The 54,761-nt window shown below is 65.8% G+C and carries 61 protein-coding genes (2 of these 61 cut by a window edge); 34 read left to right on the forward strand and 27 right to left on the reverse strand.

Annotated elements, in window-relative coordinates; translation table 11 throughout:
* Both QZM35_RS28010 and QZM35_RS28015 read left to right on the forward strand, forming a co-directional pair.
* Positions 1–583, forward strand: partial view of a DUF4410 domain-containing protein gene (locus QZM35_RS28010; RefSeq protein WP_301777319.1) — the 3' portion only. Its footprint begins 8 nt before the window's first position; the window shows 583 of its 591 coding nt (coding positions 9–591); the start codon falls outside the window, past its left edge; the stop codon is at positions 581–583.
* 561 nt (positions 584–1,144) lie between these two features.
* The gene (locus QZM35_RS28015) at positions 1,145–1,954 is read left to right on the forward strand and encodes a TlpA disulfide reductase family protein (protein WP_301777248.1); all 810 of its coding nucleotides are present in this window, start codon (positions 1,145–1,147) and stop codon (positions 1,952–1,954) included.
* A 37-nt stretch (positions 1,955–1,991) separates the two neighbouring features.
* On the opposite strand, the gene QZM35_RS28020 is transcribed toward QZM35_RS28015, so the two are convergent.
* Complete coding sequence (locus QZM35_RS28020) at positions 1,992–3,050, reverse strand: LysR family transcriptional regulator (RefSeq protein WP_301777249.1); 1,059 nt, start codon at positions 3,048–3,050, stop codon at positions 1,992–1,994.
* On the opposite strand from QZM35_RS28020, the gene QZM35_RS28025 reads away from it, so the two are divergent.
* The 3 genes from QZM35_RS28025 to QZM35_RS28035 all read left to right on the forward strand — a co-directional run bounded on the left by QZM35_RS28025 (position 3,019) and on the right by QZM35_RS28035 (position 5,175).
* Positions 3,019–3,618, forward strand: coding sequence for an FMN-dependent NADH-azoreductase (locus QZM35_RS28025; protein ID WP_301777250.1), 600 nt, complete (start codon positions 3,019–3,021; stop codon positions 3,616–3,618). The two genes, QZM35_RS28020 and QZM35_RS28025, sit on opposite strands and share 32 nt — an antisense overlap.
* Positions 3,619–3,705: 87 nt before the next feature.
* Complete coding sequence (locus QZM35_RS28030) at positions 3,706–4,542, forward strand: ion transporter (protein WP_301777251.1); 837 nt, start codon at positions 3,706–3,708, stop codon at positions 4,540–4,542.
* A gap of 144 nt (positions 4,543–4,686) precedes the next feature.
* Positions 4,687–5,175, forward strand: a complete 489-nt coding sequence (locus tag QZM35_RS28035; protein WP_367620797.1) for a heme-binding protein — start codon at positions 4,687–4,689, stop codon at positions 5,173–5,175.
* A 3-nt stretch (positions 5,176–5,178) separates the two neighbouring features.
* Here QZM35_RS28035 and QZM35_RS28040 read toward each other — a convergent pair whose 3' ends face one another.
* Both QZM35_RS28040 and QZM35_RS28045 read right to left on the reverse strand, forming a co-directional pair.
* Entirely contained in the window at positions 5,179–5,430 is a 252-nt protein-coding gene (locus tag QZM35_RS28040) for a DUF2191 domain-containing protein (protein WP_089428557.1), read from the reverse strand.
* 10 nt (positions 5,431–5,440) lie between these two features.
* Positions 5,441–6,109, reverse strand: coding sequence for a MarC family protein (locus QZM35_RS28045; RefSeq protein ID WP_301777252.1), 669 nt, complete (start codon positions 6,107–6,109; stop codon positions 5,441–5,443).
* A 334-nt stretch (positions 6,110–6,443) separates the two neighbouring features.
* Between QZM35_RS28045 and QZM35_RS28050 the strand changes: the two genes are divergently transcribed.
* The 6 genes from QZM35_RS28050 (at position 6,444) to QZM35_RS28075 (ending at position 9,353) form a co-directional block, all read left to right on the forward strand.
* A complete protein-coding gene (locus QZM35_RS28050; RefSeq protein WP_301777253.1) occupies positions 6,444–6,962 on the forward strand; it encodes an ATP-binding protein in 519 nt (172 codons plus the stop codon).
* Between the two features lie 76 nt (positions 6,963–7,038).
* Positions 7,039–7,530, forward strand: a complete 492-nt coding sequence (locus QZM35_RS28055) for a hypothetical protein (RefSeq protein WP_241025820.1) — start codon at positions 7,039–7,041, stop codon at positions 7,528–7,530.
* Positions 7,531–7,812: 282 nt separating this feature from the next.
* Positions 7,813–8,148 carry a SymE family type I addiction module toxin gene (locus QZM35_RS28060; protein ID WP_089428559.1) on the forward strand — a complete coding sequence of 112 codons (336 nt, stop codon included), beginning with the start codon at positions 7,813–7,815 and terminating at the stop codon, positions 8,146–8,148.
* Positions 8,145–8,465 (forward strand): XRE family transcriptional regulator, encoded by a 321-nt coding sequence (locus QZM35_RS28065; RefSeq protein WP_089428560.1) that lies wholly within the window; start codon positions 8,145–8,147, stop codon positions 8,463–8,465. Before QZM35_RS28060 ends, QZM35_RS28065 begins: the two co-directional genes overlap by 4 nt.
* 95 nt (positions 8,466–8,560) lie before the next feature.
* Positions 8,561–8,881, forward strand: coding sequence for a helix-turn-helix domain-containing protein (locus QZM35_RS28070; protein WP_089428561.1), 321 nt, complete (start codon positions 8,561–8,563; stop codon positions 8,879–8,881).
* 85 nt (positions 8,882–8,966) lie between these two features.
* Positions 8,967–9,353 carry an antitoxin Xre/MbcA/ParS toxin-binding domain-containing protein gene (locus QZM35_RS28075; protein ID WP_179255289.1) on the forward strand — a complete coding sequence of 129 codons (387 nt, stop codon included), beginning with the start codon at positions 8,967–8,969 and terminating at the stop codon, positions 9,351–9,353.
* A 126-nt stretch (positions 9,354–9,479) separates the two neighbouring features.
* Here QZM35_RS28075 and QZM35_RS28080 read toward each other — a convergent pair whose 3' ends face one another.
* The gene (locus QZM35_RS28080) at positions 9,480–9,671 is read right to left on the reverse strand and encodes a hypothetical protein (RefSeq protein WP_089428563.1); all 192 of its coding nucleotides are present in this window, start codon (positions 9,669–9,671) and stop codon (positions 9,480–9,482) included.
* A 414-nt stretch (positions 9,672–10,085) separates the two neighbouring features.
* On the opposite strand from QZM35_RS28080, the gene QZM35_RS28085 reads away from it, so the two are divergent.
* Entirely contained in the window at positions 10,086–11,684 is a 1,599-nt protein-coding gene (locus QZM35_RS28085; RefSeq protein ID WP_301777254.1) for a hypothetical protein, read from the forward strand.
* A 48-nt stretch (positions 11,685–11,732) separates the two neighbouring features.
* Here the strand turns inward: QZM35_RS28085 and QZM35_RS28090 are convergent, their stop codons facing one another.
* Both QZM35_RS28090 and leuA read right to left on the reverse strand, forming a co-directional pair.
* A complete protein-coding gene (locus tag QZM35_RS28090) occupies positions 11,733–12,137 on the reverse strand; it encodes a peptide ABC transporter ATPase (protein ID WP_301777255.1) in 405 nt (134 codons plus the stop codon).
* Positions 12,138–12,520: 383 nt separating this feature from the next.
* The gene (gene leuA, locus QZM35_RS28095; RefSeq protein WP_174975515.1) at positions 12,521–14,230 is read right to left on the reverse strand and encodes a 2-isopropylmalate synthase; all 1,710 of its coding nucleotides are present in this window, start codon (positions 14,228–14,230) and stop codon (positions 12,521–12,523) included.
* Between the two features lie 975 nt (positions 14,231–15,205).
* On the opposite strand from leuA, the gene QZM35_RS28100 reads away from it, so the two are divergent.
* The 3 genes from QZM35_RS28100 (at position 15,206) to QZM35_RS28110 (ending at position 17,571) form a co-directional block, all read left to right on the forward strand.
* Positions 15,206–15,595 carry a fucose-binding lectin II gene (locus QZM35_RS28100; RefSeq protein WP_047901918.1) on the forward strand — a complete coding sequence of 130 codons (390 nt, stop codon included), beginning with the start codon at positions 15,206–15,208 and terminating at the stop codon, positions 15,593–15,595.
* Positions 15,596–15,732: 137 nt separating this feature from the next.
* Positions 15,733–16,584, forward strand: a complete 852-nt coding sequence (locus QZM35_RS28105; RefSeq protein WP_089428566.1) for a fucose-binding lectin II — start codon at positions 15,733–15,735, stop codon at positions 16,582–16,584.
* A gap of 147 nt (positions 16,585–16,731) precedes the next feature.
* Positions 16,732–17,571 (forward strand): AraC family transcriptional regulator, encoded by an 840-nt coding sequence (locus QZM35_RS28110; protein ID WP_089428567.1) that lies wholly within the window; start codon positions 16,732–16,734, stop codon positions 17,569–17,571.
* A gap of 60 nt (positions 17,572–17,631) precedes the next feature.
* Here QZM35_RS28110 and QZM35_RS28115 read toward each other — a convergent pair whose 3' ends face one another.
* Positions 17,632–19,014, reverse strand: a complete 1,383-nt coding sequence (locus QZM35_RS28115; protein ID WP_301777256.1) for a M23 family metallopeptidase — start codon at positions 19,012–19,014, stop codon at positions 17,632–17,634.
* Positions 19,015–19,356: 342 nt separating this feature from the next.
* Between QZM35_RS28115 and QZM35_RS28120 the strand changes: the two genes are divergently transcribed.
* Complete coding sequence (locus QZM35_RS28120; protein ID WP_301777257.1) at positions 19,357–20,226, forward strand: mechanosensitive ion channel family protein; 870 nt, start codon at positions 19,357–19,359, stop codon at positions 20,224–20,226.
* Between the two features lie 68 nt (positions 20,227–20,294).
* Here the strand turns inward: QZM35_RS28120 and QZM35_RS28125 are convergent, their stop codons facing one another.
* Positions 20,295–21,428, reverse strand: coding sequence for a branched-chain amino acid ABC transporter substrate-binding protein (locus QZM35_RS28125; RefSeq protein WP_301777258.1), 1,134 nt, complete (start codon positions 21,426–21,428; stop codon positions 20,295–20,297).
* A 144-nt stretch (positions 21,429–21,572) separates the two neighbouring features.
* Positions 21,573–22,610 (reverse strand): histone deacetylase family protein, encoded by a 1,038-nt coding sequence (locus QZM35_RS28130; RefSeq protein WP_174975479.1) that lies wholly within the window; start codon positions 22,608–22,610, stop codon positions 21,573–21,575.
* A 115-nt stretch (positions 22,611–22,725) separates the two neighbouring features.
* Between QZM35_RS28130 and QZM35_RS28135 the strand changes: the two genes are divergently transcribed.
* The 5 genes from QZM35_RS28135 (at position 22,726) to dbpA (ending at position 27,612) form a co-directional block, all read left to right on the forward strand.
* On the forward strand, positions 22,726–23,214 hold the full coding sequence (locus QZM35_RS28135) for an Lrp/AsnC family transcriptional regulator (RefSeq protein ID WP_174975480.1): 489 nt from the start codon (positions 22,726–22,728) through the stop codon (positions 23,212–23,214).
* Positions 23,215–23,283: 69 nt separating this feature from the next.
* Positions 23,284–23,589, forward strand: a complete 306-nt coding sequence (locus QZM35_RS28140) for a hypothetical protein (RefSeq protein WP_089433238.1) — start codon at positions 23,284–23,286, stop codon at positions 23,587–23,589.
* Positions 23,590–24,081: 492 nt separating this feature from the next.
* Complete coding sequence (gene mqo / locus QZM35_RS28145; RefSeq protein ID WP_301777259.1) at positions 24,082–25,743, forward strand: malate dehydrogenase (quinone); 1,662 nt, start codon at positions 24,082–24,084, stop codon at positions 25,741–25,743.
* 277 nt (positions 25,744–26,020) lie between these two features.
* The gene (locus QZM35_RS28150) at positions 26,021–26,218 is read left to right on the forward strand and encodes a hypothetical protein (protein ID WP_011356541.1); all 198 of its coding nucleotides are present in this window, start codon (positions 26,021–26,023) and stop codon (positions 26,216–26,218) included.
* Positions 26,215–27,612 (forward strand): ATP-dependent RNA helicase DbpA, encoded by a 1,398-nt coding sequence (dbpA, locus tag QZM35_RS28155; protein WP_301777260.1) that lies wholly within the window; start codon positions 26,215–26,217, stop codon positions 27,610–27,612. The genes QZM35_RS28150 and dbpA overlap by 4 nt, the downstream gene beginning before the upstream one ends.
* 160 nt (positions 27,613–27,772) lie before the next feature.
* Here dbpA and QZM35_RS28160 read toward each other — a convergent pair whose 3' ends face one another.
* Complete coding sequence (locus tag QZM35_RS28160) at positions 27,773–28,597, reverse strand: phosphate/phosphite/phosphonate ABC transporter substrate-binding protein (protein ID WP_301777261.1); 825 nt, start codon at positions 28,595–28,597, stop codon at positions 27,773–27,775.
* Between the two features lie 300 nt (positions 28,598–28,897).
* Here QZM35_RS28160 and QZM35_RS28165 point away from each other — a divergent pair, with 300 nt between their 5' ends.
* Both QZM35_RS28165 and QZM35_RS28170 read left to right on the forward strand, forming a co-directional pair.
* Positions 28,898–29,923 carry a fatty acid desaturase gene (locus QZM35_RS28165; RefSeq protein WP_174975484.1) on the forward strand — a complete coding sequence of 342 codons (1,026 nt, stop codon included), beginning with the start codon at positions 28,898–28,900 and terminating at the stop codon, positions 29,921–29,923.
* Positions 29,924–30,107: 184 nt separating this feature from the next.
* Positions 30,108–31,310 (forward strand): benzoate/H(+) symporter BenE family transporter, encoded by a 1,203-nt coding sequence (locus QZM35_RS28170; protein WP_174975516.1) that lies wholly within the window; start codon positions 30,108–30,110, stop codon positions 31,308–31,310.
* Positions 31,311–31,335: 25 nt separating this feature from the next.
* Here QZM35_RS28170 and QZM35_RS28175 read toward each other — a convergent pair whose 3' ends face one another.
* Complete coding sequence (locus tag QZM35_RS28175) at positions 31,336–32,223, reverse strand: NAD(P)H-binding protein (RefSeq protein ID WP_174975485.1); 888 nt, start codon at positions 32,221–32,223, stop codon at positions 31,336–31,338.
* Between the two features lie 252 nt (positions 32,224–32,475).
* Positions 32,476–33,393, reverse strand: a complete 918-nt coding sequence (locus QZM35_RS28180) for an AraC family transcriptional regulator (RefSeq protein ID WP_089428578.1) — start codon at positions 33,391–33,393, stop codon at positions 32,476–32,478.
* Between the two features lie 195 nt (positions 33,394–33,588).
* On the opposite strand from QZM35_RS28180, the gene QZM35_RS28185 reads away from it, so the two are divergent.
* Positions 33,589–33,789, forward strand: a complete 201-nt coding sequence (locus QZM35_RS28185) for a hypothetical protein (protein ID WP_089428579.1) — start codon at positions 33,589–33,591, stop codon at positions 33,787–33,789.
* Positions 33,790–33,810: 21 nt separating this feature from the next.
* Here the strand turns inward: QZM35_RS28185 and QZM35_RS28190 are convergent, their stop codons facing one another.
* Complete coding sequence (locus tag QZM35_RS28190) at positions 33,811–34,764, reverse strand: LysR family transcriptional regulator (protein ID WP_046548935.1); 954 nt, start codon at positions 34,762–34,764, stop codon at positions 33,811–33,813.
* Between the two features lie 101 nt (positions 34,765–34,865).
* Here QZM35_RS28190 and QZM35_RS28195 point away from each other — a divergent pair, with 101 nt between their 5' ends.
* The 3 genes from QZM35_RS28195 to QZM35_RS28205 all read left to right on the forward strand — a co-directional run bounded on the left by QZM35_RS28195 (position 34,866) and on the right by QZM35_RS28205 (position 38,784).
* Positions 34,866–36,224, forward strand: a complete 1,359-nt coding sequence (locus tag QZM35_RS28195; RefSeq protein ID WP_089428580.1) for an NAD(P)/FAD-dependent oxidoreductase — start codon at positions 34,866–34,868, stop codon at positions 36,222–36,224.
* A 326-nt stretch (positions 36,225–36,550) separates the two neighbouring features.
* Positions 36,551–36,985, forward strand: coding sequence for a phosphatase (locus tag QZM35_RS28200; RefSeq protein WP_043178987.1), 435 nt, complete (start codon positions 36,551–36,553; stop codon positions 36,983–36,985).
* 179 nt (positions 36,986–37,164) lie between these two features.
* Positions 37,165–38,784, forward strand: coding sequence for a histidine-type phosphatase (locus QZM35_RS28205; RefSeq protein ID WP_301777262.1), 1,620 nt, complete (start codon positions 37,165–37,167; stop codon positions 38,782–38,784).
* A 39-nt stretch (positions 38,785–38,823) separates the two neighbouring features.
* Here the strand turns inward: QZM35_RS28205 and QZM35_RS28210 are convergent, their stop codons facing one another.
* Together QZM35_RS28210 and QZM35_RS28215 are read right to left on the reverse strand one after the other, a co-directional pair.
* Entirely contained in the window at positions 38,824–39,483 is a 660-nt protein-coding gene (locus QZM35_RS28210) for an alanyl-tRNA editing protein (RefSeq protein WP_301777263.1), read from the reverse strand.
* Positions 39,484–39,519: 36 nt separating this feature from the next.
* Positions 39,520–40,539 (reverse strand): sterol desaturase family protein, encoded by a 1,020-nt coding sequence (locus QZM35_RS28215; protein WP_301777321.1) that lies wholly within the window; start codon positions 40,537–40,539, stop codon positions 39,520–39,522.
* A gap of 94 nt (positions 40,540–40,633) precedes the next feature.
* On the opposite strand from QZM35_RS28215, the gene QZM35_RS28220 reads away from it, so the two are divergent.
* Together QZM35_RS28220 and QZM35_RS28225 are read left to right on the forward strand one after the other, a co-directional pair.
* Positions 40,634–41,680 carry an AraC family transcriptional regulator gene (locus tag QZM35_RS28220; protein WP_089431975.1) on the forward strand — a complete coding sequence of 349 codons (1,047 nt, stop codon included), beginning with the start codon at positions 40,634–40,636 and terminating at the stop codon, positions 41,678–41,680.
* A gap of 74 nt (positions 41,681–41,754) precedes the next feature.
* Entirely contained in the window at positions 41,755–42,060 is a 306-nt protein-coding gene (locus QZM35_RS28225; protein ID WP_089429198.1) for a hypothetical protein, read from the forward strand.
* Positions 42,061–42,095: 35 nt separating this feature from the next.
* On the opposite strand, the gene QZM35_RS28230 is transcribed toward QZM35_RS28225, so the two are convergent.
* Positions 42,096–42,392 (reverse strand): hypothetical protein, encoded by a 297-nt coding sequence (locus QZM35_RS28230; protein ID WP_301777264.1) that lies wholly within the window; start codon positions 42,390–42,392, stop codon positions 42,096–42,098.
* 485 nt (positions 42,393–42,877) lie between these two features.
* Here QZM35_RS28230 and QZM35_RS28235 point away from each other — a divergent pair, with 485 nt between their 5' ends.
* The gene (locus QZM35_RS28235; RefSeq protein WP_179255288.1) at positions 42,878–44,452 is read left to right on the forward strand and encodes an EAL domain-containing protein; all 1,575 of its coding nucleotides are present in this window, start codon (positions 42,878–42,880) and stop codon (positions 44,450–44,452) included.
* Positions 44,453–44,541: 89 nt separating this feature from the next.
* Here QZM35_RS28235 and QZM35_RS28240 read toward each other — a convergent pair whose 3' ends face one another.
* From QZM35_RS28240 to QZM35_RS28285, 10 genes are all read right to left on the reverse strand, one after another.
* Positions 44,542–44,835 (reverse strand): hypothetical protein, encoded by a 294-nt coding sequence (locus QZM35_RS28240; protein ID WP_143329858.1) that lies wholly within the window; start codon positions 44,833–44,835, stop codon positions 44,542–44,544.
* A 67-nt stretch (positions 44,836–44,902) separates the two neighbouring features.
* Entirely contained in the window at positions 44,903–45,109 is a 207-nt protein-coding gene (locus tag QZM35_RS28245; RefSeq protein ID WP_089428587.1) for a hypothetical protein, read from the reverse strand.
* 9 nt (positions 45,110–45,118) lie between these two features.
* Positions 45,119–45,331 carry a 30S ribosomal protein S21 gene (rpsU, locus tag QZM35_RS28250; protein WP_006754722.1) on the reverse strand — a complete coding sequence of 71 codons (213 nt, stop codon included), beginning with the start codon at positions 45,329–45,331 and terminating at the stop codon, positions 45,119–45,121.
* A 33-nt stretch (positions 45,332–45,364) separates the two neighbouring features.
* The gene (locus QZM35_RS28255) at positions 45,365–45,574 is read right to left on the reverse strand and encodes a hypothetical protein (RefSeq protein ID WP_089428588.1); all 210 of its coding nucleotides are present in this window, start codon (positions 45,572–45,574) and stop codon (positions 45,365–45,367) included.
* 47 nt (positions 45,575–45,621) lie between these two features.
* Positions 45,622–45,900 carry a hypothetical protein gene (locus QZM35_RS28260; protein ID WP_089428589.1) on the reverse strand — a complete coding sequence of 93 codons (279 nt, stop codon included), beginning with the start codon at positions 45,898–45,900 and terminating at the stop codon, positions 45,622–45,624.
* A gap of 402 nt (positions 45,901–46,302) precedes the next feature.
* A complete protein-coding gene (locus QZM35_RS28265; protein ID WP_174975490.1) occupies positions 46,303–46,458 on the reverse strand; it encodes a hypothetical protein in 156 nt (51 codons plus the stop codon).
* 233 nt (positions 46,459–46,691) lie between these two features.
* Positions 46,692–46,895 (reverse strand): cold-shock protein, encoded by a 204-nt coding sequence (locus QZM35_RS28270; protein WP_089428591.1) that lies wholly within the window; start codon positions 46,893–46,895, stop codon positions 46,692–46,694.
* Between the two features lie 273 nt (positions 46,896–47,168).
* Positions 47,169–47,453: a hypothetical protein gene (locus QZM35_RS28275; RefSeq protein WP_089429199.1), complete on the reverse strand. Its 285-nt coding sequence runs from the start codon at positions 47,451–47,453 to the stop codon at positions 47,169–47,171.
* A gap of 307 nt (positions 47,454–47,760) precedes the next feature.
* Positions 47,761–48,678: a hypothetical protein gene (locus QZM35_RS28280; RefSeq protein WP_301777265.1), complete on the reverse strand. Its 918-nt coding sequence runs from the start codon at positions 48,676–48,678 to the stop codon at positions 47,761–47,763.
* A 151-nt stretch (positions 48,679–48,829) separates the two neighbouring features.
* Positions 48,830–49,276, reverse strand: coding sequence for a DUF6396 domain-containing protein (locus QZM35_RS28285; protein ID WP_301777266.1), 447 nt, complete (start codon positions 49,274–49,276; stop codon positions 48,830–48,832).
* An 81-nt stretch (positions 49,277–49,357) separates the two neighbouring features.
* Between QZM35_RS28285 and QZM35_RS28290 the strand changes: the two genes are divergently transcribed.
* The 4 genes from QZM35_RS28290 to QZM35_RS28305 all read left to right on the forward strand — a co-directional run bounded on the left by QZM35_RS28290 (position 49,358) and on the right by QZM35_RS28305 (position 54,104).
* Positions 49,358–49,777, forward strand: coding sequence for a hypothetical protein (locus QZM35_RS28290; RefSeq protein ID WP_367620798.1), 420 nt, complete (start codon positions 49,358–49,360; stop codon positions 49,775–49,777).
* Between the two features lie 140 nt (positions 49,778–49,917).
* Positions 49,918–52,302, forward strand: coding sequence for a DNA polymerase II (locus QZM35_RS28295; protein WP_301777267.1), 2,385 nt, complete (start codon positions 49,918–49,920; stop codon positions 52,300–52,302).
* 87 nt (positions 52,303–52,389) lie between these two features.
* Positions 52,390–53,505, forward strand: a complete 1,116-nt coding sequence (locus QZM35_RS28300; RefSeq protein ID WP_301777268.1) for a J domain-containing protein — start codon at positions 52,390–52,392, stop codon at positions 53,503–53,505.
* A gap of 275 nt (positions 53,506–53,780) precedes the next feature.
* A complete protein-coding gene (locus QZM35_RS28305; RefSeq protein WP_301777269.1) occupies positions 53,781–54,104 on the forward strand; it encodes a DUF4148 domain-containing protein in 324 nt (107 codons plus the stop codon).
* 109 nt (positions 54,105–54,213) lie between these two features.
* On the opposite strand, the gene QZM35_RS28310 is transcribed toward QZM35_RS28305, so the two are convergent.
* A protein-coding gene (locus QZM35_RS28310; protein ID WP_089428597.1) for a pectin acetylesterase-family hydrolase crosses the window boundary here: on the reverse strand, positions 54,214–54,761 show its end. It continues 829 nt past the right edge of the window; 548 of the gene's 1,377 nt are visible here — the last part of the coding sequence; its start codon lies off the right edge, out of view — the gene reads right to left on this strand; its stop codon occupies positions 54,214–54,216.

Below are 54,761 nucleotides of genomic sequence, written 5' to 3' on the forward strand. Positions count from 1 at the left end.
TGTATTCCGTCATGCCGCTCTGGCACTGGTAACGATCGGCTTCCTGTCGGGCTGCGCGAGCAGCGTGACACGCGACGCCAGCGATCAGGCGGGGGCCATCGCAACGGCATCGACGCCCAAATTCGGCTCGAAGCCCGTGATCGTGCAAGTCACGCTCGACAATGCCGCGCAGGAAGCGCTGAAAGACAACCTGAAATTCAGCCCCGAGAACCTGAAAGGGAAAATCGAAAGTGCGCTGGCCGCACGCAAGCTGCTGGCGACGGCCGGCTCGACCGATGCGATGCACCTTAACGTGGAAGTCACCGGCATTCGCACGCGCTCGAGTTTCTCGGCCGTCATGTTCGGCTTCATGGCCGGCAACGATCATGTCGACGGGACCGTGACGCTCACCGATGCCGACAACCATCCTCTCGATCGCTTCAAGGTGTCGGCATCGTATGCGCTCGGCGGTATCGCCGGCATCGACAGCATGCGCATGGACTGGCTGTACGAGAAATTCACCGAGAAGACGCTCGCGACGCTCGATCCGGCGACCGGGGCCACGCAGGCCGACACGGCACCGGCAGCATCGAAGAAGCTGTAAGACCCGACGCCCGACGGAGCGCGGATGCGCAGCCCGTCGGGCGACGGCGGTGAATCACATGCCACCGCCAACGAATCGTTTCGCCGGTCGCGAACCGACCATCATGCAATGCGCGAGTGAATGCCCGGTGCTCGCATCTGGCAGCGGTCCTATTCCGTTTGATCAGCCGACAGGAGTCGGTTCGCGGCCGCGCCCACCGGCCGCCACCAGGCATTCGCGCCCGCATGCATGACAATAAAAAATCGGCCGCCCGGGGGAGAGCGGCCGTCAAGGAGAGATCCCTGTTCGGGATGCCGGCGGACACCACTCCGGACCGGCCTGGGTATTGTTGATGAACGCGATTCCGATGACCATCAGACCGGTCTGATTTGCAGCCTGCCCGCCTGCAAATCACGGCGTCCTGAGCCCGCCACCTCGTTCAAATCCGCAACGCGCCGTTACGTTCTCGACGGGAACCCCCATACGCGGCGACCTGTCGAATCGCCGCACGACCGTCGACGGCTTCATCGCCATGGCGGACAATCCCCTCTCCAGCCCCGCTCGATCACGTCCCGCCCTTTCATGCTGAGCATTGGTCCCTTCTCGATCCGCGTCGTCGCGGTAGCCGTCGCCGCGCTGCTCGCGTGGCTCGTCGCCCGTTTCATCCAGCGTCGCCCGCCGGACGGACATCACAAGACCGCATCGAGCCTGATCCTCGATGCGTTGCTGTTCGGCCTGCTCGCCGCACGCATCGGCTACGTCGCGCAGTGGTGGCACGAATACGCCGCCGCGCCGCGCTCGATCATCGCGCTCGGCGACGGCGGCTTCGACTGGCGCATCGGCCTCGCGGCGGGAATCGTGTTCGCGGGCTGGCGCCTGCGCCGCCTGACCACGCTGCGTCGCCCGGTGATGGCCGGCATGCTCGCCGGTGTTGCCGCATGGGGCATCGCGCAGGGCATGTTCGCCACGTTGCAGCACGGCGCGCCGCCGCTTGCCGCGTTGCAGCTCGAAGCGCTCGATGCCACGCCGGTGCCGGTGCAACGCTTCGCGGGCAAGCCCGTCGTCGTGAACCTGTGGGCGACATGGTGCCCGCCCTGCCAGCGCGAAATGCCGATCCTCGCGCAAGCGCAGCAGGAGCATCCGGGGATGACGGTGCTGATGATCAACCAGGGCGAAGACGCGCAGGCGGTGCGCGCGTTCCTCGAACAGAAAGGGCTGCGGTTCGATCACGTGCTGCTCGATCGCACGCTGCACGCGATGAAAGCCTACGGTTCGCGCGGGCTGCCGACGACGCTTTTCTTCGACGCGAAAGGCAATCTCGTCGAATCGCACATGGGCGAGATCACCGCCGCGCGGCTGAAGGATGCCGTGGCGGACCGCTTCGGGCAGTAACGCGCGTCTCGTTCAAAGAACCGCGGCAACTGCTTCGTCACATCCGCGCCTCGACCGCGGCCAGCCGCGCCGGCAGATGTTCCAGCAGCGCATCGACGGCGGCCCGGACTTTCAGCGGAAGATGCAGTGTGTAGGGCCACACTGCGTGAATCGGAAAGATCACGCCCGGCCGATCGGGCAGCAGCTCCCGCAACCTGCCGCTGCGCAACGCATCACGCACCAGCCAGTACGGCAACCACGCGACGCCCAGATCCGCAATGGCCGCATCCATCAGCGCGCTCAAGTCGTCGGACAGCAAACGAACGGCGGGCTGCAATTCCGCGAGCTGACCGTCGACGATGACGCGCCAGCGATGCACCTGGCCGAAACGCGTGTAGGCCAGCGCCTTGTGCCGTTCGAGCGCTTCATAGGTCGCGGGTTCGCCGCAGCGGCTCAGGTACGCCGGCGATGCGCAGAACGCCATCCGGTGCTCGCCGAGCGGACGCGCCACCAGCTCGCTGCTGTTCGGCAACGTGCCGACGCGAACCGCCAGGTCGAAACGCTCTTCGACCAGGTCGACGGAACGATCGCTGAACGACAGGTCGAGATCGAGCTCCGGATGCGCCTTCGCCAGTTCGATCAGGATCGGCGCCACACACAGATGACCGAAGAGCGTCGGCATCGACACGCGCAGGCGCCCCTTCATCTGCCATTTGCCGGTTTCCAGCAGCGCTTCGCCCGCCTGGATCTGCTCCATCGCGCGCAGGCAATGGTCGTAGAACAACGCGCCTTCGTCGGTCAGGCTCTGGCTGCGCGTCGTCCGCTGAAACAGCACGACGCCCAGCCGCTCCTCGAGGCGCGCGATGCTCTTGCCGACCGCGGACCGCGTGATGTGCAGCCTCTCCGCGGCTGCCGCAAAGCTGCTCGCTTGCGCCGCGGCGACGAACACATCGATGCCCTTCAGGTTGTTTCGCATGCGATTGGGGATAAATACGCTACACAATGCGTCGATCTTATCGCTTTTGGAGATAAAAGGTGACTGATAGGATCGATTCCAGTCCTCACCTTCGCAACGGAGCCCCCGCATGGCACGCATCCTCGTCCTTAAATCGAGCATCAACGGCAGCCAGTCGCAAACCGGTGCGCTGATCGACACGTTCCTGGCCGAGCGCCAGGCCAACGGCCATGCCGACGATGTGATCGTGCGCCATCTCGTCGACGCCGACCTGCCGATGCTCGACAGCGAGCTGTTTCACGCGCTGCGCGGCGCGGCCCATCCGAGCGAGCGCGCGCAACGCGCGATCGTGCTGTCCGATGAGCTGATTGCCGAGCTCAAGGGCAGCGACCTGCTGCTGATCGGCGCGCCGATGTACAACCTCAACGTGCCGACCCAGTTGAAGAACTGGTTCGACCTCGTCGCGCGGGCACGCGTGACGTTCCGGTACACGGAGACCTATCCGGTGGGACTCGTCGAAGGCATCAGCGCGATCGTGTTCAGCTCCCGCGGCGGCGTGCACGTCGGGCAGGACACGGATGCGGTCACGCCTTACCTGCGTGCCGTGCTCGGCCTGATGGGTATCTCGGACGTGGAATTCGTCTATGCCGAAGGGCTCGACATAAAGCCGCACGGCGTCGAGGCCGGGCTGGCGAATGCACGCCGGGAGATGGATGCGCTGCACGCGTAAGGCCGGATCGCGCGCGGCGGAACGTGCGACGCAGAAATCAGACTCGTCCGATTGGCCCTGCCGGATGCGATCCGTAAACTCCGGCGCATGATTTCCGCACTCCAGTCCACCTTCGACGCGCTGCGCGACACCGTCGCGCGTTGCACCCGGCGCCCCGCGTTCCTCCGCAACCTCGACATCGTGGTGCTCGCACTGATCGTCGCGAGCGTGCTCGTCGTGATGGCCGACAGCGTGCACGACCTGCACGAACGGTACGGCCACGCACTCTATGCGGCCGAATGGGCATTCACGCTGCTGTTCACGGTCGAATACGTGGTGCGACTGCTATCCGCACCCAAGCCGCTTCACTATGCGCGCAGCTTCTTCGGCATCGTCGATCTCGTGTCGATCCTGCCCACCTATCTCGCGTTCTTCTTCCCCGGCCTGCATGCGCTGATCGACGTGCGGCTGCTCCGGCTGCTGCGCGTGTTCCGCATCCTCGGGCTGTCGATCTACCTCGAGGAAGGGCAGATGCTGATGCGGGCGCTGACCCGCGCGCGGCGCAAGATCTTCGTGTTCATCGGCGGGATGTTCGTGCTGACGGTGATTCTCGGCACCGTGATCTTTCTCGTCGAAGGGCCCGAGAACGGCATCACGAGCATTCCGGTGGGCGTGTACTGGGCGGCCGTGACGATGAGCACGACCGGCTATGGCGACCTGACGCCGCATACGCCGCTCGGCCGGCTCATCACGTCGTGCGCGATCCTGCTCGGCTACGGGATCATCGCGTTTCCGACCGGTATCATGGGCGCGGAGCTGGTGGCGTCGGCGCTGGAGCGCACGCGTGCCAACGCACGGCCGGCCACGGGCGATGAACCGTGCTGCCCGCATTGCGGCGTCGCGCTGCCTGAGCGCGGTGCGAGCGATACGCCGCATCCAAAATAGGCCCCGTCCTATTCAGCTTCACCTCCTCTTGTTCGAAACTGGGTTCATCGAGCGGTTCGGTCGCTGCATCGCCGGCCATCACGACACGCGATGCGCATCTTGGATACGCCGCTCGTCTTCCAGCCATTTCGATAAGGAGTTCACATGATCATTCGATCGACCCTGGCGACGCTCGCCGCCGCTACGCTGACCACCGCCGCTTCCGCACAAGTCCTTCAGGAAAGGAATCTTTCACTGGCCCTCGCGACCGAAATCGCGCAGCAAACCATCCAGGCCTGCTCGACCAGCGGCTACAACGTGGCCGTCACCGTCGTCGACCGCAGCGGCATCGCACGCGCGATGCTGCGTGCCGACCATGCCGGCCTGCATACGGTGGATGCGTCGCAACGCAAGGCCTACACGGCGCTGTCGACGAAGACACCGACCGGCACGCTCGCCGCGAACCTGCAGAAGAACCCGGCCGCCGCGCAGATGACGGCCATCGACGGCTTCTTGGTGCTCGGCGGCGGCGTGCCGATCAAGACAGGCGAAGAAGTGATCGGCGCGGTGGGGGTGGGCGGTGCGCCGGGCGGGCATCTCGATGAAGCCTGTGCGCAGCAGGGGATCGCACGCGTTCAGGCGAAATTGCTCTAACGGCTATGCCCGGATCCCGGCAAGTCGAACCGACAAGGTAACGTTACGGCGTGACGACTCCGGTTCCGGGCGCCGCCGTGGAATGTCTGCCATGCCGGACCATGTGCCGCCCAGCGCCGCCAGACGTCTGGCGGCCTGGACACGCACCAGCGTGTTGATGACCTCCCGCAACAAGTCTGCTTCGTTCCCCCCTGGTCCGGTCATCTGCACCGCCTTCGCGAAGAGATCGTCGTCGATCGTCACCGTGAGCCGCATGGCCTGCCCCTCACCCCGCCTGCCCGCCCAGCGTCTGCGCGAACGCCGCCAGCCCCGTCAGCATGATCTGCACACCCACGCACAGCAGCAGGAACGCCGACACCCGCATCGCCACTTTCGTCCCCTCGCTGCCGAGATAGCGCGCGAGCGTCGTCGCGCGGCTGTAGATCTGCCAGATCGCGAACGCGACGAGCGCCGCGACTGCAACCGACACCACGCCGGAGGTCAGATAGTCAACGGCCGTACGAGCCCGGTTCGCATGCAGCGCGATGCCGGCCGCGATCGAGCCGGGGCCGATCGTCAGCGGCACCGTGAGCGGGAAGAATGCACGCGCCATCAGCTTCGGCAGATCGTCGCCATGCACGGCGCTGTCGCCGCCCGGCACGTCGGGCGCGTTGAGCATCGACCACCCGGCCACGGCCACCGCGAAGCCGCCGCCGATCCGCAGCGCTTCCATCGAAATTCCGAAGAAATTCAGCACTGGCGCACCGATGAAAAAGATCACGAGCAGCGTGAAGAACACGTTCGTCGCGAGCTGTTTCGACAGCGTCGCGCGCTCGGCCTCCGTCAGCGATTGCGTGCGCTCGAGAAACACGAACGCCATGCCGAACGGATTGATGATGCCGATCAGGCCGGTGAAGCCGAACAAGATTTCAGAGATCAGGCGGTCGACCGGCATCGCGATCGTGCTCCTCGGTAACGGACTGGGAATAAAAAAGGCGACCGGTCGAGACGACCGGCCGCCAGGAGGACACGCCTCAAAGTCCGGCGCGCGCGGGGGGCGCGCCGACCCGCAGAACCCCGATTGTCGATGAAGCGCGGTGAGCGGGAAATCAGTCAGGTCTGATTTTGCGGGACGATGTTCGATGCGATTCCCTCATGCGAATGGCGCGAAGGGTCGCACTGCATTTCGGGCGCACGCCGAAGAACACCAATCAAAAAAGCGGCGGCCAGTCGTGACGAGCAGCCGCCCAAGAAATTAGAAAATTCCACGAATCGTCGCGGCGCGTGGAGTGAACGCACCACGTGTCGGCAGCGACGTAGCGGCACCGACGTACCCCGGCGCAGCGACGGTCGCGCTTTCCGCGTCGGCATCGGCGGTCGATGCGACGCCGGTGACGATCCGCGTCAGCAATTCGGGAATCGGGACGACACCCGACCAGCTCGCGCACATATTCGAACCCTTCGCGCAAGCCGACAGGTCGATCGCGCGACGATTCGGCGGCACCGGCATCGGGCTGGCGCTGAGCCACAAGCTCGTCGAATCGATGGGCGGCAACATCGTGGTGGACAGCGTGTCGGGCGTCGGCTCGACTTTCGTCATTACGCTGCCGCTCGGTCACCGTCCGGGCGCCGCGTGCGCCGATGTGAACGCGGATGCCCCCAATGCCCGCGTGATGTTCGTCGACGCCAACCCGGTGAACCGTCCGCTGACTCACGACCAGCTCGACGTCCTAGGCTATCCGGCCGACGTCGCGTCAGCGTCGCGGCGGCGCTCGACCTCGTCGATCGACATGACTATGCGCTCGTGATGACCGACCTCAACATGCCGGGGCTCGACGGCTATGCGTTTACGCGGGTGTTGCGTGAGCGCGGCCGATTCTCGCGGTGACGGCCCATGCCGAGCCGGATGAATTGCGTTTCGCGCGGGAAGCGGGGATCGACGAGATTGTCGCGAAACCGACGTCGTTGAAGTCCCTGGAGCTGGCGATCACGAAGCACACGGGTCCATCACAGGCGCCGCATTCCTCACCGCCATCGCGCCGGTATGGGCCGCTGCCTCATGATCTGCACAAGGTGCTTCCCGACACCGCGTACCGGTCGAATGGCGCAATCGCACGGGCGCTCCAGGACGGTGACTTGAAGGCTGCCCGAGCGGAGATTCACAGCATGCGCGGCGCTTTCGCGACGATCGGCGAGCATGAGATCTCCGGTCTGCGCGCATCGATGGAAGCGTTGGCGCTGGCGGGCGACGCCGCGGCGTTCGCGCGTGAGTTCGAGCGATATCGGCACGACGCGAAAGAGATCCTCGTGCGACGTGCGGCTGGCGAGTCGCAACAGTCGGCTGACACGTTTTCTGACATATCGGCGATGAGGTGACGAAGCGGTTCGCCAGCGCAACTGCCCCGGAATCGTTGGACTTCAAGCGCGCAAGACATCGGCCGAACGGCCCATGTCGATAAAACCGTACAAGACCGATATCAGCCAGCAGTCAATCTCGGTAGAGTGGTTACACGTTCTCGCGTGGAAGGTTCATTCACTTCGACATGCCAATCATGTAACGGAATGGCGAACGAAATCCACTGTGTAAACGAGCGCGGCCCGCAGGTGACAACAACACCTGCGGGCCGCTGACCACAACCAACTTCAAAGGAGTTGACCATGGCTGGCGCGAATCATAACGCACCGACGTATTTCCGCGATTGTTTTTTCTCCCCGCAATCGTCCTCTCAATCTGGCCGGCTCGTTCCGCACGTCAGGCTGACCGACATGGCGCCGCCTGTCATGTATCTGTGGACGAAATTGTCCGGCCGGTGGATCGAAGCGGCGGGTTTCGATCCGGAGCAACGCTTGCAGATCGAGGTATCGCACAAGCGGCTGGTGATTACCCCGATCGACGATGCGGGCAGCGATTGTCGCGTAACGCACGAACGCCCCGATGGCGATCCCGCGACGGGGCAGCAACTGGAATCGGTGATGGCAGGAGAAGCACAATGAATCACGACGCCCCGAACCAATACACCGACGGCGTGCCGGCCGATTTCGACTTCTACGACGTCGGAGAACTGGCGGCTAAGTCCACGCTCGTGCTGAAGCTCAATGCGCTGATCGCGTCCCGCGGCCTGAGTGAGGAAGAGGCTGCTGCGCTGGCCGAGATGACCCGGCCGGTGGTCACCCCCGAGCAGCGCGACAGGCTTCGAAACGTTTCGCTGGAAACGCTGATGGTGACGCTCGCATCGCTCGGCCAGCATGTGGAAATCGTGGTGCGGCCCGCGACGGAATCGGGGCCGGTGGGTATCACGGTTTCGGTCTGACGGTTGGTGAAGTAGACGGAAAGTAGTGTGTGCGGTGGCCGGTTCCGGCCGCCGCCATAACAGTTTCGGCACCACACTCTTTGGATAGGTCAGTGATGAATCGCGACGAATGTCCTCAGTGCACCGACAACGTGCTTGTCGACCTGGATTTCGATGATGCCCAGGCACTGACGGCCAAGGCCGCACTCGCCCTCAAGCTCAACGAACTGATCGACTCGCGCGGCCTGACTCAAATCGAGACGACATCCATCATCAGCATGACGCAACCGAAGGTGTCCCAAGTACGTCGCTACCAACTCCGGAACATTTCTCTGGAGCGGCTGATGCAAGCGCTGGTGTCGCTGGGCCAGCATGTGGAAATCGTGGTGCAGCCTGCAAGCCGCTCGTGTTCGGCTGCTATCACTGTCGCAGCGTGACCAAGACCCCGTCCTGGAAAGGAAGTGTTTAGTACCGGAATATCCTCGGCGCTCGCATAGGGCAGCGTTAGGAGTAGCGCCATCAATGGATAGCATGACTGCGACCGGGCCCAACGGTCGCCGCCGAAGCCCCTCCGATACCACGCGTATTCAATTTAACGTGAACGATCGTTACAACCAATCGGACCAGGCTGATTCTGCAACGCTCACCCTCCCGAACCAATCGATCCTCCGCGAGCTTGCGCGCGCAGCGCGCGTGTTGCCCACGGAATCTGATCGTCTCGCCAGCCTGCGTGACACCTTCCAGCTCGCGGTCGAATTGTTCGAATGCGAAGTGCTGGCCGCCCAATGGATAGAGTTGCCACACACTGAGCTTGCCGGGCAGAAACCGCTTGAATGTTTGGATCCGGATCAGGGTCACGACCGCATACGGACGCTTCTGATACGAGCCATTCACGGAGTCTGCGCATAACCCGCGTCAGACTCACATCTGCTCGAACAGACCGAGCGGGGAATTCCACGTGAACGAAAGGCGGGCTGCCATCCTGTCTGACGGACGTCGCCAGACACACCAGGCAGCCCTTCACACACCACCAACTTACTGCTGAATCGTCGCCTGCGCCGCCAGCTTCTCGACCAGCGCAGCCATCGCCCGCTGATCCGCCTGCGCTTCGAGCTGCTGTCGCAGCACGTTCTTCGCCGCGTCGATCGTGCGCGCGGACAGGTCGTCCGTGTTCATGCGGATGCGCCCGTCGGCTTCGCGCAGGTTCTTCGTCGCAACATCGAACATCGTCTGTCCTCTCGATCGAGTCGAGGCCGACCGTCCGGCCCTGAATGTCTCGCATTAAAAACGCAGACGACATCGATCTCCATCAGACGGGTCTTACATCGCCCCCGCGATACGCCTGAATCAGACTCGGCCTACGCGCACGCGTCCAACGGGCTTCCCGGCGACTTTCGTACGAGTTACGTACCAATCAGACTACTAAATGAATCTGTTTAGGACTTGTCCGATTCAATTGCCGACGGTACCTGCATAAAGTGGAGTGCATCACGGCACCGAGCCTTCCGCCACGACCGGAACGACAGCCCGCGACGCCATCCGGCGCCATGCTTCGAATCGCGAAGTATGGCCAGCCCTCCCCGATTCACGATGCAGCCGATCGCCCCCCGACGCGCGAACGGCTTCCCGGAGAGAACTCACATGCAGATCACCCCGCACGACATGCCCACGCTTGCCGACATCCCCCGACTTCCGCTCGATTTCGCCGATCCGACGCAAACCGCTCCGATCGAAGCGAAGGCCGCGCCCGGCATGCTCGACGAATCCGTCGCCGCCGCCACGCAAACGCTGATCGAGCGCGGCGATCTCGCGCGCGCTGCCGAGCTCGCGGTCATGCACTGGCAGCAGCATCCCGCGTCGCCGGCGGCGGCGTTCAATTGCGGCTATGCACTTCAGATCGCCGGGCGGCACGCGGAAGCGATCGTTCCGTATCGCAGGACGCTCGCGCTCGCCCCCACGTGGCCGTCGCTGAAGAACAATCTCGCGCTCGCGATTCGACTGTCGGGCGACGACCCCGACCTGGAACATGCATTCATCGAAGGTGCGCTCGACGACGATCCGAACCACGCGCAGGCGTGGACCAACGCGGTCATTACGCGCCTCAACCGCTTCGACCTGGACGGCGCGCTGCGCGCGGCCACCCGTGCCGTGACGCTTGCGCCCGACAGCGCGCTCGCGGCCAACAACGCGGCAGCGGTGCTCAAGGAAGCACAACGGTGGAGCGACGCCGAGCAGTACGTGCAGCACGCGTGCGCGCTCGATCCGGACGACCTGACGCACCGCCACAACCTGTCGCTGTTACGGCTCGCGCGTGGCGACTTCGCATCGGGATGGGCCGACTACGAGGCGCGCTGGCACGGTGCGGGGGAACTGCGCGGCACGCTGCCCGCGTTTGCTCGGCCGCGCTGGTGCGGCGAATCGCTTGCCGGAAAGACGCTGCTCGTGTGGGGCGAACAAGGCATCGGCGACGTGCTGCAGTTCAGTCGCTACGTGCCGCTGCTCGCGGAGCGCGTGCATCGCGAAGGCGGCCGGCTCGTGTGGAACGTGTTTCCGCAGATGGGCGCGCTGGTCGAGCGCAGCCTCGGCGATCACGCCGACGTGTTCGATACCCGCACCCGCGTCGAGCACCTGCTCCACTTCGACTACGAACTGCCGCTGATGAGCATTCCGTGGATGCTCGGCCTCGACGCGGACACCCTCTTCACGTCCGTGCCGTACCTCCATGCTGACGCCGGCGCTACCGACGCATGGCGCCACGCGTTGTCCGGCGAGAAGCGGCTGAAGGTCGGCCTTGCGTGGACAGGCAGCCTCAACCATCAACGCAACCGCTTCCGCCGCGTCGGGCTCGAGCGTTACGCCGATGCGTTTGCCGGCGTGCAGAAGGACGTCGCGTTCTATTCGCTGCAACCGGGCGCGCAGCATGACGTCGAAGCCGCGAAAGCGGCCGGGTTCGACGTGACCGACATGACGCGCGAATGGAAGACGCTCGACGACACCGCCGCGTTCGTCGGTGCGCTCGACCTGGTGATCACCGTCTGCACGTCGGTCGCGCACCTGAGCGGCGCGCTCGGTCAGCCCACTTGGGTGCTGCTCGATGCGAACCCGCATTGGATCTGGCAGCACGACCGGCGTGACAGCCCGTTCTATCCGAGTGCGGCGCTTTATCGCCAGCGGAATTTTGCCGATTGGCAGCCCGTGCTCGACGAGCTGGCCGCGGATCTGCGGGGTCTCGTCGGCTGATAGGCGAGCACGGGCGCTGGCGTTGCCGATTTGCGGCCGACGGACATCCTACGGCTGCGAAAACACCATCACACGCCCTTGCACACGCTGGAGCTTCAGCCAGCCCATGTCGGCGGTGAAACGCAGTTGCTGCAACGGGAAGTCGAACTGCGCCTCTCCGGCGGCGCTCACGACCGCCTTGGCGATCCAGCGGATCAGCGCCTTCCCTTCGTCGGTCGTCACGCTGCCGTTCTGCACGCCGTAAAAATAGCGATTCCCGGCGTTGACCTCGTTCTGCAGTTGCATCCAGTGCCCCGGCAACCCCTGCAGGGTCCGGAACAGGTCGGCGACCCGTTGCGTCGTGAGGCCGCGCGCCCACAGCGCGCCGTTCGCAGCCGGCCGCGCCAGATTGTGGCGATCCGCTGCCTGGGCCTGCTCCTTGATCTGTCCCCGCAGGGAATCATCCTTCGACATGCCGCACTCCTCATGGTGATAGGCGCGGGAGAACAGCCTCGCGCGCGCCGCATGCACGATACGCCCATTGCGAGAAGTCATCGCCTGTCAGGTATGTCAGGCGTCAATATGGGACATCCGTCCCCATCATGCTGTCCCCTTCCCTTCAGCACGAACGCCGTTGCCGTACACCCCGCCATCGCGAACCGCATCGTGATTCCATTACCGGGCGGAAGAGGTTTCGGAGTATCCGTCGCGCAAGCATCTCGACGCGAAGACCCGCGCGTGGGTGGATTTCATGAAAGCGGAACTACGTGCCGCGCTCTCAGGATCGTGCGGCAGCAACCGAACGCACGACGATGCAGCCGCGCCGGTCACCCCCGGCGCGGCCACCGTGCCCCCGCTTACGCGACAGCCTTCACCGCGGGCTGCGCAGCAAAAAACGTCGCCTGCACCGCGTCGTCCGCGCGCGCATACGCGCGGTTGATGCCGCTGATCACCGCGCGGATCGACGCGGTCGTCAGGTTCGCGTCGATGCCGACGCCGAACGCGCTGCCGCGCACGCCCGTGCCGGCCAGTTCCGCGATCGCGATCGCCTTCGCATCGGCGCCTTGCGACAACGCACGCTCCTCGTAGTGCTGGATCCGCAGCGGCGTGCGCAACGCATGCATCAGCGCATCGAGCGGGCCGTTGCCTTCACCCCGCAGCACGCGGCGCTCGCCGTGCACGTCGGCGGTCAGCACGATCGTCTCGCGGCCGTCGCGCTCGGTCAGCTCATGGCCGACATAACGCAGCGGCGCGTCGCCTTCCACGTATTCCTGCTGGAACAGCGACCAGATCTGCGCGCTCGTCACTTCGAGCCCGCTGTCGTCGGTCAGGCGCTGCACGGCCGCGCTGAAGTCGACCTGCAGGCGGCGCGGCAGCGCGACGCCGTAGCTCTGCTCGAGCAGGTACGCGATACCGCCCTTGCCCGACTGGCTGTTCACGCGAATGATCGAGTCGTACGTGCGGCCGACGTCGCTCGGATCGATCGGCAGGTACGGCATTTCCCATACGGCATCGGGGCGCTGCACCGCAAAGCCCTTCTTGATCGCGTCCTGGTGCGAGCCGGAGAACGCGGTGAACACCAGGTCGCCGACGTACGGATGGCGCGGGTGGATCGGCAGCTGCGTGCATTCCTCGGCCGTGCGCGCGACTTCGTTGATCTGCGAGAAATCGAGGCCCGGATCGACGCCCTGCGAGTACAGGTTCAGCGCGAGTGTGACGAGATCGACGTTACCGGTGCGCTCGCCGTTGCCGAACAGGCAGCCCTCGATCCGGTCCGCGCCGGCCATCACCGCGAGTTCGGCCGCCGCGACCGCGGTGCCGCGGTCGTTGTGCGGATGCACGGACACGATCAGCGCGTCACGGCGCGCGAGGTTGCGGTGCATCCATTCGATCTGGTCCGCGTAGAAGTTCGGCGTGCCGACTTCGACGGTGGCCGGCAGGTTCACGATCGCCTTGTGCTCCGGCGTCGGCTGCCACACGTCGAACACGGCGTCACAGACTTCCTTCGCGAAATCGAGCTCGGTCGCCGTGAAGGTTTCCGGGCTGTATTGCAGCGTGAAATGCGTGTCGGTCGCGGCGTCGGCGAAGCGCTTGATCGTGCGCGCGGCGTTCACCGCGAGCGTCTTCACGCCGTCGCGGTCGAGGCCGAACACGATCTTGCGGAATTCCGGCGCGGTGGCGTTGTACAGGTGCACGATCGCGCGCTTCGCGCCGCGCAGCGAGTCGAACGTGCGCTCGATCAGGTCGTCGCGCGCCTGCGTGAGCACCTCGATCGTCACGTCGTCGGGAATGTGGCCGCCTTCGATCAGCTCGCGCACGAAATTGAAATCGGTCTCGGACGCCGACGGGAACGCAACCTCGATCTCCTTGAAGCCGATCGCGACCAGCATCTTGAACATCCGCATCTTGCGCGCGGCGTCCATCGGCTCGAACAGCGACTGGTTGCCGTCGCGCAGGTCGGTGCTCATCCAGATCGGCGCCTGCGTGATCGTGCGCGTCGGCCACATCCGGTTCGGCAGGTTGACGGGCGTGAACGGTCGGTACTTCGTCGCGGGGTTCTTCAGCATCATGATGTTCGGTCCTCGGTCGGTGGGTCGGGAACCCGCGGCGCGCTGGCCATCCGTCGGGGTGGCAGGCTGCGCGCGCAGCGGTGAAAACGGGTGAAAGCGGGTGAAAGCGGGTGAAAGCGGCACAACGGCAAAGCGGTACGGCGAGCGACAGCCTTGGCGGTTGAGCGACCGGGACGGAGCGGAACGATTCGGAAGAAGGACGAACTCAGGCGCCGGTCGACAACCGGGGCCAGGTCGATAATGCGGGGGAAATCTGGCGCTTCAGGAAAGAAGCAGATGGAAAGCGCGCAGCCGCAGACCCAGCCCGGAGAAACGGGCTAGTAGTCGTAGCGAGAAGCGGGGCTGGGCGGCTTGCATGGCCGAAATCAAATCACAGGGGGATGGGGGCTGTCAACGGGCTGGGCGCACATGGCGCGGAATTTGATGGCTCAGAATCAGTCCTGTCCGATAGGCGGCGCGCCGCCCCGTCGATATGCTTCATGGGTGCGGCGCCGGTGAGGCCCCTGTTCACGTTCGGAGTGAGTTGGTCTACGTACTTCGCCGGTTGCCGCACCCCCTCCTGTAGCAATCAATCGGGTTTCGGTGTGGGCGTTCGGTGGTGGCCGGTGGGCGCGGCCACGACCGAGATGCTGATGTTGAAACCAACGCTGCCATATGCGAACGCCGAGCGTCCGCGCCGAAGCCCGATTGCCCCCGCCTCCCCAGCCCGCCCCGCCCTGCCCGCGCAACCGCGCATCGTTCAGGAAATCGATACGCTAGTCGATATAGTTTCTCGAATATATCGAAATACCTTCGATTAAACGCAGTTCATTAAATCGATTAACCGCCATTTTCGGTTTGCTGAACAATGGCCATTCCCCGGCGATTATTTTTTTATTTATTTTTCGGCATGCTCGGAACGTCGCATTTCAAACGGCAAACGTTTGCGCGACACAGCTGGAAGCCTTATCCATCATTCCTCAGGAGGAAAGCATGGCCGATTCTCAAACGTCATCCAATCGCGCCGGCGAGTTTTCGATTCCGCCGAATACCGATTTCCGCGCGATTTTCTTCGCGAATGCCGCCGAGCAGCAGCACATCAAGCTGTTTATCGGCGACAGCAAGGAGCCCGCCGCGTATCACAAGCTGACGACGCGCGACGGCACGCGCGAAGTGACGCTGAATTCCGGCAACGGCAAGATCCGCTTCGAAGTGTCGGTGAACGGCAAGCCGTCGGCCACCGACGCGCGCCTCGCACCGATCAACGGCAAGAAATCGGACGGCTCGCCGTACACGGTCAACTTCGGGATCGTCGTGTCGGAAGACGGCCACGACAGCGACTACAACGACGGCATCGTCGTGCTCCAGTGGCCGATCGGCTGACCTGACCCGCGTCTGACGACGCACCTGACGCGTCACCCCCGCCGGCCGTCTCCGGGCCGGCCGGCGGTTGCGCGCCGCCTTCAGCGGCACCGCCCCCCCCTTTTGCATCGAAACCCGCCCAACCAACGGAGACATCCATGCCCCTCCTTTCGGCTTCGATCGTCAGCGCCCCCGTGGCGACCTCGGAAACCTACGTCGACATCCCGGGCCTGTACATCGACATCGCCAAGGCAGAGATTCGAGACGGGAAACTGCAGGTCATCCTCAACGTGCCGACGCCGTACGCGACCGGCAACAATTTCCCCGGCATCTATTTCGCGATCGCGACCAACAAGGGCGTCGTCGCGGACGGCTGCTTCACCTATTCGTCGAAAGTGCCCGAGGCCACCGGGCGCATGCCGTTCACGCTCGTCGCGACGATCGACGTCGGCACCGGCGTCACGTTCGTGAAGGGCCAGTGGAAAAGCGTGCGCGGCAGCGCGATGCACATCGATTCGTACGCGAGCCTGTCCGCGATCGGCGATACGGCCGCGCAATCGTCGTCGTCCGGCAGCGGAAGCGGCGAAACCGGCGCGGGCGGCAATCCGGGCGACTCGGGTAGCACGGGTAGCACGGGTAGCGGCACGATCGGCGGCAGCGGCGAGCGCGACGGCACGTTCAACCTGCCGCCGAACATCAAGTTCGGTGTCACCGCGCTCACCAATGCGGCGAACGACCAGACGATCGACATCTACATCGACGACAACCCGAAACCGGCCGCCACGTTCAAGGGCGCCGGCGTGCAGGACCAGAACCTCGGCACCAAGGTGCTCGACTCCGGCAAGGGGCGTGTGCGCGTGATCGTGATGGCGAACGGCAAGCCGTCGCGGCTCGGCTCGCGGCAGGTCGACATTTTCAAGAAGTCGTACTTCGGGATCGTCGGCTCGGAAGACGGCACCGACGACGACTACAACGACGGCATCGTGTTCCTGAACTGGCCGCTCGGCTAAGCGGTGTCACGCTGCAACCCCTCATCGCCACGCCGCCCGGCGTGGCGATCCGCGTGGACGCCCCTGCCTGCCCCCGCCCCGCAAGAACGATCAAACGCCCCCGCCGCCGATACCATATAGTCCGCCCGACACGCTCATTGGAAAGCCATGAATCCGGTAGGACAAGCACTCTGGTTTATCGAAACCAAACTGGACCGCGAACTGACGCTCGACAGGATCTCCGCCAATTGCGACATGTCGCGCTTCGGCTTCTCGCGCCTGTTCTCGATGAACACCGGCTGGCCGGTGATGCGCTATGTGCGGGCGAGGCGGCTGACGCGTGCGGCACGCACGCTGGCGCAAGGCGCGCCGGACATCCTGCAAGTGGCGCTCGATGCTGGTTATGGCTCCCATGAGGCGTTCACGCGCGCCTTCCGCGATTGCTTCGGCATCACGCCCGAAGACGTGCGGGCACGGCGCACCCTTGACGGGTTGTCTCTAGTGGAGCCGCTTCGCATGAAAGAACTGAAGATCATCGACGTCGTACCGTCACGCTTCGAAACCACCGGCAAGCGGCTGATCGCCGGCATGAGCGACCGCTACACCTTCGAAACCAACGAAGGCATTCCGGCGCTGTGGCAAGCGTTCATCCCATACATCGGTACCCTTCCAGGCCAGGTCGACGACGTGACCTACGGCGTGTGCTGCAACCCCGATGCGGATGGCAGTTTCGAATACATCGCGGGCGTGGAAGTGACGAGCCGCGAACGGTTGCCCGCACCCTTTCGCTGGATCGAACTCGAACCGCAGCGGTATGCGGTCTTCGAACACGTCGGGCATATCTCCACGCTGCACCAGACGTTCTACAGCATCTGGAACGGCTGGCTGCCGACGTCAGGGTTCAAGGCGGTCGACGCGCCCGAGTTCGAGCGCTACAGCGCGGACTACGATCCGGTGACGGGCGCCGGCGTGCTGGAAATCTGGTTGCCTGTCGAACCTGCTGCGTAAGCGGTTTGCCTTGATCGGCCGCGGCGTGGCTCGCCACGGCCGGCGGCACCTCGCCAACCATCAACCGGCCCGCGATCCGGCAGGCTCCGACATCGCCACCGGCTGCGACCACCCGGCCGAAGCCAGGCGCGTGCGTGCATCGAGCACCACGCGATTGAACGCGACGCGCCGTTCGCCCTTCAGCTTCGCTGCCTTGCCCGCCTGCACCAGCGCGACCGGGTCGACGAGACGGGCATGCCGCCGAACCTCGAAGTGCAGATGCGGCCCCGTGGCCGTACCCGTGCTGCCGACCTCGCCGACACGCTGGCCGCGCGCAACCCGCATGCCGGTTCGCAGCGTCGGCTCGAATGCCGACAGGTGCGCGTAGTACGACGCATAACCGCCGTCGTGACGAATCACCACGTACTTGCCGTAGCCGCGCGGCTCGGTGCCGATGAACGAGACGACGCCGCGCTCCGACGCATGAACCGCACGCCCGGCCGGCGCCGCGAGATCGACGCCGGAATGCACGTGACGTGCGCCGGTGACCGGATGCACGCGCGTACCGAAATGCGAGCTGATCCGGTTTGCGCTGACCGGCATCGCAAACCGCGCGCCGGCAAGGGGCATGCCGTCGAGGTCGTAATAGGCGCCCGGCGAGCCGGCATCGGGCGCAAACCACACGGCCGCGACGTGCTGGCCGTGCAAGCGAAGCTCGAGCGCCGTCACGCGCACGCCGCCCGGCAGTTTGGCCTCACTGTCCGGTTCGTAGGCGACGCGGAACGTATCGCCCAGCGCACCGTGCTGTTTCAGGTCGATGCGACCGGCGAGCAGGCGGGTGATCTGCGCGGCAACGCCGGCCGGCAGATCGGCGCGCGCCAGCGACGCCTGCAGGCTGCCGACGATCGCGCCGGCCCGCGCGCCGCGTTCGGCTTGCTCGAACATGAACGGCTCGGCGCCGGCAAGATCGACCGGGCGCCGTTCGAACGCGGCGGGCTCGCCCGTCGCGGGCAACGCCGACGCAAGACCGTAATCGAACCTCGACGCGTACGCGCGTTCGACCGCGCCGCGCGCCGCGTCGCACAGCACGCGGTAAGCCACGCAGGCACCGAAGCGCGCCACCGGGTCGTCGCGTTCGCCGGCCGTCGGCGCGGTCGACGCGGTCGACGCGGTTGACGCATGCGACGTGTAGGCCACGTCGAGCGGCGCGGCCGTCGATGCGTGCAAGCCGCCCCACGTCGTGCGCGCGGCATTGAAAAAGGGCACGTCGACAAGGTCGGCCGTCACGGGCGAAAACGGCGCGGCGTCGTGCGACGCATCTGCCACCGCACCCGGTGCGCCGGCCACACAGGCCGCCGCGATGACACCGCGCAGCAGCGCGCGGCGCATCGGGAAACCCTGAACGCCGCGCTGTGCGGGTTGACCTTGTTCGCGTGCGAGACGGAAACGCAGGTCTAACCGCATGACGTCGTCACTCGCTGTCTGTCAGTAAAAAATCGGGAAAGAACCGGGTATCGCGGAGGAACGATCGTCGCGACCCAGCAACGTGAAAACGAGTGTATCGGTGCGATCGAATCGGCTAAATAGGACTAGTCTCATTTGATGGAAAAGCCGCTTAGTACAAAAACGAAACCTCGATTTCGCGGCCTGACGGCACGGCCATGCGGCATTCGACCCCACCCGTTCGGGCGAACCATTGTGTGCCGCGTACAGTCGAACGCTGCCCGGCGCGTGAGCGCAAGCCTGCCCGATTACGGCGGGCACGCCACGCGTCACGCATCGTTTCTTCAACCCGGAATCCCGTTAATGTTTCTCGATCAACTACATCCGGAACGCTGGACGTTCCTGTGGAACGCGCTGTCCACTCTTTCTCTCAAGTTGTGCGCCGGCCTGGCGCTGCTCGTCGCCGGCTGGTGGCTGTCGAAACGCATCGGCAACTGGCTGAACCGTCTGCTCTCGAACAAGGAGCGCGTCGACGACACGCTGCGGCCGATCCTCTGCGACGTCGCCGTGTGGGGCATCCGCATCGTCGCGATCGTCGGCGCGCTGTCGCAACTCGGGATCGAAACCGCGAGCATCGTCGCAGTGCTCGGCGCGGCCGGCCTCGCGATCGGGCTCGCGCTGCAGGGCACGATGCAGAACATCGCGGCCGGCATCATGCTTCTGCTGCTGCGGCCGTTCAAGGTGGGCGACTATATCGACGGCGGCACGGGCGTCGCGGGCACCGTCGACGAGGTCGGGCTCTTCATGACGCGGCTGACGAAGCCGGACGGCATCTGCGAATACGTGCCGAACAGCGCGCTGTGGGGCAGCTCGATCCGCAACTACACGCGCAACCCGACGCGCCGCCTCGATCTCGAAGTGGAAGTGTCGGTGCATGACGATATCGATCGCGCGCTCGACGCGCTGCGCAAGCTGGCGCTCGTCGACCCGGACGTGCTGCAGGATCCGGAGCCGAACGTGATGGTGATGCGCTTCGACGACAGCACGGTCGTCGCAAACGTTCGCGTGTGGACGCACACCGACAAGTTCTGGGACATGCGCTGGCGTCTGGCGCGGCAGGCTCGCAAGGCACTCGCCGACGCGCACTGCGCGCTGCCGATCCGCACGCGCGAGCTGCACATCGTGCATGACGCGGAGCGTCGCGCCGAACGCGCGCAAACGCACGCGCTGTAAACGGCGAAGGCCGCGACGCACCGCCTGCTTCGCGGCCTTCGCAACGTCAATGCAACTTCACCGCCGCATCACATCTTCACGATATCGAGCAGCGCCTTCTTGCCGCTCCTGTACGTGAACACCGAGATCGCGCCGTGCCTCAGGTCGCCCTGCGGCGTGAAGCTCGTCTCGCCGATCACGCCCTTGTAGTCGGTCGCGGGCATCGCGGCCAGCACCTTCGCCGGATCGGTCGAGTTCGCGCGCTTCATCGCGTCGACGATGATGTACACGGCGTCGTACGAGAACGGCGCATACACCTGCATCGGCTGGTGATAACGCGCTTCGTAGCGCTTCGCGAACGCCGCGCCGCCCGGCATCTTCTCGAGCGCGATGCCGGCCTCGGAGCACACGACGTTGTCGGACGCGGGGCCCGCGAGCTTCGGCAGGTCGGTCGAGCACACGCCGTCGCCGGCGAGGATCTTCGCGCGCATGCCGAGCTGGCGCGCCTGCTTCGCGAGCGGGCCGCCCGTCGCGTCCATGCCGCCATACATGATCGCGTCCGGGTTCGCGCCCTTGATCTTCGTGAGGATCGCGCGGAAGTCGATCGCCTTGTCGTTGGTCGCATCGCGCGACACGACCTTCATTCCGGCGGCCTTCGCGGCCTTCTCGAACTCGGTCGCGAGGCCCTGGCCGTACGCGGTCGAATCGTCGACCACCGCTACCGTCTTGATGCCCAGGTTCTTCGCCGCATACATCGCGAGCGCCGGCCCCTGCTGCGCGTCGGTCGCCACCACGCGATAGGTCGTCTTGAAGCCCTGCTGCGTGTAGGTCGGGTTGGTCGCGGCCTGCGAGATCTGCACGACGCCGCCGTCGCGATAGACGCGCGACGCCGGAATCGACGTGCCCGAGTTGTGATGGCCGACGACGCCGATGACCTTGTCGTCGACGAGCCGCTGCGCGACCTGCGTCGCCGTGCGCGGATCGCCCGCGTCGTCCTGCGCGTCGAGTTGCAGCGTGACCTTCTTGCCGCCGATCGTCAGGCCCTTCGCATTGATTTCCTCGACCGCGAGGCGCGCGCCGTTCTCGCTGTCCTTGCCGAGGTGCGCGATCGCGCCGGTCAGCGGTGCGACGTGGCCGATGCGCACGATCTCGTCCGCGTGTGCGGACAGCGCGCACGTGAGCGCCGCCGCTGCCGCGAATGCCGTCATGGAATGTCGAAGCATGTCTGTCTCCTGGTCAGTCTTGTGGGCCCCGTTCAACGCGGGACGTGTTGTGGTTCGGATGACGAATCGGTTTCGGTCAGTGATGCAGCGCGTCCTGCACCGTGGGCCGCGACCCTGTCGGCGGCACGGCTGCGGTGCCGCGCGTTACGCGCGCCCTTCGAATCCCAGCAGCACGTTGACCGCATTGATGCCGATCTCGTCGACCATGTAGCCGCCTTCCATCACGAACAGCGTCGGTACGTTCAGGCGCGCGAGCGCCGCGCCGATGCGCAGATAGTCGGGCGAGCGCAGCCGGAAATGGCTGATCGGATCGTGCTCGAACGTATCGACGCCGAGCGACACGACGAGCGCGTCGGGTGCATGCGCGGCGATCGCGGCGGCCGCGTGGTCGAGCGCCGCCGAGTAGGTGTCCCACAGCGTGCCCTTCGGCAGCGGCAGGTTCAGGTTGAACCCTTCGCCCGCGCCGATGCCGCGCTCGTCCGCGTAGCCGGAGAAGTACGGATACGACACCGGCGGCTCGCCGTGGATCGACGCGAACAGCACGTCCGCGCGGTCGTAGAAGATGTCCTGCGTGCCGTTGCCGTGATGGAAATCGACGTCGAGCACCGCGACGCGCGTGGCGCCCTGTGCGACGCAGTGCTGCGCCGCGATCGCCGCGTTGTTCAGGTAGCAATAGCCGCCCATGTACTCGCGGCCCGCGTGATGGCCGGGCGGGCGGCACAGCGCGAACGCCGCGCGCGCCGCGCCGCTCGACAGCAGGTCGGCGCCGGTGAGCGCCGAGTTCGCGCTCGCGCTCACGGCATCCCACGTGCCGGCGTTGATCGGCGCGCCCGCGTCCATCGCATAGAAGCCGAGCTTGCCGTCGATGAACGCGGGCGCGGTGGCTGCGGCCGGCATCGCGCGCACCGGCCACACGAGCGGCAGCGCCTGGCAGGTGCGGCCCGTGGCGACCCACTCGTCCCATGCGCCGGCGAGGAAATCGACGTAGCGGGCACTGTGCGCGGCCGCGTAGTGGGCGCGGTCGAACGGCTTCGGCGCGATCACGTCGCCGAGGCCGGCGGCACGCACCTGCGCGAGCACCGTTTCGGCGCGAAGGGGGTTTTCGAACGAATCGGTGATCGCGCCGTCCTTCAGTTCGACGCCGCGATGCAGGTGGTGATCGCTGCTGTAGACCGTGAGCATGGTTGGGTGTTGCAGTGAGGGTGGCAACAGTTTATTGACGGCAACCGGCAATAGCTTTGCTTTCGACGCGCGCGTTTCGTACAATTTTGAGAAAACCGCCTACGGATTCCCGGAAATGAGCAAAAATCGCGCTTCGGTCGAACTGGATGGCGTCGACCGCGCCATGCTGCGCCTGCTGCAGGACGACGGCGCGCTGTCGAACGCGACGCTCGGCGAGAAGCTGTCGCTGAGCGTCACGCCGTGCTGGCGCCGCCGCAAGCGGCTCGAGGACGAAGGCGTGATCACCGGCTACCAGGCGAACCTCGACCGGCGCGCGCTCGGCATGAACGTGTTCGCGTTCGTGCAGGTGACGTTCAACATGCATTCCGGCCAGGATTCGGATCACTTCGAGGACGTGATGCGGCGTCACGACGAAGTGACGTCCTGCCACAAGATCACCGGCGCGGCCGACTACATCCTGCAGGTCGTCGCGGCCGATCTCGACGCGTACGCGGAATTCGTCGAGCACGTGCTGCGCAAGCAGGCCGGGGTGTCGTCGATCCAGTCGAGCCTCGCGTTGCGTGAAGTGAAGTTCTCGTCGCGCGTGCCGGTGCCGGGCGACTGACCGTTCATGCTGTTCCGCGCCCGTGCCCGGGCATCCGTTGTCGATCGTCATCCCATGGAGCGCTACCTGATGAAACGTCTTCTTCCGTCTGCTTCGCTGGCCGCCGCCATGGCCTGCGCGCTCGCGTTGAGCGCCTGTGCGGCGCAACCCACCGAGCCGGCCGCCGCGTCGGCGCCGGCCGAGGCTGCCGCGCCGCCCCCGCCGCCGATGCCCGGCAGCGATCGCGATCCGCACGGCTGCATCCCGTCGGCCGGCTATTCGTGGTGCGAACAAACGCAGCAATGCGAGCGCCCCTGGGAACTCGCGAAGCAGAAGGGCTTCGCGAATTCGGCGCAGGCGTACGAGCAGTTCTGCCGGAACAATTTCGCGAAGTGACGCAACATGGCATGACGTGATCGGGACGCGGTGCGACGCCGCGCCCGACACCCCCGATCCCGCGCAGTTATCCCCAGCTTTCCCGCTTCCCGCGACCGCCATTCCGGAAACCCGGACACACACAAAACCCCACAAAAACAACGGGTTTTTTCGTTTGTGACACAGCAAACGAGTTCGGTTACATTACGCGCCCCTTGCCACCCCGCCTCCGCAAAACGCGTCGCGCGCGGCCTCTTTCCACGCAGCCTGAAGCGTCTTCCGCTCAGGCTTGCCGCAAGGGCCCGGGCGCGTAGTGCGCCACTGTGACGCAGGCGCTTGCCTGCCCGCAGGCAGCCGATCCGAAGGTGTCCTTCCCGACGGCTTCGCGTGCGCAAATGCAACGGCGTGCGGCGTCGATCCGGAATTCCGGATTCGCGTGTCCGGATCTCCGGATCCGTGTTTCATCGCGATCGACACCCGCGCCGGGCGGCTTGGCAAACCGATGCATCCAAGTTGAAAAAGGGATCTGCTGTGATCAAAACGTTACGGGTAATACTGTCGGCGCTCGCGCTGTGCGTCGCGACATCGTCCGCGCATGCCGCCGATACGAAGAAGGTCGACGTCCTGCTGGTGGGCGGCGGCATCATGAGCTCGACGCTGGGCGTCTGGCTGCACGAGCTTCAACCTGACTGGTCGATGACCATGGTCGAGCGCCTCGACGGCGTCGCGCTGGAAAGCTCGAACGGCTGGAACAACGCCGGCACCGGCCACTCGGCGCTCGCCGAGCTGAACTACACGCCGGAGAAGGCGGACGGCAAGATCGACATCTCGAAGGCGATCGAGATCAACGAGTCGTTCCAGATCTCGCGCCAGTTCTGGGCGTGGCAGGTCAAGCAGGGCGTGCTGAAGAACCCGCACGCGTTCATCAACTCGACGCCGCACATGAGCTTCGTGTGGGGCGACGACAACGTCCGCTTCCTGAAGAAGCGCTACGAAGCGCTGCAGGCGAGCCCGCTGTTCCGCGGCATGCAGTATTCGGAAGACTACGACCAGATCAAGCAGTGGGTGCCGCTGATGATGGAAGGCCGCGACCGCAACCAGAAGGTCGCGGCGACGTGGACGCCGATCGGCACCGACGTGAACTTCGGCGAGATCACGCGCCAGTTCGTCGGCTACCTGAAGACGCAGCCGAACTTCACGCTGTCGCTGTCGAGCGAAGTGCGCGAGATCTCGCGCAATGCCGACGGCACGTGGCACGTGAGCTGGGTCAAGCTGCACTCGGATGAACCGGCGCAGTCGGTCGACGCGAAGTTCGTGTTCATCGGCGCGGGCGGCGGTGCGCTGCACCTGCTGCAGGCATCGGGCATCCCCGAGGCGAAGGACTACGGCGCATTCCCGGTCGGCGGCTCGTTCCTCGTGACGGACAACCCCGAAGTCGTGAAGCAGCACTTGGCGAAGGCGTACGGCAAGGCGTCGGTCGGCTCGCCGCCGATGTCGGTGCCGCACCTCGACACGCGGATCATCGACGGCAAGAAGATCATCCTGTTCGGGCCGTTCGCGACGTTCTCGACCAAGTTCCTGAAGAACGGCTCGTACTTCGACCTGCTCAAGAGCACCAACACGCACAACGTCGCGCCGATGATGCGCGTGGGCGTCGACGAATTCCCGCTGGTCCAGTACCTCGCCGGCCAGCTGATGCTGTCCGACGACGACCGCTTCAACGCGCTGAAGGAATACTTCCCGAACGCGAAGAAGGAAGACTGGCGCCTGTGGCAAGCCGGCCAGCGCGTGCAGATCATCAAGCGCGACCCGGTCAAGGGCGGCGTGCTGAAGCTCGGCACCGAGATCGTCGCGTCGCAGGACGGCAGCATCGCGGGCCTGCTCGGCGCATCGCCGGGCGCGTCGACGGCCGCGCCGATCATGCTGAACCTGATGAAGAAGGTGTTCAAGGACAAGGTCGCGACGCCCGAGTGGCAGCAGAAGATCCGCCAGATCGTGCCGAGCTACGGCACGAAGCTGAACGACAGCCCGGCGAAGGTCGTCGAGGAATGGACGACCACCAGCGACGTGCTGCAGCTGTCGCCGCCGCCGAAGATCGACCTCAGCACGCCGTCGCAGGCCACCGGCACCGCGCCGGCCCGCCCGGCGAAGGCGGCGACCGACATGGCGCTGTAACGCGCCGAGCGCCGCGCGACACCCTCGCGCCGCACGACACGGCCGCCCTCCGGGGCGGCCGTTTTTCTTGGCGGGTCGCGGGCGAAACCGCCCGGCGGGCCGCCCGCTTCCGCTAGAATTGCGGCACGCGCGACCCTGTCGCCGCTCGATCCATCATCCGCATCGACGCAATCCAAGCGACGCCCGGTGCGGCCCGCGCCCAAGCCGCGCGAGCGCCGCCCGCCGTTGCCGCGCCCGCCCGGGCGCGCCATCAACCGAATTCAGCTGGAGAAAGACCGTGTTTACCTGCCGAAACCAGAGCTGCGGCACGCCGTGGGAGCAGTCCGACGTCGTCATCAAGGACGAAGGCCAGGGGCTGCTGTTCCGCTGCCCGCTGTGCGGCGCGCGCAACTACCTCGAACGCTTCGAGGACGACGAAGGCAAGGTCGTCTACGAGCAGATGGAAGGCCGCCCCTACCTCGGAGACCTGGAATGACCCAGCCGACCGCCACGCCGTTCAGCGCGCTGTCGTTGACGCCCGCCACGCTCGCCAACCTCGCGCAGCTCGGCTATGTCGACATGACGCCGATCCAGGCCGCGAGCCTGCCGGTCGCGCTGGCCGGCCAGGACCTGATCGCGCAGGCGAAGACGGGCAGCGGCAAGACCGCCGCGTTCTCGCTCGCGCTGCTGGCGCGCCTCGACGCACGCCGCTTCGACGTGCAGGCGATGATCCTGTGCCCGACGCGGGAACTCGCCGACCAGGTCGCGCAGGAAGTGCGCCGCCTCGCGCGCGCCGAAGAGAACGTGAAGGTGCTGACGCTGTGCGGCGGCACGCCGATGCGCCCGCAGGCGCAGAGCCTCGAGCACGGCGCGCATATCGTCGTCGGCACGCCGGGCCGCATCATGGATCACCTCGATCGCGGCAACCTGAAGCTCGACGTGCTGAATACGCTGGTGCTCGACGAAGCCGACCGGATGCTCGACATGGGCTTCTTCGACGATATCGCGAAGGTCGCACGGATGTGCCCGACCACGCGCCAGACGCTGCTGTTCTCCGCGACCTATCCGGACGGCATCGCGAAGCTGAGCCAGCAGTTCCTGCGCAACCCGAAGGAAATCAAGCTCGAAGAGCGTCATGACAACAGCAAGATCCGCCAGCGCTTCTATGAAGTAACGGAGGACGAGCGGCTGCATGCGGTGGGCCAGTTGCTGAACCACTACCGGCCGGTGAGCACGATCGCGTTCTGCAACACGAAGCAGCAGTGCCGCGACCTGCTCGACGTGCTGCACGCGCAGGGCTTCCACGCGCTCGCGCTGCACGGCGAGCTCGACCAGCGCGAACGCGACCAGGTGCTGATCCAGTTCGCGAACCGCAGCTGCTCGGTGCTGGTGGCCACCGACGTCGCCGCGCGCGGGCTCGACATCGCGCAGCTCGAAGCGGTGATCAACGTCGACGTGACGCCCGACCCCGAAGTGCACGTGCACCGTATCGGCCGCACCGGCCGCGCGGATCAGGACGGCTGGGCGCTGAGCCTGGCGAGCATGGACGAGATGGGCCGCGTCGGTGCGATCGAGCAGGCGCAGAAGCGCGACGTCGAATGGCATCCGCTCGCGGAACTGACGCCGGCCGACGACGGCGTGCTGACGCCGCCGATGGAAACGCTGCAGATCCTCGGCGGGCGCAAGGATAAGATCCGCCCGGGCGACGTGCTCGGCGCGCTGACCGGCGACGCCGGGTTCGACGGCAAGCAGATCGGCAAGATCAACGTGACCGAGTTCTCGACCTATGTCGCGCTCGAGCGCGGTGTGGCGCGCGATGCGCTGCGCAAGCTCAATGCCGGGAAGATCAAGGGCAAGCGGGTCAAGGTCCGGTTGATGGACGAAGAATAAGCGGTAACGTGAAGGCGTCGCGGCGGCATCGCCGCGCCGTGGCGCCTAAGCCCAACCTGAATCTGCCCCTGACCTTGCATCGCCCCGGGCAACCTGCCGTCGTCGCCCCGCTTTCGGCAATCGGCCGCCGCCCCGTCAAGCCGCCCGCATCGCCTGCTTGCTATGCGAGCGCCGGATACCCGTGCGCAGCAGCCTCCTGCTCCAACCGCGCAATCGCCTCGTAGTCATCCGGCGACAGCCGTTCGAATCCTTTCAGCCGCAGCACGCGCGCCCGCTCCACATCGGTCGCCACCGCGCGGTCGAGCGCATCTCGCAAAGCAGCGACCTGTGTATCTTCGAGTGCGCGCGATGCGATGAACGGCAATCCCGGCGCAGCGGCCGTCATCCCGATAATCCGGATATCCTGCAGCAGCTCGGGCAACGCGTCGCGCACATACGCGAACGTCACGCAGTCGATCGCCGCGCAATCGGCTTCCGCTGAAGCCAGCCCACGCAGCACGTTCAGATGCGAACCGAGCGCTGCAACCGATCCGAAGAATCGTCCGTCGCGTGCATGCGGCGCGACCGCATGCCGGAGCGCGTTCATCCCGCTGTGCGAATCGCTACCGTTAAATGCGGCCCGCAGCCCCCGGCATGCGGCGAGCGTCGTCGCGCCGCCCGCATGCGCGCGTGCCGACACGACCAGCACACTGCTGTAGTGCGCGCCGTGGCAACCATCCGCATCGAACACGGGGGTTGCGATCAGTCGCACGACATCGCGCAGGCCCAGCATCCGGTACGGGTAGCCGCAGGTCTGCGACAGCAGCAGATCGTCGCGCCGCCACAGCGCGTGCAGGTCGGCGAAGGGTTCGTCGGGAAGCGTGACATCGGCAGGCCCGCCCGCGTTCGCGAACGCATCGAGCGTGTCGCGCAGCAGGGCGCGCCACAGCGCATCGTGGCGCGGCGTCACGTTATACATCGGCAGGGCGGCGATCCATGAGTTCATGCGGGCATTCTACGCATCGACGCTCACGCAGCGAAACCCGATTCGATCACAGTAAAACGGGGGCTGATCGTCGCGCAGCACGCCCGAAGCTTATCGGCCGCTCGACGATAAGCAAATGCGAATCGATTGGTTGGCCGGGCGGCGCGATCCCGGTACCGTCCTGATGCCTGCCCGAGCATCGCCATTGCACGTGATAACGGACAGGCCGACCGTGATCCGCGAGACACCTGCGCACCCGGGCCGAGCGCACCGGTTCAACCGCTCGTTCCCCGCACTGCCCGTTCAATCCGCCTCAACGCCATGGCCGAATACTTCGACGTCGACCACGCGCGTGCGATCGCCGCGCTCGACACCCGCTTCACCGCCCGCACCGAGTGGCCGACCTGGCTGCTGGTCGTCGCGATCTACGGCGGCTGGCTCGCCGTGCTGCTGCTCGTGCGCGACGGCACCCTGTCGCTCGCGGCCGCGACGCTGCCGCTGATCCTGCTCGGCGCGTGGCACCTGTCGCTACAGCACGAGCTGCTGCACGGCCACCCGACACGCTCCGCCCTCGTGAACAAGCTGCTCGGTTATCCGCCGTTGACGGTCTGGTATCCGTACACGCTGTATCGCGATACGCACCTCGACCACCACCGCGACGAAGACCTGACCGTGCCGGGCGTCGATCCCGAAACGAACTACGTCACGCGCGAACGCTGGGCGCAGCTGCCGCGCTGGCGCCGCGTGCTGACGGTCGCCCGCAAGACTTTCATCGGACGCTTCATCGCCGGGCCGCCGTTGAGCATCTTTGCGATGTGCATCGATGCATTCGCCGCGTTTCGTCGCGGCGACTTTCGCTATCTGCCGATGTGGGCGATGCATATCGCCTGCGTGGTTGCGCTGCTCGCGTGGCTGCAATGGGCGATCGGCGTGCCGTGGTGGTATTACCTGCTCGTGGTCACGTGGCCCGCGCTGTCGATCGCGATGATCCGCTCGCTGTACGAGCACCGCGCCGCGCCGCATCCGAAGGCGCGCATCGCAATCAATGAAGCCGGCTTCGCGATGCGGCTGCTGTACCTGAACAACAACTATCACCTCGTCCATCACGACCTGCCGAAGCTGCCGTGGTACGACCTGCCGCGTGCGTACCGGATGCGCCGCGACGCGTATGCGCGGAAGTGCGGCGGCTTCGTGATTCGCGGCGGGTATCGCGAACTGCTCGCGCGCCATGCGTGGACGCCGACCGATACGCCCGTGCATCCGTTCGATCAGGGCACGGCGTCGTTGTCGACGGGCAGCGGTGTGAAGGTGGCGGTGGTCGACAAGGTGCTGCAGATCAGCACGTGACGTGCGGCGGAGCCGACGATTCGTCCGCCCCGCCGCGCATTCCTTACGAAACGCCAACATTCTTGCTCCCGCCCGCGCATTGCCAATTGCGTCGGCAATGCCCAGAATGGCGGCTCGTCCGGGGCTTCCAACAATCATTCGCCCCGGCTCTGCTCCCGGCCGCGCGCCGCATGCCCCCACGACGATGCAACCGAACACCCCGCCCGGCGCAATCCGCGCGATCGGCAACGACTGGTCCGTTTCCGCGATTACCGCGGGTTTTCTCGCGGTACTGATTTCCTACGCGGGCCCGCTCGCGATCTTCTTCCAGGCCGCGCAGGCCGCCCATGCGTCGAATGCGATGGTGTCGTCGTGGGTCTGGGCGATCTCGATCGGCGCGGGCATTTCGGGCCTGTTCGCGAGCTGGAAGCTGAAGGTGCCGGTCATCACCGCGTGGTCGGCGCCCGGCACCGCGCTGCTCGTCGGCCTGTTTCCGCAACTGACGCTCAACCAGGCCGTCGGCGCGTACATCACGGCCGCGCTGATCATCCTGCTGATCGGCGTGACCGGCTATTTCGACCGGCTGGTGCGCCACATTCCGCGCGGCATCGCGTGCGGGATGATGGCCGGCATCCTGCTGCCGTTCGGCACGCATGCGTTCGCCGCCGCGTCGGAGCAGCCCGCGCTCGCGTTCGGGATGATCGCCGCCTACGTGATCTTCAAGCGCCTGCTGCCGCGCTACAGCATCGTGCTCGTGCTGCTGACGGGCGCCGCGCTCGCGACGCTGCTCGGGATGACGCATCTCGGCAACGTGTCGGCGAGCCTCGCGCACCCGATCTTCATCGCGCCCGAATGGACGCTCGGCACGACGCTCAGCCTCGCGCTGCCGCTCGTGGTCGTCAGCCTCACCGGCCAGTTCCTGCCGGGCATGACGATCCTGCGCGTGTCCGGGTATCACACGCCCGCGCGGCCGATCATCACCGCGACCAGCGTGATGTCGCTCGTGGTCGCGTGCTTCGGCGGGATCACGATCGTCGTCGCGGCGATCACGGCCGCGCTCTGCACCGGCAAGGACGCGCACGAGAATCCGGACCGGCGCTACATCGCCGGGCTCGCGAACGGGGCAATCTACCTGATCGGCGGGCTCTTCGCGGGCACGATCGTCACGGTGTTCTTCGCGCTGCCGAAGGCGTTCGTCGCGATCCTCGCGGGGCTCGCGCTGATCGGCGCGATCGGCGCGAACGTGCACGGGATCTTCGAGGACGAGAACCACCGCGAGGCGTCGCTGATCACGTTCCTCGCAACCGCGTCAGGCATGACGTGGCTCGGGCTCGGCGCCGCGTTCTGGGGGATCGTGATCGGGTCACTTTCGTATGCGGTACTGAACAAGGTTCGGCGATCGGCGTGATGCGCCACGCGCGTCGCCGCCACTGTTATCGCGCGTGCTGGCGCACCAGTTGCGCGAGCGCATCGGCCAGCGTCGTCGTGCCATACAGCCGCTCCGACACGCCCTCCTCGACGTCGATCTGCCCCGCGTTGTGCACATCGTAGAGATCGACGATCAACTGCGCATGTCGTTCGCTGAGGCCCGCGCGCAGCAGCGTCGCGGCCCACGTCTCGCGCGGCAACTCATGCGCGACGATGGCCCGGCCGGCCGCCGCGGCGAGCGTATCGGCGATCGCCGTCACACTCACCCGCCGCGGCCCTTCGACACTGACGATGCGCGGACCATTGCCGCCTTCCGGCGCATCGAGCAGCAGCCGCGCCGCGACGACGCCCACATCAGGCGCCCAGACCGTCGGGAACACCTTGCCGACCGGATGGTGAAAGCTCGGCAGCACGCCGGTGCCGAGCGCGACCGGCAGGATGCGCGTCCAGTTCTGCAGATGCTCAGCCGAACGCAGCAGCGTCACGTGCGTCGGGATCGTCCGCAGCCGTTCCTCGAAGTGATGAAACAGACGCGTGATGCCCGTATTGCCGTCGCGCTCCGCACCGTAGTCCGACAGCGCGAGCAGCACCGGCGGCGGGTTGGCGGCGAGCGCGGCAGCCGCGACGTCGATCGTCCGCGTCATCGTCGCGGCCGGATCGGGGTCGGCGACCGGCACCGGGCACAGGATCTGCACGGCCCGCGCGCCGTCGATCGCCGATGCGACCGCGTTCGCGTCGGTCAGCTCTGCGGTCACGACGTCGCAGCCAAGCTGCGCGAAACGTTCACGATGGCGTGCGTCGCGCAATACCGCGCGCACGGGATGGCCGGCGTTGCGTAGGGCCGTCACGGTCGACTGGCCGACGTTGCCGGATGCACCGAAGATCACGAACACGATTCGCTCCTGAGAGGATGAAAGTGCGGTGATTGTCGGTTTGCGCGACGGGAACGGCGCGCACGGAGGGATGAAACCAGCAGGAAAGGATGACGGATTGGCTGGCGGCTGTCATGCGGGCCGTCCGCTGCCTCGCCTTCCGCGTCGAATCGTACGGTCTGCCTCTAGCCGAGGAACAGTCCGGGAGCCTGTTGGACAATTGCCCCGGGATCCGGCGCGACGACTGATCTCCGGCGCGGCGCCATCGCTCCGCTACGCGTCACCCCCGCTACCTTCGCCGTCATACGCGAGCCGCAGCCCGCCCCGCGCCCCCGACCGCGCAATCTCGGTCGGCGTCGCGCCCAGCACGCGATTCATCCAGTTCGCCATGTGGCTCTGATGCGCAAACCCGGCCTCGAGCGCGATCTGGCTGATGCTGAGCCGGCCTTCGAGCAGCAACGCCTTCGCGCGCTCGACCCGGCGCCGCACGACGTACTGGTGCACCGGCATCCCGAGCGTCTCGCGGAACAGCACCTTGAAATGCGGCACGCTGATGGACACGAGCGCCGCGAGTTCGGCCAGCGTCATGCGCCGCTCCAGGTTCGCTTCGACGTAGTCGATCACGCGCGCGGCCGCCTTCGGCGCGAGCGTGCGGCGGCGCTCGCGGAATGCCGGCTGGCCGTCGACCAGCCGCGCGACGAGCGCCGTGCACAGGCTTTCCGCATAGAGCGGATCCGACGCGTCTTCCGCTTCGAGTTCGGCGGCCATCGCCCACGCGATGTGCTGCAGGCGCGGGTCACGCACCTGCAGCCGGCGGCGGATCTGCCCCTGCGACGGCTTCAGTTCGAGCTGTTCGACGGTCCGCCGCACGAAGGTGTCGCTGAGCGCGATATGGAGGATCTGGCAGTCGGCGCTGTCGGTCCACTGGCCGGGCAGGCCGGCCGGAATCACGTCGACGTCGCCATGCGCCTGGATGCGCGACACACGCTCGCCGTCGCACACGCAATCCGCGCGAACGGGTGACCCGATATGCACGCCGATCCGGTGATGCTCGGCCGCCGGAATCCGGTAGGTGCCCGCGCGGATGGCCAGCAGCGACGCCCCGAAGCCCTGCCAGCCGAGCCCGCGGCTCGAGCGCAGGCTGACCGGGACGCCGTTGTCCGTCGGCGCCGCGAGAATCGCATCGCTCATGGCCTTCCTCCTGTGGATCGGGATGTCGAACGCGCATTGTGACGCGTTTTCGGGCGGTCTGCCGGGCCTGCCGGCGGCCCGCCCCGGGTCGAGCAGAAAAAGATCATCCGTTCCTGCTCAGGGCCATCCTTGCGTGCGCGCCGGCGGGTGCCGCACCGCTTACGATGGCCCCATCCGACACCTACGGAGACCGTCATGCCCCATCAGTGCCTCGTGCAACGCGCCGCGTTCACCGTGCGCTCGCCTTCCGCCAATCGCCCCTCATCCGGCCCCCGCAACGACCGCACCGCCTTCGCCACCATCGCCGCCTGGTGCCTGCGCATCGTCGGCTGGACCCGGCTCGAACGGCTGCTCGCATCGATCCCCGACAGCAACGACGACTTCGGGCTCGTCTGACCGGCCGGTCAACGCATCCGCCTACTTGCGCCGCCGCTCGTGCGGCGCCACCGTCGCGCCGTCGATCACCGGCGCGCCCTGCTTGATCAGGAAATCGCGGAACAGCCCCGTGACCTGCGAAATGCGCCGGTCGGCGAGCGTGACCACATACCACTCGCGCTCGATCGGGTTGCCGGGGAACGGCAGTTGCCCGAGCAGCCCGGTGCGCAGTTCGAGTGCACACGCGTGCAACGACAGGAACGCCACGCCGAGCCCCGCTTCGGCCATCTGCTTGATCGCCTCGTTGCTCGACAGTTCGGAGCCCACATGGAACCGGTAGCCCGCGTTCTTGAACAGGCTCTCGACGGTCGAGCGCGTACCCGCGCCGCGTTCGCGCACGAGCAGGTGCGCGGATTCGAGATCCTTCAGCGCGACGCGCTTGCGCTGCATCAGCGGATGGCCGGGCGCCGCGACGAACACCATCGGATGCTTCGCGAACTCGACCGCATGCGTGCGCAGTTCCTTCGGCGCGCTGCCCATCACCGCGAGATCGATTTCATGCGTGGCGAGCATGCGGATGATGTCGTCGCGATTGCCCACCTTGAAATAAGTCTTCACATGCGGACGCGTCGCGGTGAATTTCACGAGCAGCGGCGGAATCAGGTACTCGGCCGTCGTGATCGCGCCGATCCGCAGCGTGCCGCCGAGATCGCCCGTCAGCGCGGCCACTTCGTCACCGGCCTCGCTCCACAGATGCAGGATCTCGCGCGCATAGCGCGACACGATCTCGCCGGCGGCGGTCAGCTGCACGCCGCGCCCCACCCGCTGCAGCAACGCGGCACCCACCGCCTCCTCGAGCAGGCGCACCTGCAGCGACACGGCCGGCTGCGTCAGGTTCAGTTCCTCGGCCGCCCGCGACACGCTGCCGAGCCGCGCAATCATGTCCAGCGCCTTCAGCTGCCGGAACGTCGCGGTCTTTCCTATAAGTGAATACATATGAGTCGCTTATAAACATTAAATTGTTCGAGTAGGTTCGAAACTATATCGTCGGTTCTTGAGCAATGTCATCCGAATCGTCATTAAAGCGGGAGCCCTACATGGACAACACCACGCCCAACCTTGCAACGGATCGCGCCCCGCGCCTGCCGCGCATCGTGATCGTCGGCGGCGGCGCCGGCGGCCTGCACCTCGCCACGCGTCTCGGCGATACGATCGGACGCCGCGGACAAGCCGAAGTCGTGCTCGTCGACCGCTATCCGACGCACTTCTGGAAGCCGCTGCTGCACGAAGCCGCATCGGGCCATCGCGACCCGGCCTCGCACACGATCGAATACGCGGCGCAAGCGAAGCGCCACGGCTTCCGCTTCGTGCAGGGCGCGCTGCAACAGGTCGACCGCGCGGCACGCACCGCGACGATCGCGGCCGTGCAGGACGCGGACGGCACGGAAATCCTGCCGCAGCGCGAGCTCGGTTATGACGATCTCGTGCTCGCCGTCGGCAGCGTGACGAACTTCTTCAATGTGCCGGGTGCGGCGCGCCACGCACTGCCGCTCGAGAACCTCGACCAGGCCGAGGATTTCCGCCGGAAGTTCCTCGCGGCCTGCACGAAGGCGAATCACCTGGCCGAGCAGCAGCCCGCGCGGCGCGCGGCGCCGATCTGCATCAACGTGATCGGTGCGGGCGCGACGGGCGTCGAGCTGGCAGCGGCATTGCGCGATGCGATCCAGCAGCTGACGACGTACCGCTTCAAGGCGCTGGTGTCCGCACGCGACGTGCACATCCGGCTGATCGAAGGCGGCCCGCGCATCCTGCCGGCGCTCGACGAGCGGCTGTCCGGCAAGATGCACGCGCAGCTTCGCGCGCTGAACGTCGACGTGCTGACCGATACCCGCGTGGCGGAAGTCGGTGCGGACGCCGTGACGACCTCGACCGGCGAACGGCTCGCGAGCGACATCACGATCTGGGCGGCCGGCGTGGCGGGCCCCGCGTTCCTGCGGCAGATCGGCGACATCGCGCTCAACCGCTCGAACCAGGTGATCGTGACCGATACGCTGCAGACGCCGGACGATCCGCACGTGTATGCGTTCGGCGACTGCGCCGCCTGCCCGACGGGCGGCGCGAACGGCTTCCTGCCGCCGCGTGCGCAGGTCGCTTATCAGCAGGCCGTGTACCTGGTCAACGCGTTCGCGCGGCGCGTCGCCGGCAAGCCGGTGGCGGGCTTCACGTTCCGCGATGCAGGCACCGTCGTGTCGCTCGGGCATGCGGGCGCCGTGTACCAGGCCGACATCAGTGTGCGTTCGCGCTCGCTGATCGTCGACGGGCTTGCCGCGATCGGGCTGTACAAATTCCTGTATCGCAAGCACCTGTTCAGCGTGGTCGGCGTGAAGCGCGCGCTGTTCCAGTCGCTGAGCCACTGGCTGCAAAGCCGCAACCAGCCGTCGATCAAGCTGCACTGATCACGCCTGTTCATACGCGGGATCGCAAGACGGCATATCGGGCGTGCATCGCTCGATATGCCGTTTTTTCATATGCACATGCGCGGTGCATTCACCGCGTGCGCGAATCTGGTGCATCACATCGAAGGCCGTCGATACGATGCGATTCGCGCGAAGTAGGCCGTGCGACACGCATCCCGCGTCCACATTGGCTCGACGTCCCATTCATTAGTCGAATCGTATGGGTCGGCTATAAATATTAATTGGTCGCGTTTTCCGGAACGACGCTAAGGTGTGTGGCATTCCCGTCGGCGAACGGATCATCACGTCTCTGAAGAGGAATCACCGTGGTCATCGAAGCCATCGTCACCCGTCTCGACGCAGCATTCGCGCAAATCGAAGCAACACCGGATTCGCATGAATCGCGCCATCAACGCGACGCGATCATCCAGTGGCTCGACCGAGCATCGGAAGAAGGATATCGACTCGGTCTCGTCACGACGCTGCCGGCCGCACGGCTCAGCGACATGTTCGAAGGCCAGTTCGGCCGCGCGAACCTCGACCGCTTCTCGGTCGTCGTCACGGACGCCAATCAGCAGGACTCCGGATCAAATCAGCATCCCTTCGACGTCGCGCTGCAAGCGCTCGGCGTACCGCCCGAACGCGCGGTGGCAATTGCGAGCAGCGAACCGGAGCGCCGCGAAGCCGAGCATTTCGGCCTGTCGCGCTGCGTGAACATCACCGACACCGTGCGCTCGATCGCATCGGCCGGCCTGCACTGAACGCCGGCACACGGGCCGACGGTGGCCGGCCTTCCTCGATCCGGCGGCAATCCGACGATTGCCCGACCGAATCCTGACATTCTGCTGTCAAAGTCGCTTGCAACACTTCCGGGCTTGACCGATCACGCCCGGAGACGGGACGACGCGAACCTGCCTCGTCCCGCCCGTTGCACGCCACGATGACACGCCCGATCCGCACCGCCACCGCCCTCGCGATTACCTGCCTGCTGCTCGCTGCCTGCGGCGGGGACGACTCGACACCGCCCGCGGCCTCTGCCGACAACAGCGGTTCGACGCCCGCACCGCAACCGCAGCCTCAGCCCAAGCCGACACCCGCGACTTACTACCAGACGAAGACGCCGTACCGTCCGCAGCAGGACGCCGCGACGTACGAAGCGCCGCCCGCCGGCTACGCGCCCGTCTATACGGAACTCGTCGCGCGCCACGGCTCGCGTGGATTGTCGGGCTTCAAGTACGACGGCGCGATCTACGCGATGCTGGTCAAGGCCGAGGCCGACGGCGCACTGACCACGCTCGGCGCGCAGCTCAAGGCCGACACCTACGCGATGATGAAGGCCAATGCGCTGCTCGGCTATGGCGTGGCGGGCATCTCGACGCCCGGGTACGGCAATCTCACGCAAACCGGCATCCGCGAACACCAGCAGCTCGCCGCGCGGCTCGCGCAGCGGTTGCCGGCCTTGTTCGCGGCCGGCAACCGGCAGGTCGTCGTCGTCAACTCGGGCCAGGATCGCGCGGTCGACAGCTCGACGTATTTCTCCGCGTCGCTCGTGGCCGCGCAGCCGGCGCTGGCCACGGCGATCACGCTGCCCGCCGCGCCGTCCGGCTATCCCGCGAACGCGCCGGTCGCGCAGCCGGCCGGCACCAACCGCTTCCTGCTGTATTTCCACTCGTTGAAGCCGGCCACCGATCTCGTAACCGACACCGGCAATCCGTACTACGCGACCTATCAGGCGAGCCAGGCATACCAGGCCTATGCGAACGACGCGACGGTGGCCGCAAAGCTCAACGCGATCAAGGCCGCGCCGCAGGCGGCCGACGTCGCGCAGACGGTGCTGTCCGCGCTGGTGTCGCAGGCCTTCATCGCGAAGCTCGGCACCGACGGCTACACGTTCGCGAACACGGGCACCTATGCATTCACGTCGGCGGACGGCAAGTTCACCAACACGCTGAAGGGCGACGGCAAGACGAAGATCGCAACGGCCGTCGATGCGGTGAACGTGCTGTACAACCTGCTGCAGGTCGCGCCCGCGATGACCGCGGAAACCGGCGGCGTCACGATGGAGAAGTACATCGGCGCGGAGCAGGCGCAGTATCTCGCGTATCTGCAGGATGCCGAGGACTACTACCAGAAGGGGCCGGGCATCCAGGAAGCGAACCCCGTCACGTACCGGATGGCGAAGGTGCTGCAGGACGATTTCTTCGGCGAAGTCGATGCGATCGCTCGCGGCGATCTGACCCGCGCCGCGAAGCTGCGCTTCACGCACGCGGAGATCGTGATTCCGTTCGCGTCGATCATGAACCTGAAGAACGTGTTCGTGCCGACGCCGCAGGCGCAGACCTATACATACGCGAGCAATCCGTGGCGCGGTGATCAGGTGTCACCGATGGCCGCGAACATGCAGTGGGATGTCTACCGCAACGGCTCGCGCCTCATCGTGAAGATGCTGTACAACGAGCGCGAAACGGATTTCCAGGCCGCGTGCGACGGCGCGAAGATCGCGCCCGGCAGCCACTTCTATGACTACGCGGGGTTGAAGCAGTGTTACGGGTATCAGTGAGGTGACGCGGGCAGCGGATGACGCAACCCGCTCACCCCGCTACCCGCCGGCGCTCTCCGGCTCGACCAGCATCACCTCGATCCGCTCCTTGCCTTTCCCGGTATTCCTGCGCTTGAGCGTCAGCATGCCGATCTCGCCGGTCGACGCCGGATGCGTGCCGCCGCACGCCATCGTCGCGAAGCCGTCGACCCGCCAGAATCGGCGTTGCGCATCGACATCGCTGAAATCGGTCACGATGCGCAGGTCGCGCTTCGACAGGTCGGCCGCGGCCGATTCGATCTCGGGAAACAGCGGCGCCACGCTCGTGTCGCTCACGAAATCGATGCGCGCCTTGTCCGGCCCGATATGCGCGCCGATGCGCTCGATGCCGGGCCTGAGCCGATAGACCAGCTGCAGCACCATTTCGGCCGCGAAGTGCAGACGCATCAGCCGGTACCGCCGCGCCCAGTCGATGCGCCAGGTCACGCGATCGCCGACGCTCAGCGCATGATCGTGCGGCAGCGTATAGACGATGTCGAGGCCCTGCTTGTCGGCCTGGATGACCGGATAGCCGCCCAGCGACCCCGCGTCGCTTTGCTGCCCGCCGGAAAACGCAAAGAAGATGGTGGCGTCCACCCGCACGCGATCGCCGTCGACGTGGCTGACGACGGTATCCAGCGTCGTCCGGTAGGGATCGTCCCAGAATACTTTCTTCGTCATTGCCCGCCGCGCCTTTCGCCGAGGAAAGCACGCAGGTTAGCCGGATCGCGTACCCGCGGCTTGTACGATCTTGCGCCCTGACGCCGACGCCCCTTCATCAGGCATGGCACGCGATGCCGTCGCGGCCTCCTCCTCGCCCTTGCGCTCGACACTCCACGTATGGATCGGCCGATGCCCCGGCCGCTCCCACTCGGGCGGCATCCACAGGTGTTTCAGCCGCTGCAGGGCGGGCCCGGGTGCGAGCACGTCACGCCACATGTCGACGAATTCGTGCAGGTTCAGCACCAGGAAGTTATACGAACGAATCTGCTGCGTGATCCCGTAGTCGACCGGCTCCGTTTCCTCGACATACGTGCCGAACAGGCGATCGAAGATGATCAGCACGCCGCCGTAGTTCTTGTCGATGTAACGCGGATTGCGGCCATGATGCGCGCGATGGTTCGACGGCGTATCGAACACGTACTCGAACCAGCGCGGCAGCCGCCCGATCGCTTCGGTATGCACGAAGTACTGGTACGCGAGATCGACCGCAAGCAGGAACAGCACGACGGCCGGCGGGATGCCGAGCCACACCGGCGGCAGGTAGAACACGAACACGCCGACGAACGCGTTCAGCAGCGACTGCCGCATCGCCGTCGTGAAGTTCATCACTTCGCCGCTGTGATGCGGGACGTGCGCGGCCCAGAACCAGCGCACGCGATGCGACGTGCGATGAAACCAGTAGTAGCAGAACTCCACGACGACGAAGATCGGCACGATCGTGAAGCCGTTCACCGGCACGTCGAACAGCCGGTGCCGGTAGACCCACGCGAAGATCGCGCCCGTGAACAGGAGCCCCATCACGGTCTCGGCCACCTGATAGCCTGCGCCGAGCGACAGGTTCGCGACGATCTCCTTCCAGCGAAACGGCTCGCGGCGGCCGCGCCCGGTCATCACCGCATATTCGATCGCGAACGCGATCAGGAAGACCGGCGTCATGCCGATCAGGAGCACCTGCTTCCAGTCCACGTCGTTACCCAGGAACGCATGGAGCCACGTCATCAACTCGGTCGGCATGTTCGCGGCCTCGATCAAGAACTGACCGGCAGTATGGTCGCGCACGGGTCGCCGCGCGTTGACACTTGCCGACGATTACTTGACACTTTCCGCCATGCCCGCCGCCTCCCCGCTATCGACGCAGCGCGTCTACTACTCGAGCACCTACGTGCGGCTGCTGTTCGACTATCTGTCCGAGCAGGGCAAGGATGCCGCGCGCGTGCTCGGCGAGGCGCGACCGCCCGAGGACGATCGCGGGCTCACGCTGTATGCGAGCGCTCACTGGCGGCGCCTGCTCGAATGCGCGGTGCGCGCGCTCGACGATCCGCTGCTCGGCCTGCACGTCGGCCAGCGAATCACGCCCGCCCATCTCGGTGCGCTCGGCTATGCGCTCCATGCGTGCCGCGATGCCGGCGCCGCACTCGCGCGCTGGCAGCAATACGAACACCTGATCGCGAACGTCGCGCGCATGGAGGTGCGGGTCGAGGCGACGTCGGTCGCGATCGAATGGCACGACGCGCCCGAGCCGCTCGGCCCGCTCGTCGACGAAGTGGCGCTGACGGCCATCGTCCAGTTCGCACGCAACATCACCGGCACGCATCACGGGCCCGACGAGGTCTGCTTCGTGCATCCGTCGCCCGGCGACGAGCAACCGTACATCGACTATTTCGGCTGCCCGGTGCGATTCGGCCAGCCGGTGAACCGCCTCGCGTTCCCGCTGCATCTGCTCATGCAGCCGCTGCGCCAACCGGATGACGCACTGCTGCAGATGATGGAACGCCAGGCGAGCGCGCTGCTTGCCGAGCTGCGGCAGACGGACGATCTCGAACAGTCGGTGCGCGAAGCCGTCGCGCGCCTGCTGACGCAGGGCGAAGCGAGCCTCGAACAGATCGCCGCGGACCTGCATGTGTCGTCGCGCACGCTGCATCGACGGCTTGCCGAACTCGGGCTCAACTTCCGGATACTGCGCGAGGACACGCGGCGGCGGCTCGCGATCGACCACCTGAACGATCCGCGGCTGACGCTTGCGGAAGTCGCCTGGTTGCTCGGCTATTCGGAACACAGCGCCTTTACGCGCGCCTTCCGGCGCTGGACCGGCGAATCGCCGCAGCAGTGGCGCAGCCGGCAACCTGCGCGGGCAGCGAACGTCGCGCGCGGCTGAGCGCGGCGCGCAAGCGTGCCGCCGACGAACTCGCGTCCGCCCGCGCGGTCGAACGAGCATCGCCGGAGAATCCCATGAAACGCGTTGCCCCTGTTGCTCTCCTGACCCTGCTGGCCGCCGTCAGTTTGCCGGCCGCCGCCGGTGCGCCGTCCGGCAGCGCCGAACCGGCGCCCGTTCAAGTGCACGCAAAAAACTGCGTGCCGTCCCGCGACGCCACGCCCGACGCGCGCTCGCCGTCAAAGGCGCCGCCGATCCGCGTATGCGTCAGCGATGCCAATACGCAACTGAACCTGCCGTGGTTCCTGACCGATGTGCTCACCGCGGTGGACACGCATCAATCGGGCGGTGATTTGCTGCGCAAGATGCGCAACGATTTCTGAAGCGCTGCCCGCGCGACGCGCCGGCACCGTATCGTTCACTCATCTCCTGACGCCTGCAGCACCTGCACGAACGTGCCGACCATGCCGGCCCATATCGCGGGATCGGCAATGCTGCACAGCAGCGCGAGCAACTCCTTTCGTTCACCTTTCGAAAGCGGGCCACGTTCACCGCTGATGGTGTTGTAGCGCGGCGTGCCGCGCGCAGCGAGCGCGCGGTTGAGCGAGTAGTTGCTGGCTTTCCCGTTCACGGCAATCCGGATCCACAGCGAACCGCCATCGGCCGCGGCTGCGCCATCGGTCACGATGACCGTGGGCGCGGTATTTTCTTCCATCCCGAAGCTCCGGCGAGACGTGCGACCGTAGCGCGCGGCGACCGATCACAGGCCGTCGGCAGGTCGACGAAGACAGCATCCCGAAAGAATGTTTCTTGTCGAGACACAATGACAAAACTACACCAATAGTTGAATAACAATATTTCGTAATCTCTCATCACATCTTATACTTGCCGCGCACCATCCTCGTGCCAAGAGACGGTGTTTTTTTGTCCCGGCCGCAAGACCATGCGGCCGGGGTTTTTTCGGTGTGCTACGTCTATGTACAGGTGCTGCATGCACATGTTCATAAAGGCAAGCCTCCGGGATAATTGGCCGATTGCGCCGGGTCCGCCGCACATTCCCGTCGCGACCGTAGCATCGATCGCATTGCGATCCCGGCACGCACCGCGCATGGCCCGAACCCGGCATGACGCAGCGCCGGGGGTGTATCGACCGGTTCGACTCGCCTCTCCATACACACAACACCCAAGGCGACCGCGGGAATGTCAGCGTTCACGCCAGGCTCGAAGGCCGTTTTCCAGCGCAGCGGCGCATGGCCGCGGGTCGCCTTTTTCGCCGCCGTAATCGTTTGCGTGCTCGTGCCGGCATTCGCGATCGCGCTTGCCGACCGCTACGCGCGCGATACCGTCACCGAGCATGAACGCGTCATCGCGAACGACATCGTGGCCTCGGTGGATCGCATCCTGGACGGTGCGCGCCTGCGGCATGTGGACGAACTGACCGCGCTCGTCGGGCGGCCATGCCCGGCGGTATTCCGGACGCTCGCCGAGATCGGCACACGCCTGCGCTATCTGCGCGCCGTCGCGCTGGTGCACGAGGGCCGCGTCATGTGCTCGTCGGCGCTGGGGGCGATCGACCTGCCGCTCGGCGCATATACCCACGAGCCGGAACCGGGCTCGACGCTCGTCACGCTGCTGCGCCAGACGCCGTTCCAGCAAGGCATCCCGGTGCTGCCCGTGTTTTACGCGACCGCACCCGGCGCAGGGGTGCTCTACCTGATCGAAGGCGACTACGTGGCCGACGCGCTCGCGCATGGCGCCCGCTACGGGACGGAAACCGCGACGCTGTCGATCGCGGGTTCGGGCCATCTCGACCAGCACGGGAAATTCACGCCGGAGTCGGCCACGGAGCCGGTCGTTGGAAGCACGATCGTGTCACCCCGCTGGCCGTTCACGGTGCGGGTTGCCGCATCCACGCACTATGCGTCGCAGGTCCGGCAGCACTATCGGCTGATCGCCATCACGATCGTGCTGCTGGCGGACGGCCTCGTGATGGCGGCCTACCTGCTCGCGATGGCGCCGCGCCGGCTGCTGCTGAAGGCCGTGCGCAACGCGCTCAGGCGCGACGAGCTCCATGTCGTGTACCAGCCGATCGTCGATGTGGAGACGCGCAGGACCGTCGGCGTCGAGGCGCTGTTGCGCTGGCAGCACCCCAAGTGGGGGGCCATCAGCCCGGCCGTGTTCATCCCGCAGGTCGAATCGAGCGCGGTGCTGCCGAAAGTGACCGAATTCGTGCTGCGGACAGCCGTGGCGGAACTGTCCGCGCTGACGCCGTGCGCGCCGCTGCGCATCGCCGTCAACATCGCGCCGAAGGATCTCGAGCGCACGGGGTTCGTGTCCGTCGTCGAGGAGGCGATCCGCGCGCTGCCGCCGGGCTTTACGCTGGTGCTCGAAGTCACCGAGCGCATCCTGCTCGAGAAGAATGCGCGCACCACCGCGATGTTCCATGCGCTGCGAGCGAAAGGCGCGAAGTTCGCGATCGACGATTTCGGCACGCATCACAGCAATCTCGACTTGCTGTCACGCTTTCCGTTCGACTACGTGAAGATCGATCGCCAGTTCGTCTCGCAACTGAACGGCGGCAGTGCCGGGTTGATCGAAGGGATCGCGTCCGTGGCGCATCACTACGACCTGAAGATCATCGCGGAAGGCGTGGAAACGGAAGCGCAGCATCGCGCGCTGCATACGGTCGGGATTCAGTATGCGCAGGGGTATCTGTATCAGCGGCCGCAGCGGCTGGAGCATTTGAAACAGGATTTTGCGTGGGTAGCGGTGTAGCGGCGTAGTCGCATGCACGATCCCGCCTGACTGACGCCGGCTCGACGCCGACCGGCACCCGCGTGCCGCCCGTGCGAGCGCGGCCACGCTCAGACATGCTCCCGCAGGTAGCGGATGCACTTCATCCGCAAACTCAACCGGTCTGCCAGCGCATCCCGTGGCGCGCCCGTCCCCGTCGATTCAGCGTCGTCGACCGGGCGGGCCGCCTTCGCGATCTGAAGGGAAGCATGACCTATCCAGACACGATCGCGCCAATCGCATTTCGCACGATGGATAACCAGCCAGCCTTGCAGCGATTCGACGAGTTGAAACGACGACAGCCACTCGTGCGTCTTCCGTTGCGTCACGAGTTGCAATACAACGAGGAAATAGAGCAGATCCACGTACTTCGTCGTGACACGCATGGTTCGCCCTTGGGTTGTCGATGCTCGCGAGCGCGTCGTCGTCAGCTCATCCCTGGACGCTGAGCGCCTTCTCCAGCGCGGCAATCAACTTGAACGCATCGTCGCGTCCGATCAGAAAACCGCGGCTGGTGTACTCGCATCCGAACGCATAGAAGCTCGGCAGCAGCGTCACCATGTCCGTCTGCCGATCGAGATCGACCTGGCATTTGGTCAGCGGGAAAAACGGCGGCGCCTCGGCCGGCATGGTGTACATGATGCCCTCCTAGTACATTTTGCGCGGCGGCAACATGCGCTTCGCGCGCAAGCGCTGTCTGGCCACGGCGCTCGCCTTTTTCCGCTTGCGTTCCGTCGTGGGCTTTTCATAGCCCGTGCGACTGCGCAACTCCCGAATCAGCCCGGTTTTCTCGATATCGCGCCGAAATCGTCGCAGCGCGACATCGATCGGTTCGTTGACCTTCAGCGTAACGGTTGTCATGGTGATCCTGTTTTCGAATGGTTGAACGGCACACTAGCCGAGTCGTGTCATGACGGCACTCGCGATCTCATCGGACTCGAACTCCGAATATCCGGCTCCGATCGACAACGCGCGTACCGCCACGAACATTTGCAGCTCCTGCTGATGGCACCGCGCCGAATCGCCGATTCCGGTGGGCAGGACCGCGTCGGTCCTGATGACCTCATGCCGCCTGATCAGGCCAAGCAGTTCATCGATGATCATTTCGTCCTCCGAATTGACAACACATCGCGTTGCCTTGGCGGTTTGCCTCAAGGCGTGCCGGAAAAGAAGCCTTGTTTGTCGCGATTGTCGTCGATGATGTTTTCCGCGTAGCGCAGCGAAGCACGACGTGCATCGCCCGCACTGCCGAACGGGGCGTTGTCGCGCAACCTGAAAGTCTGGCTGTGCGTCAGCGTATCGCCGCGCAGGCAAATCTTGACTGCCGCATCGAAACCGGCATCGTAGTTGTGCGGGCTGCCATCCAGCGCCGGCGCGTGAGGGTAAATCAGTGGATAGATCTCGAATCCACGGTAGATATGCATGCTCATGACAAGCTCCTGGCGTCCGGCCGCGACGAATCGCACGGGCGAACAGGGCCGGCCAGCATCCCCGTTACGGGGCGGGCCAGTGAGGTGAAAGGGACAACGTTGCAGCGCGGAGGCGGGGCGATGCAGCAAACGGGTAGGTGGAGGAGCGAGCGACCGGCTTACCAGGGTCGATCGGATGAACCCATCATACGCGCATCATTTGCCGAGCGCCCAACTTATTCCGGATGACGCACAAAACCCATGGACGCGCCGCAGGTGCACGATGTCGGGTTGCGAGGTGTCGCGCGGAGCGCGTCGCCTGGTCCCGACGAAGACGGTCGCGATCGGGCCGGCGTCGCCAGAATCGCTCTCCTGGCGAAGCAGCCGGTTGCCGCCTCTCGACTGACGGAATGATCCGGATCGCTATTGCGGAGCCGGCGTGCGCTTTTTCGGACCCGATTGCGTATCCAGGGCCGGCTTCGGCGGCACCCAGTTCAGTGCCGTGCCGAGCTTGGGCAGCACCACGGCCGGCTTGACGCGCGGCGGCGCCTTGTTGCTGCGTGACTGACTTCGGGTCATGCGATTCTCCTGCTGCGCGGTGTACACGATCCGATGAGCGCTGCTCGTCCGATCGTGTACATGCTACGAAAGCGGTTGGCGCGCAGGTGTACACGCGGGCTCGACATCCCGATGCGCAACGGCTGGCCCTGCCGGGCCTGCATCGGCACACGTGGCGCCCGCGACGGCGGCACGTAGCGCAAGAAGCGGCGATTGCGCGCCGCTCCGTGAACGAGGCGGACAGCTCCGGGCGATTACAGCGGGGTGATGTTCGATGCCTGCAGGCCTTTGGGGCCGCTCTTCGTTTCGTAGCTGACTTTCTGGCCTTCGGCGAGGGTCTTGAAGCCGTCGCCGCGAATCTCGGAGAAGTGCGCGAACAGATCGTCGCCGCCCTTGTCGGGCGTGATGAAGCCGAAGCCCTTGCCATCGTTGAACCACTTGACGGTACCGGTATCCATGTTAGATCTCCTGAAAATGAACGTGCGTAACGCACCCTGACGGGTTCGGGAAAGAATCAAGGAGGGGGAGGACAACGAATACCGCAGGCTACGGTCGATGATGAGCAGCAATCGCGCTTCTTGAATACTTCACCGACCGACAGTACGTGCCATCACAGAGCGTGTCAAGCGCTTTCGGCGCAAGGGCGGACTGCGCCGCCGCCGTCCGGGCGTCACCGATCGACGATCCGACGGGACGCGCATTCGTCGACCACGGCCATCCCTGCGGCGACATCAGAGGGTGGCCAGCAAACACAGTTGATGCTCGGTCTCGGTTCCATTGATCAGCGCAAAGAACCCGGTCTCCCGACGCTCGACCACCGAAAGGCCCTCGGCGGCGGAGAAGACGTTCCACGCAACGTCATCGACATGCGCGAACCCTCCACGCGCGCGCGCGAACGCGCGCAACATCGGGCTCGCTTCGCGGCGGAGCACCAGGCGGTCCGCATTCAATACATAGGGGGGCCAGCCGGCACGAAGGACGAGGTAGCAGGGAATGGAGCTGCGATCGATTTTCATGGGGACGCCGTTTCGTCCGGATCCGGTTCGTGCAAGCCAGGGCACTGCCTGCTTCAAAGTCGACGACACATCCACCATGCCGACCCGGGGCATCGATGCCCCCGCACGCCCCAACGCCCGGACGATGTCACGCCTGAATGCGAGGACTGTTCCATGGAACCGGCGACAAGGCTAGCCCCACTATACGCGCTGCCGCCGTCGCGCACACCTTCGCGGCGACCCGGCAGGAAGGAACCCGTGCGATTCAGTTTGTCATGGTTCCGATTCGATCCGGCCCCTCAAACGACTCGCGCGCGACAACCTGAAGCTACGGCGACGGCATGCCCTGCGGGGTTTCAACCGTGACGCGGCTCACGGACGCGTAGAACACGCGGAACCACACCCAACAAGCCACAAAGGCACTGCCAAGAACAACGATCGCCATCATTCCGGACAACACGCCCGCCCCCAGCATGCCGCCAAGCAACTGCACCGCCAAATAGAACACCACCGAAGTGGATGCCATCGCCGCGAGCGACGCGCCCAGCAGACGCCAGCCATGCAGTCGCACGAGGTCGCGAGGCAGGCCGAGTCGCGTTCCCGCAAAGACCAATGCCGCGGGAACGGCAACCGCGCCAACGTAGCCGAACATCATGCGCGCGAGGTCGTCGTCAAAATAGTCGAGCAACATCGGCACCGTCGTCGTCATCAAGAGCAGACATACGCTGGCGAACAGCCACGCCGCGAGCCCGGCAACGGGCCGCGCCGCGCGACCGCGCGGCGCCTCGGGGAGCGCATCGTGGCGAAACATGCGCGTGACGAGCCGCCATGCAAACCAGGCTACGAGCGCATAAAGGGCGGCGCTCACCGGCGCGATGAGGTTCACGATGACCGTCAGATGGGTGCCATTTCTGGCCAGACTCAGCAGCACCACCTGGACGATGAATATCTGTGCGATCTGCCAGACCAGCAGGCATAACGCATAGCTCGCGAGCAGCCTCGCGGGGCGACGGAACGCAAGCTGATCGCGATGCTCCCCGTGCCATCGGACAATCAGATAAACCAGGCCCGTTCGAAATACCAGGTTCTGGATGAAACTGGCCAGTTGCAACGCCAGCATCTGCGTGTCCATCGAGAACCTCGTCCACTGCGCGTAGAGGCCGGACAGAAACAGCGCCGTGATGATGAACGCTGCGACGAGTGCGGCGGCACCGGGTAACGAGACGGGCCGAGTGGGTGAATTCATGTGGACTCCGGGGTCGATGAAGTTGTCAGTTGTACGGCGCCGGACCTGCCGGCCTGTTCTTGAGAAACCGGCACTGCGTATCGTCAGGGTGTCGCGCACTTTATGCCGGGTTGCAGTCAGGTCTGATCGATCTGCGCGACCGTATCCAACCTCAAACGGGATGCGACGTCTGCTGGTGGGTCAGTCTCATGAGGCCTTGTCCGCCGATCCCGAAAGCGGCAGCCCCCGCCGCGGGATCGAGATCCCTGGCTTTCGCCATCTTGTTGATGAGTTCGTCCGAAGGCTTCAGCGGCGGTGTCGCCGCATGCCGATCCTTTTTCCATTGGAATGTGCCGTCCCATGGGGGATGCTTTGCGGGTGGCAGTGGAACGATCTTGTCGATGTCGGGAACCTGCGGGTGACGGCCATCGCGCGCGTAACGAAACAAGCTGTCAGCTTGTGGATCGAGTGGCGGCAAGGTGTCCGCTTGATGCGTGCAGGTGAATACCAGATTGGCGCGCACGGCACTCGTGTCGGGCAATGACGTCGCCAAGGGCTCCCGTTTCGTGCACGCACACGACAGAACAGCCAACACGACAACCCAGAGGTATCGGTTCATGGCTCAATCGCGACCACCAGACAGTGCGCAACCATGGCGTCTCTCTCAGAATGATATTGTTCTTGATCGGCGATTCTACGAATGATGATTCCGTGGCGTCAATCGGGCGCCATTCAAATCATCGAACGCCTGGATTTGCCGCTCGTATTCGTGAATGCCGCCAGCGATCCCCCCTGCCGCACCACGACGTCCGGAGTGCTTTCGATGCCCACCGCCCTGCTGCTCCGCGCACCCCGTTCACACCTGTACCCCGGCAGCATCGTCACGCTCGACCACGACGCGCCGCGCTCCGGGAAGCCGCACCCGGCCGTGGTCGAGTTCGCCGATGGATCAGGCGCGACCGCGACGCTCGTGCGCATCGATGGCGAAGCGCTCGAACTCGCCGTCGACGCATACGTGACGCAAAAACGGCACGCGGTAGCGGCGCGACGCTGGTTGCTCAAACCTTCCGGTACAGCGCGCACCGAATGGCGCGTCGCGCAACGGCTCGCCGTTGCCTGATTCCGCGCGGGACGGCGGGCACTCACCGAATGCACACCGGGGGCGAGCGAGACGCGCACAATGTCGTGCATGCCATTCCGGCAAGCCCCCCGCCCAAGCGCTAAAATCCGCCGCCTGGGCATCCACCACGAGCAAGCGTTTTGACGGCGTTCGAGCAGGGTTTCATCCTCACCCGCCACTGGCGGGACACCGCATCCGGCATCGAGATCGAGTTCTGGCTGGCAACCGAACACGGTCCGCGCCGCGTACGGTTGCGCCCGCAGGAAGCCGTCGCGTTCATTCCGGCCGAACAGCAGGCCCTCGCCGAACGCGCGCTGGCCGGCGAGCGCGAGGCCGAGTTGCGCCCGCTCGCGCTGCGCGACTTCCGGCAGCGTCCGGTCGTCGGCCTCTATTGCAAGCGCTATCGCCATCTGTCCGGGCTACAGAAGCGTCTCGCGGCAGCCGGCGTCGACGTCTACGAAGCCGACGTGCAGCCGCCCGACCGCTACGCGATGGAGCGCTTCATCACCGCGTGCGTGCAGTTTCGCGGGCAGCCCGGCCCCGACGGCACGCTGGCCAGCGCCGAGCTGAAAACCGCCGACGGCTATCGCCCGGCGCTGCGCTGCGTGTCGCTCGACATCGAAACCAGCGTGCACGGCGAGCTGTATTCGATCGCGCTCGAAGGCTGCGGGCAACGGCAGGTCTACATGCTCGGGCCGCCGAACGGAGGCGACGGTGACGACGCAAACGCCGTCGACTTCAACCTCGACTACTGTGACAGCCGGCCCGCGATGCTCGCGCGGCTCAACGAATGGTTCGACGAACACGATCCCGATGCGGTGATCGGCTGGAACCTCGTGCAGTTCGACCTGCGCATCCTGCATGCCCATTCGGAGCAATACGGCGTCCCGCTGAAACTCGGCCGCGGCGGCAGCGTGCTCGACTGGCGCGCGCACGGCCAGCAGCCCGACCACTTCTTCGCGGGTGCGGCCGGCCGGCTGATCCTCGACGGCATCGACATGCTGAAATCCGCGACGTGGACGTTCCCGTCGTTCAGCCTCGAATACGTGTCGCAGGCGCTGCTCGGCGAAGGCAAGTCGATCGACAACCCGTACCAGCGGATGGACGAAATCCAGCGCCGCTTCGATCACGACAAGCCGGCGCTCGCGCGCTACAACCTGAAGGACTGCGAGCTCGTCACGCGCATCTTCGACAAGGCCGACCTGCTGTCCTTCGCGCTCGAACGCGCGAGCGTGACCGGTCTCGCGGCCGATCGCACCGGCGGGTCGGTCGCAGCCTTCACGCATCTGTACCTGCCGCGCATGCACCGGCTCGGCTATGTCGCGCCGAACCTCGGCGACGTGACAGGGCAGAACAGCCCCGGCGGCTTCGTGATGGATTCGCGCCCCGGGCTGTACGACTCGGTGCTCGTGTTCGACTACAAGAGCCTCTATCCGTCGATCATCCGCACCTTCCTGATCGATCCGGTCGGGCTGATCGAAGGGCTCGCGCATCCCGGCGACGACGCGTCGGTACCCGGCTTTCTCGGCGCACGCTTCTCGCGTACCGCGCACTGCCTGCCCGATATCGTGCGCCGCGTGTGGGAAGGGCGCGACGACGCGAAGCGGCAGCGCAACGCGCCGCTGTCGCAGGCGCTGAAGATCATCATGAATTCGTTCTACGGCGTGCTCGGCTCGACGGGCTGCCGCTTCTTCGATCCGCGCCTCGCGTCGTCGATCACGATGCGCGGCCACGAGATCATGCACCGCACGCGCGAGCTGATCGAAGCGCAGGGTTACGAAGTGATCTACGGCGATACCGATTCGACGTTCGTGTGGCTCGGCCGCGCGCACGACGACGACGCAGCCGGCACCAAGGGCCGCGCACTCGTCGAGCACGTGAACCGCTGGTGGCGAACGCACCTGCGCGAAACCTTCGGGCTCGAGAGCGCGCTGGAGCTGCAATACGAGCGGCACTACCGCCGCTTCCTGATGCCGACCGTGCGCGGCGCGGAGGAAGGCAGCAAAAAGCGCTACGCGGGGCTCGCGGCGGCGGCCGACGGCGGCGAGGACCTCGTCTTCAAGGGGCTCGAAACGGTGCGCACCGACTGGACGCCGCTCGCGCAGCAGTTCCAGCGCGAGTTGTACCGGCGCGTGTTCAGCCGCGAGCCGTACCAGGATTTCATCCGCGACACCGTGCGGCGCACGCTGGCCGGCGAATTCGACGACCAGCTCGTCTACCGCAAGCGCGTGCGCCGGCCGCTGCGCGAGTACGAGCGCAACGTGCCGCCGCACGTGCGCGCGGCGCGGATCGCCGACGAGTTCAACCAGGCACAGGGCCGGCCGCTGCAGTATCAGCGCGGCGGCTGGATCAGCTACGTGATGACGACGGCCGGCCCCGAGCCGCTTGAAACGATGCGTTCGCCGATCGACTATGCGTTCTACCTGAGCCGCCAGTTGCAGCCCGTGGCCGACGCGATCCTGCCGTTCCTGCGCGACGACTTCGAGCGCGTGATCTCCGGGCAGGGGCAGTTGTTCCTGGAGTAGCCGCGCCACGTCGGGCAAGGAAGACACGGCGGGCCGGTTAAAATACCGCGCTGCTGCGCGTCCTGCCGCAGCCGAAGGAGATTCATCATGACCGCACGTCGCGGAACAGCGGTCGCCATCGCGCCCGGCCACGAGGCAGCCAGCCTGTCGAACGCCCAGAAAGCATTCAATACGCTCGTCCAGCAGATCGAGAAGCGGCGCGAGCGGCTCGGCGCGTGGGAAGCCGCGATGCCGGCCTTCCAGAAGAAATTCGTCGACGAGCTGTTGCCGCTCGAGCAGACGTCGACCGCGCTGCGGATCCGGTTGCTCAATCAGCTCGACGACGCGTATCTGCAGAAAGGCTTGAGCAAGGCGGAACAGCACACCCTGTCCGGGATGATCGCCAACATGGCGCGCGACTTGCTCGACTTCAGCGACGACGCGCAGCTGAAGGCCATCCACGCCCGGCACGGCGCCGCCGATCACGGCAGCAACGCAGCAGCCGAGCCGGAGCCGGAGCCGACGCCGGAATCGACGCCCGGCGTGACGAAGGAAGACGATCTCGACGCGCTGTCGCCCGAGGAGCTCATGGCACGCATGCAGGCCGAACTGGACGCGCAGTTCGAGCGGGACATGGCCCAGCACGCGGCCCGCGAGGCACAGCGCGCCAAGCGCAAGAAAGCGCCCCGCCAATCGGCCGCGCTGGCGAAGCGCGAAGCCGAGCAGGCCGAAGCGAGCCGGTCGATCCGCGAGGTCTACCGGAAGCTGGCGAGCGCGCTGCACCCCGATCGCGAAACCGATCCCCAGGAACAGGAACGCAAGACCGTGCTGATGCAGCGGGTCAACCACGCTTACGCGAACGGCAAGCTCCTGCAACTGCTGGAGCTGCAACTGGAGATCGAACAGATCGACCGGCACGCGATCAACGGCCTCGGCGAGGATCGGCTCGCGCGCTACAACGGCATCCTGGAAGATCAGCTTCGCGAGCTGGACCAGGAGATCCAGGACGTCGAGACCGGTTTCCGGCGGACTTACGGGATCGCGCCGTCGGTCAAGGTCGCGCCCGATACCATCATGCGCATGCTCACGCGCGACATCGCCGGCACGCAGCGCAGCATCCACGACCTGAACCTGACGCTGCGCGAGTTCGACGATCCGGCGAACGTCAAGGAATGGCTGAAGGACATGAAGCGCCAGCGGGCTTTTCCGCGTTTCGACGACTAGCCGTGCCCGGCAGGCATGCGTCTGCCCGCCGGGCATCGCGTGCATAGCCGGTCTGACGGAACGGCGGCGTGCCCCGCATCGATCGGCATTCCACGCGAATCAACCCACCCAGAACCGGGCACCAAGGACGCCGTATTTCCCCCACTGTCACGGATTCAGGAACACTGTTGGACAGGAATCGGCATTTATCCGGCCGATCCGGGTTCCTAAACTTGTCTCGTCGGTTCAGCCAGCCACCATCGCGCCGAACCGCAACGAAACCGTCTGAGGAAACCGTGAAATCCATCATCGTCACCATCGCCACCGTCGCCGCTACCGCCACCGCCCTCCTCGCCGCACCGGCCGTGTCGTACGCGCAGTCGTCGCACTCGACGCTCACGCGTGCACAGGTGCGCCAGGAATTGTTCGACCTCGAATCGGTCGGCTACGAGCTGATCGCCGCTGATGGCGACAACTATCCAGGTGACATCGTCGCCGCGCAGGAACGCCTGGCTGCCAAGCGGCTGGCCGAGCGCAAGAGCGCCGAAGCGGCCTACGGGTCGAACGGTGTGCCCGGCACGGATTCAGGCGCGCCGGCGGTTGCGGTGGTGAAGCCGTAACGTAACGCCGCTCCTCCGCACGGCCACGCATCGACGCAGGCGAGCGGCCACGACACCCGGCCGCCGCACTGCGCCGCGCTCGCCCGCTCGGGCGAACCGCCGCCTCCCTTCACGCCCGATGCCCCGAGATCGGCCCCGCTTCGCCGGTCAGGTTGAAGATGCTGTCGATCCACGCGAGAAACGTCGAGAACGTGAAATCCGACCCCTGCTGCGTGCGGAATGCCTTCATCACCGGCGTCTCAGCCGGGTCCTGCTGGTTCAGCAGGTTGTCGACGAAGGTGCCGATATTCGCGTCGATGCCGTGCTCGTGGATCCCCGACCCGGTGAAGCTGACCGCCGTCACCTGATGGTTGGCGATGAAGTCGTTGCGCGCCCACGGCATGAAGTAGCCGAAGTTCGGCAACGGATTCAGCGTCTGCTTCAGCCCGTCCAGCTCCTGCTCGAACATCGCGAGCGACAGTGAATCCTTCGTCGCGTCGTCGGGCGCCGCGATCACGGCCGGCACGAACGCGCGATAGTGATACGCGGCAATGATCTTGTCGCGCTGGTAGCTTGAGAAGCCGAAGCGGTCGTGCGGGAATGTCGCCGACAGCGCCGCGTACGCGCTCCCCATGTTGCCCGGATCGAAATGGCGGGTCAGCCGGCTGTTCACGGTGA

Origin of the sequence: Burkholderia sp. AU45274 (genome assembly GCF_030482505.1) — a bacterium.
Taxonomy (GTDB): Bacteria; Pseudomonadota; Gammaproteobacteria; order Burkholderiales; family Burkholderiaceae; genus Burkholderia.

Bases quoted from the DNA above. Each gene is read 5' to 3' on its own strand.
- QZM35_RS28065 (WP_089428560.1), top strand. From the start codon at position 8,145: ATGAATCACGACGCCCCGAACCAATACACCGACGGCGTGCCGGCCGAT.
- QZM35_RS28045 (WP_301777252.1), bottom strand. From the start codon at position 6,109: ATGCCGGTCGACCGCCTGATCTCTGAAATCTTGTTCGGCTTCACCGGC.
- QZM35_RS28245 (WP_089428587.1), bottom strand. From the start codon at position 45,109: ATGTACACCATGCCGGCCGAGGCGCCGCCGTTTTTCCCGCTGACCAAA.
- QZM35_RS28040 (WP_089428557.1), bottom strand. From the start codon at position 5,430: ATGCGGCTCACGGTGACGATCGACGACGATCTCTTCGCGAAGGCGGTG.
- QZM35_RS28230 (WP_301777264.1), bottom strand. From the start codon at position 42,392: ATGGAAGAAAATACCGCGCCCACGGTCATCGTGACCGATGGCGCAGCC.
- QZM35_RS28080 (WP_089428563.1), bottom strand. From the start codon at position 9,671: ATGTTCGATGTTGCGACGAAGAACCTGCGCGAAGCCGACGGGCGCATC.
- dbpA (WP_301777260.1), top strand. From the start codon at position 26,215: ATGACCCAGCCGACCGCCACGCCGTTCAGCGCGCTGTCGTTGACGCCC.
- QZM35_RS28275 (WP_089429199.1), bottom strand. From the start codon at position 47,453: ATGAAAATCGATCGCAGCTCCATTCCCTGCTACCTCGTCCTTCGTGCC.
- QZM35_RS28270 (WP_089428591.1), bottom strand. From the start codon at position 46,895: ATGGATACCGGTACCGTCAAGTGGTTCAACGATGGCAAGGGCTTCGGC.
- QZM35_RS28020 (WP_301777249.1), bottom strand. From the start codon at position 3,050: ATGCTCGATTTAAGGACGAGGATGCGTGCCATGCGGGGGCTCCGTTGC.
- QZM35_RS28185 (WP_089428579.1), top strand. From the start codon at position 33,589: ATGCCCCATCAGTGCCTCGTGCAACGCGCCGCGTTCACCGTGCGCTCG.
- QZM35_RS28035 (WP_367620797.1), top strand. From the start codon at position 4,687: ATGATCATTCGATCGACCCTGGCGACGCTCGCCGCCGCTACGCTGACC.
- QZM35_RS28210 (WP_301777263.1), bottom strand. From the start codon at position 39,483: ATGACGAAGAAAGTATTCTGGGACGATCCCTACCGGACGACGCTGGAT.
- QZM35_RS28260 (WP_089428589.1), bottom strand. From the start codon at position 45,900: ATGAGCATGCATATCTACCGTGGATTCGAGATCTATCCACTGATTTAC.
- QZM35_RS28160 (WP_301777261.1), bottom strand. From the start codon at position 28,597: ATGAACTCATGGATCGCCGCCCTGCCGATGTATAACGTGACGCCGCGC.
- QZM35_RS28220 (WP_089431975.1), top strand. From the start codon at position 40,634: ATGCCCGCCGCCTCCCCGCTATCGACGCAGCGCGTCTACTACTCGAGC.
- QZM35_RS28235 (WP_179255288.1), top strand. From the start codon at position 42,878: ATGTCAGCGTTCACGCCAGGCTCGAAGGCCGTTTTCCAGCGCAGCGGC.
- QZM35_RS28140 (WP_089433238.1), top strand. From the start codon at position 23,284: ATGAAACGTCTTCTTCCGTCTGCTTCGCTGGCCGCCGCCATGGCCTGC.
- QZM35_RS28070 (WP_089428561.1), top strand. From the start codon at position 8,561: ATGAATCGCGACGAATGTCCTCAGTGCACCGACAACGTGCTTGTCGAC.
- QZM35_RS28165 (WP_174975484.1), top strand. From the start codon at position 28,898: ATGGCCGAATACTTCGACGTCGACCACGCGCGTGCGATCGCCGCGCTC.
- QZM35_RS28120 (WP_301777257.1), top strand. From the start codon at position 19,357: ATGTTTCTCGATCAACTACATCCGGAACGCTGGACGTTCCTGTGGAAC.
- QZM35_RS28300 (WP_301777268.1), top strand. From the start codon at position 52,390: ATGACCGCACGTCGCGGAACAGCGGTCGCCATCGCGCCCGGCCACGAG.
- QZM35_RS28015 (WP_301777248.1), top strand. From the start codon at position 1,145: ATGCTGAGCATTGGTCCCTTCTCGATCCGCGTCGTCGCGGTAGCCGTC.
- QZM35_RS28215 (WP_301777321.1), bottom strand. From the start codon at position 40,539: ATGCCGACCGAGTTGATGACGTGGCTCCATGCGTTCCTGGGTAACGAC.
- QZM35_RS28255 (WP_089428588.1), bottom strand. From the start codon at position 45,574: ATGATCATCGATGAACTGCTTGGCCTGATCAGGCGGCATGAGGTCATC.
- QZM35_RS28225 (WP_089429198.1), top strand. From the start codon at position 41,755: ATGAAACGCGTTGCCCCTGTTGCTCTCCTGACCCTGCTGGCCGCCGTC.
- leuA (WP_174975515.1), bottom strand. From the start codon at position 14,230: ATGCTGAAGAACCCCGCGACGAAGTACCGACCGTTCACGCCCGTCAAC.
- QZM35_RS28110 (WP_089428567.1), top strand. From the start codon at position 16,732: ATGAATCCGGTAGGACAAGCACTCTGGTTTATCGAAACCAAACTGGAC.
- QZM35_RS28195 (WP_089428580.1), top strand. From the start codon at position 34,866: ATGGACAACACCACGCCCAACCTTGCAACGGATCGCGCCCCGCGCCTG.
- QZM35_RS28265 (WP_174975490.1), bottom strand. From the start codon at position 46,458: ATGACCCGAAGTCAGTCACGCAGCAACAAGGCGCCGCCGCGCGTCAAG.
- QZM35_RS28090 (WP_301777255.1), bottom strand. From the start codon at position 12,137: ATGTCGAAGGATGATTCCCTGCGGGGACAGATCAAGGAGCAGGCCCAG.
- QZM35_RS28135 (WP_174975480.1), top strand. From the start codon at position 22,726: ATGAGCAAAAATCGCGCTTCGGTCGAACTGGATGGCGTCGACCGCGCC.
- QZM35_RS28130 (WP_174975479.1), bottom strand. From the start codon at position 22,610: ATGCTCACGGTCTACAGCAGCGATCACCACCTGCATCGCGGCGTCGAA.
- QZM35_RS28085 (WP_301777254.1), top strand. From the start codon at position 10,086: ATGCAGATCACCCCGCACGACATGCCCACGCTTGCCGACATCCCCCGA.
- QZM35_RS28075 (WP_179255289.1), top strand. From the start codon at position 8,967: ATGGATAGCATGACTGCGACCGGGCCCAACGGTCGCCGCCGAAGCCCC.
- QZM35_RS28180 (WP_089428578.1), bottom strand. From the start codon at position 33,393: ATGAGCGATGCGATTCTCGCGGCGCCGACGGACAACGGCGTCCCGGTC.
- QZM35_RS28115 (WP_301777256.1), bottom strand. From the start codon at position 19,014: ATGCGGTTAGACCTGCGTTTCCGTCTCGCACGCGAACAAGGTCAACCC.
- QZM35_RS28125 (WP_301777258.1), bottom strand. From the start codon at position 21,428: ATGCTTCGACATTCCATGACGGCATTCGCGGCAGCGGCGGCGCTCACG.
- QZM35_RS28030 (WP_301777251.1), top strand. From the start codon at position 3,706: ATGATTTCCGCACTCCAGTCCACCTTCGACGCGCTGCGCGACACCGTC.
- rpsU (WP_006754722.1), bottom strand. From the start codon at position 45,331: ATGACAACCGTTACGCTGAAGGTCAACGAACCGATCGATGTCGCGCTG.
- QZM35_RS28060 (WP_089428559.1), top strand. From the start codon at position 7,813: ATGGCTGGCGCGAATCATAACGCACCGACGTATTTCCGCGATTGTTTT.
- QZM35_RS28190 (WP_046548935.1), bottom strand. From the start codon at position 34,764: ATGTATTCACTTATAGGAAAGACCGCGACGTTCCGGCAGCTGAAGGCG.
- QZM35_RS28280 (WP_301777265.1), bottom strand. From the start codon at position 48,678: ATGAATTCACCCACTCGGCCCGTCTCGTTACCCGGTGCCGCCGCACTC.
- QZM35_RS28170 (WP_174975516.1), top strand. From the start codon at position 30,108: ATGCAACCGAACACCCCGCCCGGCGCAATCCGCGCGATCGGCAACGAC.
- QZM35_RS28025 (WP_301777250.1), top strand. From the start codon at position 3,019: ATGGCACGCATCCTCGTCCTTAAATCGAGCATCAACGGCAGCCAGTCG.
- QZM35_RS28205 (WP_301777262.1), top strand. From the start codon at position 37,165: ATGACACGCCCGATCCGCACCGCCACCGCCCTCGCGATTACCTGCCTG.
- QZM35_RS28285 (WP_301777266.1), bottom strand. From the start codon at position 49,276: ATGAACCGATACCTCTGGGTTGTCGTGTTGGCTGTTCTGTCGTGTGCG.
- QZM35_RS28105 (WP_089428566.1), top strand. From the start codon at position 15,733: ATGCCCCTCCTTTCGGCTTCGATCGTCAGCGCCCCCGTGGCGACCTCG.
- QZM35_RS28100 (WP_047901918.1), top strand. From the start codon at position 15,206: ATGGCCGATTCTCAAACGTCATCCAATCGCGCCGGCGAGTTTTCGATT.
- QZM35_RS28290 (WP_367620798.1), top strand. From the start codon at position 49,358: ATGATGATTCCGTGGCGTCAATCGGGCGCCATTCAAATCATCGAACGC.